At 53.8% G+C, this 57,147-nt stretch carries 55 protein-coding genes and 4 tRNA genes (2 of these 59 running past the window's edge); 43 read left to right on the plus strand and 16 right to left on the minus strand.

Annotated features, from left to right (window positions below; all coding sequences use genetic code 11):
• Nucleotides 1–597, plus strand: partial view of a glycine cleavage system aminomethyltransferase GcvT gene (gene gcvT, locus J7J49_RS12910; protein ID WP_215093126.1) — the 3' portion only. It extends 516 nt beyond the left edge of the window; 597 of the gene's 1,113 nt are visible here — the last part of the coding sequence; the start codon falls outside the window, past its left edge; its stop codon occupies nt 595–597.
• Between the two features lie 94 nt (nt 598–691).
• On the opposite strand, the gene J7J49_RS12915 is transcribed toward gcvT, so the two are convergent.
• From J7J49_RS12915 to J7J49_RS12925, 3 genes are all read right to left on the minus strand, one after another.
• Nucleotides 692–1,489: a LysM peptidoglycan-binding domain-containing protein gene (locus J7J49_RS12915; RefSeq protein WP_064232854.1), complete on the minus strand. Its 798-nt coding sequence runs from the start codon at nt 1,487–1,489 to the stop codon at nt 692–694.
• Nucleotides 1,490–1,605: 116 nt separating this feature from the next.
• Entirely contained in the window at nt 1,606–2,487 is an 882-nt protein-coding gene (yihG, locus tag J7J49_RS12920) for a 1-acylglycerol-3-phosphate O-acyltransferase, YihG family (RefSeq protein ID WP_215093128.1), read from the minus strand.
• 106 nt (nt 2,488–2,593) lie between these two features.
• Nucleotides 2,594–3,490 (minus strand): LysR family transcriptional regulator, encoded by an 897-nt coding sequence (locus J7J49_RS12925; RefSeq protein ID WP_215093130.1) that lies wholly within the window; start codon nt 3,488–3,490, stop codon nt 2,594–2,596.
• Nucleotides 3,491–3,638: 148 nt separating this feature from the next.
• Here J7J49_RS12925 and J7J49_RS12930 point away from each other — a divergent pair, with 148 nt between their 5' ends.
• Nucleotides 3,639–4,337 (plus strand): CoA transferase subunit A, encoded by a 699-nt coding sequence (locus tag J7J49_RS12930; protein ID WP_064232851.1) that lies wholly within the window; start codon nt 3,639–3,641, stop codon nt 4,335–4,337.
• Between the two features lie 63 nt (nt 4,338–4,400).
• Nucleotides 4,401–5,066, plus strand: coding sequence for a CoA transferase subunit B (locus J7J49_RS12935; protein ID WP_064232850.1), 666 nt, complete (start codon nt 4,401–4,403; stop codon nt 5,064–5,066).
• 72 nt (nt 5,067–5,138) lie between these two features.
• On the opposite strand, the gene J7J49_RS12940 is transcribed toward J7J49_RS12935, so the two are convergent.
• Together J7J49_RS12940 and J7J49_RS12945 are read right to left on the minus strand one after the other, a co-directional pair.
• Nucleotides 5,139–5,906 (minus strand): VOC family protein, encoded by a 768-nt coding sequence (locus tag J7J49_RS12940; RefSeq protein ID WP_064232849.1) that lies wholly within the window; start codon nt 5,904–5,906, stop codon nt 5,139–5,141.
• Between the two features lie 106 nt (nt 5,907–6,012).
• Nucleotides 6,013–6,276: a GrxA family glutaredoxin gene (locus J7J49_RS12945; protein WP_064232848.1), complete on the minus strand. Its 264-nt coding sequence runs from the start codon at nt 6,274–6,276 to the stop codon at nt 6,013–6,015.
• 182 nt (nt 6,277–6,458) lie between these two features.
• Here J7J49_RS12945 and hybE point away from each other — a divergent pair, with 182 nt between their 5' ends.
• Both hybE and J7J49_RS12955 read left to right on the plus strand, forming a co-directional pair.
• On the plus strand, nt 6,459–6,884 hold the full coding sequence (hybE, locus tag J7J49_RS12950) for a [NiFe]-hydrogenase assembly chaperone HybE (RefSeq protein ID WP_064232847.1): 426 nt from the start codon (nt 6,459–6,461) through the stop codon (nt 6,882–6,884).
• Between the two features lie 71 nt (nt 6,885–6,955).
• The gene (locus J7J49_RS12955; RefSeq protein ID WP_064232846.1) at nt 6,956–7,729 is read left to right on the plus strand and encodes a 3-hydroxybutyrate dehydrogenase; all 774 of its coding nucleotides are present in this window, start codon (nt 6,956–6,958) and stop codon (nt 7,727–7,729) included.
• 232 nt (nt 7,730–7,961) lie between these two features.
• Here J7J49_RS12955 and J7J49_RS12960 read toward each other — a convergent pair whose 3' ends face one another.
• From J7J49_RS12960 to J7J49_RS12970, 3 genes are read right to left on the minus strand one after another with little or no spacing between them, the layout of a single operon-like run.
• Entirely contained in the window at nt 7,962–8,501 is a 540-nt protein-coding gene (locus J7J49_RS12960) for a response regulator transcription factor (RefSeq protein ID WP_064232845.1), read from the minus strand.
• Between the two features lie 43 nt (nt 8,502–8,544).
• Entirely contained in the window at nt 8,545–9,816 is a 1,272-nt protein-coding gene (locus J7J49_RS12965) for an ATP-binding protein (RefSeq protein ID WP_064232844.1), read from the minus strand.
• A gap of 7 nt (nt 9,817–9,823) precedes the next feature.
• Nucleotides 9,824–10,240 carry a hypothetical protein gene (locus J7J49_RS12970; RefSeq protein ID WP_064232843.1) on the minus strand — a complete coding sequence of 139 codons (417 nt, stop codon included), beginning with the start codon at nt 10,238–10,240 and terminating at the stop codon, nt 9,824–9,826.
• A gap of 206 nt (nt 10,241–10,446) precedes the next feature.
• Here J7J49_RS12970 and pyrC point away from each other — a divergent pair, with 206 nt between their 5' ends.
• A complete protein-coding gene (gene pyrC, locus J7J49_RS12975) occupies nt 10,447–11,484 on the plus strand; it encodes a dihydroorotase (RefSeq protein ID WP_215093132.1) in 1,038 nt (345 codons plus the stop codon).
• A gap of 61 nt (nt 11,485–11,545) precedes the next feature.
• Here the strand turns inward: pyrC and mtnN are convergent, their stop codons facing one another.
• Together mtnN and folD are read right to left on the minus strand one after the other, a co-directional pair.
• Nucleotides 11,546–12,253, minus strand: a complete 708-nt coding sequence (gene mtnN, locus J7J49_RS12980; RefSeq protein WP_215093134.1) for a 5'-methylthioadenosine/S-adenosylhomocysteine nucleosidase — start codon at nt 12,251–12,253, stop codon at nt 11,546–11,548.
• A gap of 37 nt (nt 12,254–12,290) precedes the next feature.
• Nucleotides 12,291–13,160 carry a bifunctional methylenetetrahydrofolate dehydrogenase/methenyltetrahydrofolate cyclohydrolase FolD gene (gene folD / locus J7J49_RS12985; protein WP_215093136.1) on the minus strand — a complete coding sequence of 290 codons (870 nt, stop codon included), beginning with the start codon at nt 13,158–13,160 and terminating at the stop codon, nt 12,291–12,293.
• Nucleotides 13,161–13,368: 208 nt separating this feature from the next.
• Here folD and J7J49_RS12990 point away from each other — a divergent pair.
• From J7J49_RS12990 to J7J49_RS13005, 4 genes are all read left to right on the plus strand, one after another.
• Nucleotides 13,369–13,445, plus strand: a tRNA-Pro gene (locus J7J49_RS12990).
• Between the two features lie 90 nt (nt 13,446–13,535).
• Nucleotides 13,536–13,612, plus strand: a tRNA-Arg gene (locus J7J49_RS12995).
• A 77-nt stretch (nt 13,613–13,689) separates the two neighbouring features.
• Nucleotides 13,690–13,764, plus strand: a tRNA-His gene (locus tag J7J49_RS13000).
• Between the two features lie 52 nt (nt 13,765–13,816).
• Nucleotides 13,817–13,891: transfer RNA gene (locus J7J49_RS13005), tRNA-His, on the plus strand.
• Between the two features lie 162 nt (nt 13,892–14,053).
• Here the strand turns inward: J7J49_RS13005 and amt are convergent.
• Nucleotides 14,054–17,437: an ammonium transporter gene (gene amt / locus J7J49_RS13010; RefSeq protein WP_215093138.1), complete on the minus strand. Its 3,384-nt coding sequence runs from the start codon at nt 17,435–17,437 to the stop codon at nt 14,054–14,056.
• A 312-nt stretch (nt 17,438–17,749) separates the two neighbouring features.
• On the opposite strand from amt, the gene J7J49_RS13015 reads away from it, so the two are divergent.
• The 4 genes from J7J49_RS13015 to J7J49_RS13030 all read left to right on the plus strand — a co-directional run bounded on the left by J7J49_RS13015 (nt 17,750) and on the right by J7J49_RS13030 (nt 21,956).
• Nucleotides 17,750–18,991, plus strand: coding sequence for an NAD(P)/FAD-dependent oxidoreductase (locus J7J49_RS13015; RefSeq protein WP_215093140.1), 1,242 nt, complete (start codon nt 17,750–17,752; stop codon nt 18,989–18,991).
• Nucleotides 18,992–19,131: 140 nt separating this feature from the next.
• A complete protein-coding gene (locus tag J7J49_RS13020) occupies nt 19,132–19,341 on the plus strand; it encodes a putative motility protein (RefSeq protein ID WP_007114201.1) in 210 nt (69 codons plus the stop codon).
• Between the two features lie 220 nt (nt 19,342–19,561).
• Nucleotides 19,562–21,151, plus strand: a complete 1,590-nt coding sequence (locus tag J7J49_RS13025; RefSeq protein WP_064232838.1) for a peptide chain release factor 3 — start codon at nt 19,562–19,564, stop codon at nt 21,149–21,151.
• 37 nt (nt 21,152–21,188) lie between these two features.
• Complete coding sequence (locus tag J7J49_RS13030; RefSeq protein ID WP_215093142.1) at nt 21,189–21,956, plus strand: TatD family hydrolase; 768 nt, start codon at nt 21,189–21,191, stop codon at nt 21,954–21,956.
• 22 nt (nt 21,957–21,978) lie between these two features.
• Here J7J49_RS13030 and ygfZ read toward each other — a convergent pair whose 3' ends face one another.
• The gene (gene ygfZ / locus J7J49_RS13035; RefSeq protein ID WP_215093144.1) at nt 21,979–22,950 is read right to left on the minus strand and encodes a CAF17-like 4Fe-4S cluster assembly/insertion protein YgfZ; all 972 of its coding nucleotides are present in this window, start codon (nt 22,948–22,950) and stop codon (nt 21,979–21,981) included.
• Between the two features lie 177 nt (nt 22,951–23,127).
• Between ygfZ and J7J49_RS13040 the strand changes: the two genes are divergently transcribed.
• The 7 genes from J7J49_RS13040 (at nt 23,128) to J7J49_RS13070 (ending at nt 30,821) form a co-directional block, all read left to right on the plus strand.
• Nucleotides 23,128–23,325: a hypothetical protein gene (locus J7J49_RS13040; protein ID WP_007114205.1), complete on the plus strand. Its 198-nt coding sequence runs from the start codon at nt 23,128–23,130 to the stop codon at nt 23,323–23,325.
• A complete protein-coding gene (locus tag J7J49_RS13045) occupies nt 23,325–23,732 on the plus strand; it encodes an OsmC family protein (protein WP_215093146.1) in 408 nt (135 codons plus the stop codon). The genes J7J49_RS13040 and J7J49_RS13045 overlap by 1 nt, the downstream gene beginning before the upstream one ends.
• A gap of 21 nt (nt 23,733–23,753) precedes the next feature.
• Nucleotides 23,754–25,778 (plus strand): excinuclease ABC subunit UvrB, encoded by a 2,025-nt coding sequence (gene uvrB, locus J7J49_RS13050; RefSeq protein ID WP_215093148.1) that lies wholly within the window; start codon nt 23,754–23,756, stop codon nt 25,776–25,778.
• Nucleotides 25,779–25,782: 4 nt separating this feature from the next.
• A complete protein-coding gene (nei, locus tag J7J49_RS13055; protein ID WP_215093150.1) occupies nt 25,783–26,604 on the plus strand; it encodes an endonuclease VIII in 822 nt (273 codons plus the stop codon).
• A gap of 221 nt (nt 26,605–26,825) precedes the next feature.
• Nucleotides 26,826–28,331, plus strand: a complete 1,506-nt coding sequence (locus J7J49_RS13060) for a fumarate hydratase (protein ID WP_215093152.1) — start codon at nt 26,826–26,828, stop codon at nt 28,329–28,331.
• A 91-nt stretch (nt 28,332–28,422) separates the two neighbouring features.
• A complete protein-coding gene (gene cls / locus J7J49_RS13065; protein WP_215093154.1) occupies nt 28,423–29,841 on the plus strand; it encodes a cardiolipin synthase in 1,419 nt (472 codons plus the stop codon).
• Between the two features lie 62 nt (nt 29,842–29,903).
• Entirely contained in the window at nt 29,904–30,821 is a 918-nt protein-coding gene (locus J7J49_RS13070; RefSeq protein WP_064232830.1) for a LysR substrate-binding domain-containing protein, read from the plus strand.
• A 32-nt stretch (nt 30,822–30,853) separates the two neighbouring features.
• Here J7J49_RS13070 and J7J49_RS13075 read toward each other — a convergent pair whose 3' ends face one another.
• On the minus strand, nt 30,854–31,948 hold the full coding sequence (locus J7J49_RS13075; RefSeq protein ID WP_064232829.1) for a bifunctional nicotinamide-nucleotide adenylyltransferase/Nudix hydroxylase: 1,095 nt from the start codon (nt 31,946–31,948) through the stop codon (nt 30,854–30,856).
• Between the two features lie 155 nt (nt 31,949–32,103).
• Here J7J49_RS13075 and J7J49_RS13080 point away from each other — a divergent pair, with 155 nt between their 5' ends.
• Complete coding sequence (locus tag J7J49_RS13080) at nt 32,104–33,003, plus strand: YihY/virulence factor BrkB family protein (protein ID WP_064232828.1); 900 nt, start codon at nt 32,104–32,106, stop codon at nt 33,001–33,003.
• A 35-nt stretch (nt 33,004–33,038) separates the two neighbouring features.
• Complete coding sequence (locus J7J49_RS13085) at nt 33,039–33,314, plus strand: acylphosphatase (protein ID WP_064232827.1); 276 nt, start codon at nt 33,039–33,041, stop codon at nt 33,312–33,314.
• 59 nt (nt 33,315–33,373) lie between these two features.
• Here the strand turns inward: J7J49_RS13085 and J7J49_RS13090 are convergent, their stop codons facing one another.
• Nucleotides 33,374–34,315: an NAD(P)-dependent oxidoreductase gene (locus J7J49_RS13090; protein WP_215093156.1), complete on the minus strand. Its 942-nt coding sequence runs from the start codon at nt 34,313–34,315 to the stop codon at nt 33,374–33,376.
• A gap of 218 nt (nt 34,316–34,533) precedes the next feature.
• Between J7J49_RS13090 and J7J49_RS13095 the strand changes: the two genes are divergently transcribed.
• The 13 genes from J7J49_RS13095 (at nt 34,534) to J7J49_RS13155 (ending at nt 45,537) form a co-directional block, all read left to right on the plus strand.
• Nucleotides 34,534–34,833 (plus strand): FmdB family zinc ribbon protein, encoded by a 300-nt coding sequence (locus tag J7J49_RS13095; RefSeq protein ID WP_064232825.1) that lies wholly within the window; start codon nt 34,534–34,536, stop codon nt 34,831–34,833.
• Nucleotides 34,834–34,897: 64 nt separating this feature from the next.
• Entirely contained in the window at nt 34,898–36,679 is a 1,782-nt protein-coding gene (aspS, locus tag J7J49_RS13100) for an aspartate--tRNA ligase (protein ID WP_215093158.1), read from the plus strand.
• A 78-nt stretch (nt 36,680–36,757) separates the two neighbouring features.
• Nucleotides 36,758–37,321, plus strand: a complete 564-nt coding sequence (gene ruvC, locus J7J49_RS13105; RefSeq protein WP_064232823.1) for a crossover junction endodeoxyribonuclease RuvC — start codon at nt 36,758–36,760, stop codon at nt 37,319–37,321.
• Nucleotides 37,322–37,439: 118 nt separating this feature from the next.
• The gene (ruvA, locus tag J7J49_RS13110) at nt 37,440–38,060 is read left to right on the plus strand and encodes a Holliday junction branch migration protein RuvA (RefSeq protein WP_215093160.1); all 621 of its coding nucleotides are present in this window, start codon (nt 37,440–37,442) and stop codon (nt 38,058–38,060) included.
• A 72-nt stretch (nt 38,061–38,132) separates the two neighbouring features.
• The gene (gene ruvB, locus J7J49_RS13115; protein ID WP_064232821.1) at nt 38,133–39,170 is read left to right on the plus strand and encodes a Holliday junction branch migration DNA helicase RuvB; all 1,038 of its coding nucleotides are present in this window, start codon (nt 38,133–38,135) and stop codon (nt 39,168–39,170) included.
• Nucleotides 39,167–39,580, plus strand: coding sequence for a tol-pal system-associated acyl-CoA thioesterase (ybgC, locus tag J7J49_RS13120; RefSeq protein WP_353048377.1), 414 nt, complete (start codon nt 39,167–39,169; stop codon nt 39,578–39,580). Before ruvB ends, ybgC begins: the two co-directional genes overlap by 4 nt.
• 58 nt (nt 39,581–39,638) lie before the next feature.
• Nucleotides 39,639–40,334: a protein TolQ gene (tolQ, locus tag J7J49_RS13125; RefSeq protein WP_007114222.1), complete on the plus strand. Its 696-nt coding sequence runs from the start codon at nt 39,639–39,641 to the stop codon at nt 40,332–40,334.
• Between the two features lie 12 nt (nt 40,335–40,346).
• Nucleotides 40,347–40,784, plus strand: coding sequence for a protein TolR (gene tolR / locus J7J49_RS13130; protein ID WP_064232820.1), 438 nt, complete (start codon nt 40,347–40,349; stop codon nt 40,782–40,784).
• Between the two features lie 13 nt (nt 40,785–40,797).
• Nucleotides 40,798–41,982 carry a cell envelope integrity protein TolA gene (gene tolA / locus J7J49_RS13135; RefSeq protein WP_215093162.1) on the plus strand — a complete coding sequence of 395 codons (1,185 nt, stop codon included), beginning with the start codon at nt 40,798–40,800 and terminating at the stop codon, nt 41,980–41,982.
• Nucleotides 41,982–43,268 (plus strand): Tol-Pal system beta propeller repeat protein TolB, encoded by a 1,287-nt coding sequence (gene tolB / locus J7J49_RS13140; protein WP_215093164.1) that lies wholly within the window; start codon nt 41,982–41,984, stop codon nt 43,266–43,268. The genes tolA and tolB overlap by 1 nt, the downstream gene beginning before the upstream one ends.
• Before the next feature lie 53 nt (nt 43,269–43,321).
• Nucleotides 43,322–43,867 carry a peptidoglycan-associated lipoprotein Pal gene (gene pal / locus J7J49_RS13145; RefSeq protein WP_064232818.1) on the plus strand — a complete coding sequence of 182 codons (546 nt, stop codon included), beginning with the start codon at nt 43,322–43,324 and terminating at the stop codon, nt 43,865–43,867.
• Between the two features lie 79 nt (nt 43,868–43,946).
• Nucleotides 43,947–44,741 carry a tol-pal system protein YbgF gene (ybgF, locus tag J7J49_RS13150; RefSeq protein ID WP_064232817.1) on the plus strand — a complete coding sequence of 265 codons (795 nt, stop codon included), beginning with the start codon at nt 43,947–43,949 and terminating at the stop codon, nt 44,739–44,741.
• 34 nt (nt 44,742–44,775) lie between these two features.
• A complete protein-coding gene (locus J7J49_RS13155) occupies nt 44,776–45,537 on the plus strand; it encodes a YciK family oxidoreductase (protein WP_215093166.1) in 762 nt (253 codons plus the stop codon).
• Nucleotides 45,538–45,564: 27 nt separating this feature from the next.
• Here J7J49_RS13155 and J7J49_RS13160 read toward each other — a convergent pair whose 3' ends face one another.
• Together J7J49_RS13160 and ubiG are read right to left on the minus strand one after the other, a co-directional pair.
• Nucleotides 45,565–46,233, minus strand: a complete 669-nt coding sequence (locus tag J7J49_RS13160; protein ID WP_215093168.1) for an HAD-IA family hydrolase — start codon at nt 46,231–46,233, stop codon at nt 45,565–45,567.
• Nucleotides 46,234–46,977: a bifunctional 2-polyprenyl-6-hydroxyphenol methylase/3-demethylubiquinol 3-O-methyltransferase UbiG gene (gene ubiG / locus J7J49_RS13165; RefSeq protein ID WP_064232814.1), complete on the minus strand. Its 744-nt coding sequence runs from the start codon at nt 46,975–46,977 to the stop codon at nt 46,234–46,236.
• 171 nt (nt 46,978–47,148) lie between these two features.
• Here ubiG and galU point away from each other — a divergent pair, with 171 nt between their 5' ends.
• From galU to J7J49_RS13200, 7 genes are all read left to right on the plus strand, one after another.
• Nucleotides 47,149–48,039 carry a UTP--glucose-1-phosphate uridylyltransferase GalU gene (gene galU / locus J7J49_RS13170; protein ID WP_064232813.1) on the plus strand — a complete coding sequence of 297 codons (891 nt, stop codon included), beginning with the start codon at nt 47,149–47,151 and terminating at the stop codon, nt 48,037–48,039.
• Between the two features lie 3 nt (nt 48,040–48,042).
• Entirely contained in the window at nt 48,043–49,335 is a 1,293-nt protein-coding gene (locus J7J49_RS13175) for a nucleotide sugar dehydrogenase (RefSeq protein WP_064232812.1), read from the plus strand.
• Between the two features lie 9 nt (nt 49,336–49,344).
• A complete protein-coding gene (locus J7J49_RS13180) occupies nt 49,345–50,178 on the plus strand; it encodes a coiled-coil domain-containing protein (protein ID WP_215093170.1) in 834 nt (277 codons plus the stop codon).
• A gap of 120 nt (nt 50,179–50,298) precedes the next feature.
• Nucleotides 50,299–52,152, plus strand: a complete 1,854-nt coding sequence (gene tamA, locus J7J49_RS13185; protein WP_064232810.1) for an autotransporter assembly complex protein TamA — start codon at nt 50,299–50,301, stop codon at nt 52,150–52,152.
• Between the two features lie 9 nt (nt 52,153–52,161).
• On the plus strand, nt 52,162–56,235 hold the full coding sequence (gene tamB, locus J7J49_RS13190) for an autotransporter assembly complex protein TamB (protein WP_251048293.1): 4,074 nt from the start codon (nt 52,162–52,164) through the stop codon (nt 56,233–56,235).
• An 11-nt stretch (nt 56,236–56,246) separates the two neighbouring features.
• Nucleotides 56,247–56,891: a peptide-methionine (S)-S-oxide reductase MsrA gene (gene msrA, locus J7J49_RS13195; RefSeq protein WP_215093172.1), complete on the plus strand. Its 645-nt coding sequence runs from the start codon at nt 56,247–56,249 to the stop codon at nt 56,889–56,891.
• Nucleotides 56,892–56,938: 47 nt separating this feature from the next.
• A protein-coding gene (locus J7J49_RS13200; RefSeq protein WP_215093174.1) for a c-type cytochrome crosses the window boundary here: on the plus strand, nt 56,939–57,147 show its start. The gene runs 319 nt beyond the window's last position; only the first 209 of its 528 coding nucleotides appear in the window; the start codon lies at nt 56,939–56,941; its stop codon lies beyond the right edge, outside the window.

The raw sequence follows: 57,147 nt of genomic DNA on the forward strand, positions 1-57,147 counted from the left end.
TTCGCCATTGCTGGGCAGGAGGTATGGGTAAGCCGCAGTGGCTATACCGGTGAAGATGGTTTTGAGATTTCTGTCGCTGCCGATGCCTGTGAAGCCATCGCTGAGCAGCTTCTCGCAGAGCCCGAAGTCGAAGCGATTGGCCTGGGAGCGCGTGACTCGCTGCGTTTGGAAGCGGGTTTATGCCTTTACGGACACGATATGGATGAGCAAACCACGCCGGTGGAAGCGGGTCTGATCTGGGCAATCGGCAAGCCGCGTCGCCGTGATGGTGATCGGCCTGGCGGTTTTCCAGGGGCTGATGTGATTCTTCATCAGGTCGATGCCAAAGACCATACCCGCAAGCGTGTTGGGTTATTAGCTGAAGGCCGCGCGCCAGTGCGTGAGGGGGCGCCGTTGGTTGACGAGGCGGGCAATGAGGTCGGGATAGTGACCTCCGGCAGTTTTGGCCCAAGCGTCGGTAAACCGGTGGCGATGGGCTATGTCAGTCGAGAACTGGAAGCGCCGCAAAGTGCCGTGTTCGCGGTAGTTCGCGGTAAGCAGTTACCCATGGTGGTAACCCCTATGCCATTTGTGAAACCTGGCTACTATCGCGGTTAGAAACGCGCTCTCCTACCCGCGGCCCCTACATAAACAGGGGCCGCTTTTTGATAGAGTGCTGTATTACTAAGGAAGGCATTATCAAACGAGTGTTTTAGCGCAACACCTGCTTGGGATCGATGGGTTTGCCGCCTTGGCGCAGGTCAAAGAGTAAATCATAGCGCTGAGTAGCACTACTTTGACCTACTTCGCACAGTGGATCTCCCGCGCTTACCTGCTTACCCACTTCAACCAAAATGCGCTCGCAAAGGGCGTATACGGTCTGCAAATTATCAGCATGATGCACAATCACCACTTCACCTAGCTGGCGCATGCCATCGGCAAAGCGCACCTCGCCGGGGGCGACGGACTTAGCTTGGGCGCCAGCCTGAGTAGCCAGCAGCATGGGCTGTAGGGTGCCCCGGCTGTCCGGCCCGAAGCGGCGAACCACACGATAATCATCCAATGGCCAGGGCCAGCGCCTAGCGGAAGAGGGCAATGCCTGGCTGGGCGGACTACTGGTGGGCGCAACGGCAGGCTTGTTAGCGTTGGAAGAACCACTGCTACTCGGCGGACGTTGCGATGAGCTGCGTGGCGCAGAACCGCCAAGCGGCAGGCTGATTACTTGGCCGATTCTCAAGCTAGTGGGAGAGGCACTAGGGTTGGCACCCTGGATGCGGCCACTGGTCGTGCCAAAATGCCGGGCGATGCTTGAAAACGTATCGCCAGGACGGATTTGGTAGCGGTAGGGGCCGCCGGAAGGTGCTCGCTCTTGCTGGGTGGGAATTAGCAGGCGTTGGCCAACTTCCAGGCGCCGTGCATCGACGCCAGGGTTAAAGCGCTGCAAGCGTTCTAGTGGCACGTTAGCTCGGGTCGCCAGTTTACCCAGCGTATCACCACGCTGTACTTGCACCCAGTCGCCGCTAATCTGGCTGGCGCTAGGCGCGGCCGCTCGCTGGGATGATGATGGAGGAGCGCTGGAGCAGCCGGTCAGTAGTCCCGCTAACAGGCAGACAGTGAGCCAACCCGTTAGTCGTGATCGGTTCGGCTGTCCAGCATGCCATCTTTTTCCAACCAGAGTGCATTGATCCATGTGTGGAAGCGTTCCTTATGCTGCTTTTCTTCGTGGTTATCTGATGCGTACATCCACTCAGGAATGCTGAGTTGCCGTGCCTGTAATGTGACGGGGGCTTCCTTGCCGCATAAAAAGCCCCAAAACGTCGGTGAAGGATTGGCGTAGCTGATCGTCACATCTAGGATACCATCCAATTGGTTGCCTAGCAGACTAAGTACCTGGGCAATGCCGCCCGCCTTGGGGCGTAATAAATGGCGGTAGGGGCTCTGCTGGGCATCGCGTTTGATAACCGAGAAGCGGGTGCCCTCGACAAAATTAAAAATCGCAATGGGTGAGAGCCGCGCCTGCTGACACATCCGCTCGGTAGCAGCACGATCAATGGTGGCCAGTTTTGGTTTTTTTGCGACTTGTTCACGGCTAAAACGCCGCATAAAGGGGAACTCTAGCGCCCAAAAAGCCAGCCCTACAATGGGGATCCAGATTAATTGACGCTTTAGAAAAAAGCGTGGCATGGGAATTCGTCGATGCAACGCCATCAACAGCATAAAAATATCAGTCCAGCTGCGATGATTGGAGATCACCAGCCACCACTGATGGGGGCTCAAGTTATCGGGTACGCTGGCGTGTAGCACTGGCTTAAGCCAGTGTCGCATCCACCAAAGGTTTACACCTATCCAATTTAGCGCGACGCCATTCAGTCCCTGCAGTACTACCTGTTGTAGCCGTTGCCCTGGGGCAATAACTTTCAGTAGCGTCAGCAAAATGAGAGGTACGCCCCAAAACAGCGTGTTGAGCGTTAGCAGCAGTGCGCTAACCAGCCCCTTTAAAATAGGCATACCGCGTTTCCTTACCGTCAGACCAATAGCGTAATACTGAATGCTAAATGATCCTAGCCACGCTGCCCAGCAGAAACCCTGTGCATCTCATCAACCTAGTGTGGCGTTAGTTGAGAGGGAGTGAGGGCGCTTGGACGGTCTTAAGCAACACAGTGCGCAGTGCATGAGCGGCAACGGAAAGCTCTTGGTGGGTCAAAATGCCGACCCGGCAAGAAATAGCGGGCGCTGTCAGTGGTATACAGCGGGCACCTAGCTCGTGCATTTGACGAATGCACATGGAAGGCACCGCGCTGACGCCCAGACCATCGGCTACCATTCTTCCTACAGTGGACAGTTGGTGGCTTTCAAAGGCCACCGTTAGCTCCATATGCTGTTTACCCAGTTCCTGCTCTAGTAAACGACGCACCATGGAGGGGCGTTGAAGAGTAATGAAATCGTGGTTGAGCAGGGTCGTCCAGTTGAGCTGAGTGGCCTGGATTAACGCAGAGTCAGGCGGCACAACGGCCACAAAATGATCTTCAAATAGCGGCGTAAACAGTAGGCTGCCAGTACCTTCAGGTGAAAAAGCGATCCCCATTTCGACCTGACGTGAGCGCACCATGGCGGTGACTTCCTCGTTGATCACATCGTGCACGGTAATGTTGATTTTGGGGTACTGCTGGCGAAATTTAACCAACGCTGCAGGGAGCAGGTTGCAGGCAAACGCAGGCATCGCCGCGACGCTGAGTCGCCCCAATTGAAGTGTGAAGCGTTGGCGAAGACGCTCCTCGGTATTGTCCCACTGAGCCAGTAGATGTTTGGCTAGCGGTAGCAGTGACTCGCCTTCTGGGGTTAATCTGACGCTACGGGTGCTGCGAATCAGCAGTTTGCCGCCCAGGGACTCCTCCAAGCCTTTAATCGCCAGGCTTAGCGCCGGTTGAGATAGGTGCAGCCGTTCACAGGCTTGGGTAAAACTAAGGGTTTGGGCGACCGCCAGAAAGGCGCGTAGCTGTTTGACGGTCATAAAAGGCCTTTTATAAGTTTTAAAAATAAATTGATAAGAAAAACAAACTTAACAAATATATCATCTCGCACAACACTGGCACTATCGTAAGATTCGGTTCACGTACCACCTAAAACACGTACCACCTACAACAATGTGAGGCACAACAATGGCAGGATTCGATAAGCGTGTAGCTTCCTACGAAGAGGCAATGGAAGGTATCGAGAGCGGTATGACCGTCATCGCCGGTGGCTTCGGTCTTTGCGGTATTCCCGAAAACCTGATTGCCGAAATCAAGCGCCGCGGTGTCAATGATCTCACCGTGGTATCCAATAACTGCGGTGTCGATGGTTTTGGCTTGGGGATACTGCTTGAAGATCGTCAAATCAGTAAGATTCTGGCTTCTTACGTAGGTGAAAACGCCTTGTTTGAGAAGCAAATGCTCAACGATGAGATTGAGGTAGTGCTAACGCCCCAAGGCACGTTGGCGGAAAAAATGCGCGCAGGCGGTGCGGGCATTCCCGCTTTCTATACGGCGACTGGCTACGGCACGCCGATTGGCGAAGGTAAAGAAGTTCGCGAGTTTAATGGGCGACACTGTATTTTAGAAGAAGCCATTGTAGGTGATTTCGCCATTGTGAAAGGTTGGAAAGCGGATCGCTATGGCAATGTGATGTATCGCCATACCGCGCAAAATTTTAACCCTATGGCCGCCACCGCTGGGAAAATTACCGTGGTGGAAGTTGAAGAAATCGTTGAGCCGGGTGAACTTGAACCTAGCCAGATCCATACCCCGGGTATCTATGTGGATCGGATTATTCAAGGCACGTTTGAAAAGCGAATAGAAAAACGCACGGTGCGCAGTTAACGCAGCACTGCTTCAAACATCTCACTCGCTTATCACTTAACGATTCAGCAAGAGGAAATCACCATGGCTTTAACACGAGAACAGATGGCTCAACGTGTTGCCCGCGAACTGCAAGATGGTTTTTACGTTAATTTGGGCATTGGTATCCCCACCTTGGTTGCCAACTACATCCCTGATGGCATAGATGTCATGCTGCAATCCGAAAACGGACTGTTGGGGATGGGCCGTTACCCCACCGAAGACGAACTTGATGCCGATATGATCAATGCGGGCAAAGAGACGGTAACGGTTCGCCCCGGCGCGGCGATTTTTTCTTCCGCAGAATCTTTTGCGATGATTCGTGGCGGCCACGTGGATCTAACGGTACTGGGTGCTTTTGAAGTGGATCAGCAGGGCAACATCGCTTCATGGATGATTCCTGGCAAACTGATCAAAGGCATGGGCGGTGCCATGGATCTCGTTGCCGGTGCTGAAAACATTATTTGCACCATGACGCACGCCTCGAAGCACGGTGAGTCCAAACTGTTGGAAAAATGCGAACTGCCGCTAACTGGCGCAGGCTGCATTAACCGTGTCTTGACGGATCTCGCCTATCTTGAAATCAAAGACGGTGCCTTTATTCTCAAGGAGCGCGCCCCGGGCGTAAGCGTTGAGGAGATCATCGAGAAAACGGCGGGCAAACTAATTGTGCCTGACCATGTTCCTGAAATGACGTTTGATGCCGAATAAGCTCCGTTCCTATTAGCAGCTCGAAGGTTATAGGGAACGCAGTAAGACGCTAGCGCTTTTGCCGCTAGCGTCTTACGCCATCTCACAGCGCGTATGGTGGGGAAGCAGGACATCCGCAATACGCTCGTGGTTATCTTCAACGTGCTTTTGGACTAACGCCAAGCCGCCTAAGCAAAGGCGATGCTCATCGCCATCGGCGAAGACTGTTTTTTGCGATGTGGTGGGGTAGAAGCGGTGATCCAGCAGCGACGACACCGTAAAAACACCGTTTTGCTGCTCATGTAGACTGGGCATACCGACCTCAGCGAGGCGTTGATCCAAGACTGCCAAAGGCTCGCCAAGCTGACTGCAATCAAAGCCAGCGTGATGCAAGCGGGGCCCCATAACCGCTATCCAGGCAGCCAAAGGGTGTGCTTGCTGAAGCTGTTGATAAAGTGCCCAGCTTGGCATTGGCCAAGGGCGGCCGCGGCAGAGTAAATTATGTCCTTTGCAATCCTGAGGATGAGATTGCTGCACCAACCCTTCTATGGCTTCCCGTGGTGCCTTGGACAGTGTGCCTATTTGCAGCTCTGCGAGCACCAGCCAACTACTGCCGTCGCTTGGTGCAAGCAGCTGTACTAATAGACCTTTGTCAGCCATGGCGTAGTGGCCCATACGGCGATAGCCCATATGGGCTAAATTGCCGGTAAGCGCAGCAGCGGTAAAAGGGCCGTAATTGAGTGTGACGAGTGTTAAATATTCGGCGGCAGTTGATAGCGGCCACAGCCTAAGCGCGCCTATGTCGGGGTGGGTATGTACATAGTCAAGCCAAAGCTGCTGAACAAACTCCTGACGCTGCATGGTGAACTCCTTGCCTAAAGTGGCACACACCTAGCGTGAGCCATTAAATAACTGCTCAGTATAGGCAAGCGAGGTAAGCAAGGGTTCAACGCGTATTAACGAGTGGTTAAACGGCTAGCAACTGCTGGTCGCGGACAAACTGATCAAATTCAGTAAAGCCGCCCACATGGGTTTGATCGACAAATACCTGCGGCACGGTGTGAATGGGTTTACCTGCTGTTTTGGCGATATCTTCTTTAGTGACGCCCTCTGAAGGCATATCCACATAGCGATAACCTTCAATTTTACCGATTTTTTCCAAGTGCTCGGCAAGCTGTTTTGCGCGCACACAGAAAGGGCATGACATTCGACCAAAAATAACCACAAACATAGCTTGTGCTCCTTTAGGATAGGTAGAGTTGAGAAACCAAGTGGGCAGCCACGAAGGGTAAATAGCCGTTGGCTCAGCGATAAATTCGCGTCCATTGTGTCTGAGCAGAGCACGTTTCGCCAATAGCAGCTCGCTACACGAACCATTAATGCCCATTATCATCTGGGAAAACGAATAAGCCTATGCAGACGCTCACCGCCGACAAATATGCTTTTCTTGCCGAACTGGCGAAGGCATACCGAGATGTGCACTTGCCATCCATTAAACAAAAAAGTGACTGGAACCCGCATTTAGGGGTTGATGCGCTATGCTTTCAGCATCATGGCGCTGAATACATGGTGGGTGCGTTGATTACGCCCTGTGAGCTGTGGTTGGTCGTAGTGCCTGACCCATCTCTGCTTGCTGTGCCCTTGGCGGATACCCTTACGCTTTCATTGCCCTCAGGCGCCTACCAGTTATCTCTTGAACAATTACCAGGCGGCTGCGAACTCTATAAACGCGCCATTTTGCATGATTTAAGCGAGCTGGAGAGCATGCAGGAGGCAGCAAGGCTAGCACAGCAAATGATGGCGCGTTTAATGCAACCCGCCGAAGCGCTCAATGCCTAGGCACACATAGCTATACTGACAATAACTCAACAAACAGAACGTCCATCCACGTAGTGAAAAGGAAATTGCCTATGACTTCCCAAGCCGTTACAACGCCGCGAGTTGCGCTGGTCACCGGTACCAGCAGCGGGATCGGTGCCGCTGTGGTTAAGCACTTTTGCGAACTAGGCCATCAAGTGCTGGCCGTCGATTTTAATCCGGCAGGTAAGGCAGTCGCTGAACAAGCTGGCGCGGCTTTCTTTGAAGCGGATTTAACCGACCCTGATGCCTGCCGTGCGGCGGTGGCCGATGCGGTTAAGCGCTTTGGTGGAGTTGATATATTGGTCAATAACGCTGGGATTCAGCACGTTGCCTCGATTGAGACCTTCCCCGAGGAAAAGTGGCGCCAGATTATCGATCTGATGCTGACGGCGCCTTTCTTGCTGACCCAGGCGGCGTGGCCGCACATGCGCGAAAAGGGCTGGGGGCGCATCGTTAATATTGCCTCGATACACGCTCAGGTGGCTTCACCTGGGAAAGCGGCTTATATCAGTGCCAAACATGGCATGATCGGCTTGACCAAAACGGCGGCGCTAGAGGGCGGCGAACAAGGCATTACTGCGAATGCGGTATGCCCTGCCTATGTCAAAACTCCGCTGGTGGATAACCAAATCGCTGACCAGGCTAAATTGCACGGCATGGATGAGCAGGAGGTGATCGAAAAAGTCATGCTTAAACAGGCGGCGATCAAGCGCTTGATCGAGCCTGAAGAGGTGGCGCAATTAGTTGCTTACCTGGCATCTGACGCCGCTGGTGCCGTGACCGGGTCGAGCTTTAATATCGATTTAGGCTGGACGGCGCATTAAGTTCTCGTTTCTTAAGTGCACGGATTCAAGGCTAATGAATGGTTGAGAGGGCAGGTTGGAGCGATGGTCTTACGCCATGGCCGGTAAATGTTCCTTACATTTCCGGCATTTCCGCCATCCATGGCGGTCAGATGGCGTAAGTAGCGCCCAGGGAGGGGGTCATAGCGCCCTCGCGGAAACCTGTCCTCTCACCCGCCCAGGCTTGCCGTCTCGCCTGCTAAGATTAGTCACTTTAACGCCGTACCGGGCGTTTTTGTAATTTCCGCTGCAGGGTGCGGCGATGCATGCCAAGCGCCCGAGCGGTGGCGGATATATTGCCATCGTGCTCCTGCAGCACTTTCTGAATATGCTCCCAGGTGATGCGGTTAATCGAAGGCGGATTGTCAGCCAGTTCAATATCCGGGTCGCCAGCTTGGCGCTCAAAAGCGACTAAAACATCATCAGCATCCACCGGTTTACACAGGTAATTAACCGCGCCAAGTTTCATTGCCTCAACGGCTGTGGCAATGCTTGAATAGCCTGTCAGCACCACAATACGACACTGGGGGATAGTGGCAAGTAGCTCGGGAAGCAGTTTTAAGCCTGAGCTGTTTTCCAGTTTTAAATCAAGGGTCGCCATGGTAGGTGAATGCTGCGCGGCCAGGGTCAGGGCTTGTTCTGCATCGTGGGCAACGATGACGTCATAACCGCGGCGGGTTAGGGCACGATTCAGCACATGACAAAACATTTCATCGTCATCAATGATCAGCAGGCGTTGCTCTCGCGTTTGCATGTTGTCCTCAATCCATTACTGGCGGTGCTTGGGGTGGGCGCGATTAGTTTGGCGCCGCGCAGCGAGGTAGCGTAACTTCCGTTAGCGTACCCCCTTCTGGGTGATTATACAGGCTTACACCGCCACCAAAGCGATTGATAGTGGCGTGTGTTAAAAACAAGCCGATGCCCATGCCCTTGCTTTTAGTAGAAATAAACGTCTCTCCCAGCTGATCGGCAATCGACATGGCGACACCTGGACCATGGTCACGAATGTCGATCACTACGCTCTCACTCTGCCAGTCTAAGCGTATGGCAATGTGTTCAGGGTTGGCGTCAGCGGCGTTATTCAGTAAATTCGTTAACGCTTGGTCGAGGGTGGCATCAACGGCCAGCCAGGGCCTTCCACGTTTCTCTGCCACATCGAATTGATGGCTTACATCCGGGCGCAGCACCAGCCAGCGCTGTACAACACCTGCCAGCCACACTTCAGCATCAAGCACTTCGGGTTCGGCCATGCGTCGCCGATCAGCGTTAGAGACCAAATTTTGCAGGCGTGATTTGCATACGTCTACCTGCTGGCGAAGTAAATTAATGTCTTGGTTAAGCGTAGAGTCAGCGGGAGCATCGGCCTGCATCTCCTTGAGGAGGACCGCCATGGTAGAGAGGGGGGTGCCTAGCTCATGGGCAGTACCCGCAGCTTGGGTGGCGACCGCCAATACCTGCTCATTACGCAAAGCGGCTTCCCGAGTACGTGAAAGCGCCTGATCACGGCTACGTAGCGCGTGGGCCATTTTATAAATAAAGAATGTCACCAAGCCCGCAGAGAGACCAAAGTTGAGCCACATACCTAATATATGCAGGCTCAGGGGGCTGTCACTATTGATGTGGCCTAACTGAGGTATGGGGTAGTAGGAAAACATTAAGAAGGTATAACCCGCCATTGAGCAGGCCGCAATGATCCAGGCGTGGCGCCAGGGCAGGGTGGCGGCTGCAATGGTAACTGGCACCAAGTAGTAGGTAATAAAGGGGTTGGTAGAACCACCAGAAAAGTAGAACAGCAGCGTCAAGCCGGTAATGTCAGCAAGTAAATGCAGCAAGTACTCTAGATGAGTCACCGCGCGTGGCCTCCCTAGCCTCCACCAGGTGGCGATGTTGAGAATGCCCATGGAGATGACCACGCCCACCACGGCACTCACCGGTAAGTCAAAGGCGAGCAGCTCAACACCGACAACAATCGCTAATAAAAAGCCGGTCCAGGTGATACCGCGCACGATAGTCAGCCGCACTAGGTTGCGGTTGGGCGTAGAAAGCGGAAGAGGTAGGGCAGTTTGCATGTTGGTCTTACTTAGTCTTGGCTTTAAAGCCATGAATGACAAATTTAATCAATAGGGTCATGACGTAGGTTGTCCAGCCTGCAGATGCCAATATATTGAACAGCAGTATTTTAGGCGGAAGCCATGCGCTGCCCACTAAAGCTTCAAGCATAATATGGAAGAACATTGCCAACAGTAGCGGCAGCGCCAAGGTATGGATCCACATATCGGTGCGTCGTTTGCGGATATGGTAGCGGCGCAACAAATAACGTAAGGGCCGATGAGCCCAGCAGAAAACCACCACAGCGCCAATGACTAATAAGCTGGCGAGAGTGGGTTCTGTGCTGCCGATGTGAACAGAGAGTGAAATCGACCAAGCGAGGCTTAGCCACATCAACCCTTCCAGGCTGGCAATAATATCCGCATAGCGCCGCACGTTCTGCATAAACAACCGAATCCTTAGCGTTAAAAATAACTGTTACAACGACTGTAAAAAACTGACTCTTAGAGCTGGATCTTAAAAAAGCAGCGCCATGATACGACACTTGGACGAGGGTGTGGGCGCTTGAGGTGCGGATTTATACCATCGCGCAATTGCGTATACTGTACACACTGCATTATATCCGTCTTAACACCACTACAGGACTTGCCGTGGATACTGTGACACTGACCCGCCCCGACGATTGGCACCTTCACTTGCGCGACGATGAGGCGCTAAAAGCAGTAGTAGGCCATACCGCAGCGCAAATGGGACGGGCGATCATTATGCCTAATCTCACCCCGCCGGTTACCACCACGGCCCAGGCGCTTGAATACCGTCAGCGTATTTTTGATGCCTTGCCTGAGGGTAGCGCTTTTGAACCTTTAATGGTGTTGTATCTCACCGATACAACGCCGCCTGAAGAGATCGAGCGCGCGGCGCAAAGTGGCATTGTCAAAGCGGTGAAGCTTTATCCTGCGGGCGCCACGACTAACTCCGACTCAGGGGTGACTGACTTGGCCCGCTGTGATGCAACGATTGAGATGATGGCCAAAGTGGGCATGCCCCTTCTGGTGCACGGTGAAGTCACCCATGCAGATATCGATATTTTTGATCGCGAAGCGGTGTTTATTGACACCGTGATGAAGCCACTGCTGGAACGCCACCCAACGCTGAAAGTAGTGTGTGAGCATATCACTACCCAGCAGGCCGCTGAATTTGTTGCTCAAGCGCCGGATAATGTGGCGGCTACCATTACCGCTCATCACCTGCTGTTTAACCGCAATAAAATGCTGGTCGGGGGGATTCGTCCTCACTACTACTGCCTGCCGATCCTGAAGCGTGAACAGCATCGCCAGGCGCTGCTGAAAGCAGCCACCAGTGGCAGCCATAAGTTCTTTTTGGGCACCGATAGTGCACCTCACTCCCAGGGGGCTAAAGAATCAAGCTGCGGTTGTGCCGGTGCCTATACTGCCCCTGCGGCCATTGAGCTTTACGCCACCGCCTTCGATGAAATGGATGCATTGGACAAGTTGGAAGCCTTCGCCAGCCTTAATGGGCCGCGTTTTTATGGGCTCTCACCTAACTCAGACACCATTACGCTTGAGCGACGGAATTGGACGTTGCCGGAGAGTTATCCTTACGCCCAAGGGGAGCAAATCATCCCGCTGCTGGCGGGGGAGACGCTTAGCTGGGCGATTAGATCTTAGCGGGTAACGAGTGCCGTCGACGGCTTTACCGCCGACGGCTTCAAGTATCTAGCAAGCCCCGTTAGGCATTGCCAAGCTGCTTAAGCATTTGATCAACCATGCGCGATGAGTGGTCGGCGGCCACTTCCAGAAACTCATCGAAGGAGAGGTGGTTGTCGCCACTGCCGGGAATATCCGAAAGAGCGCGGATAACCACAAAAGGGCAATTATAGAGATGGCACGTTTGGGCAATGGCGGCGCCCTCCATCTCTACGGCAAGCATGCTGGGGAACTGAGCGCGGGTTGCGTCTACCCGGGCTGGATCGGCGATAAAGGCGTCACCAGTGGCGATCAAACCTTCGCGGACTTGGACTTCACCTAACGAGGCGATGGCCTTACGCGCGACTTCTCGCAGCCCTGTGTCGGCTAAGTAGGCGGCTGGCATCCCTGGCACTTGGCCTATTTCATAACCAAACACCACGGCGTCAACGTCGTGGTGACGCACTTCGTCTGAAATAATCACATCGCCAATGTTTAAATCAGCGGCAAAGCCTCCGGCAGAACCGGTGTTGATAATGGCGTCGGGCTGATGGCGCTCTAAAAGAATAGCCGTGCCCACTGCGGCATTGACTTTACCAATCCCTGACTGTAGCACAATGACCTCAAGGCCGTAGCGCGTGCCAGTATGGAATACAAAACCCGCATGTTCATAGCGCTGCGGGTTATCCAGCTGGTCCACCAAGGTGCTCACTTCCTGCGCCATTGCGCCAATAATACCAATACGCTTCACTGCGCCATGCTCCTAAATAAAAAGGGTGATGATTAACTCAGGCGTGATCGGGTGCTAAGTCGTGTTGCTCTGCGGCTTCCAACGTATTTTCCAGCAGTGTTGCGACGGTCATCGGCCCAACGCCGCCGGGTACGGGGGTAATAAAGCTAGCGCGTTCGGCCGCGGCAGCAAAATCAAGATCGCCTTTTAACGTGCCATCTTCTTGGCGGTTAATCCCCACGTCGATAACAATGGCGCCCGGCTTAACCCACTCACTTTTAACGATGCCCGGCTTGCCGACAGCCACGATCAAGATATCGGCACGGCTAACGTGATCTTCAAGATTTCGGGTAAAACGGTGGCATACGGTAGTGGTACAGCCCGCTAACATCAGTTCCAGCGCCATGGGGCGGCCTACAATGTTAGAAGCGCCCACGACGGTGGCATCTAAGCCGCGTAGTGCAATATCGCTTTGCGCGAAGAGGGTCATGATGCCTTTTGGCGTGCAAGGGCGCAGAGCGGGCATTCGCTGCGCTAAGCGACCAATGTTGTAGGGGTGAAAGCCATCGACATCTTTATCTGGACGAATACGCTCTAAAATAGGCTCAGCATCCAAATGCTTAGGCAGCGGCAGTTGAACCAAAATGCCATCAACTGCGGGGTCGTTGTTGAGCTGGTCAACCAGGGCTTCCAGCTCATGCTGAGAGGTCGTGGCAGGCAGGGCGTGCTGGAAGGAAAGAATCCCTGCTTGTTCACAGGCGCGGTGCTTATTACTGACATACACTTGAGAGGCGGGATCGTCTCCGACCACAACCACGGCTAGTCCCGGTGCTCGCCCGCCTGCTTGACGGCGTGTCGCAATTTTTTCGGCAACCTTTTGGCGGACAGTAGCAGCGATGGCTTTGCCATCGATTAGTTGGGCGGTCATGTAATGGAATCCCTGTGGATGTTAAAAATGGCCTAGACGTTGAAGCGCTCACGCAGCAGCGTTTAACGGCAGTAATTTTCGCACGCTGGGGCATCCAGGCAAAGCGCCTTCACTAACAATCACTTTAATGGTTGACTTTAAAATTAAAAATAGTAATATATGCCTCGCTTGAGACGGGCAGCACGGTAGCGTCTAAGGTGATAAAAATCGGGATGTAGCGCAGTCTGGTAGCGCGCCTGCTTTGGGAGCAGGATGTCGGGGGTTCGAATCCCTCCATCCCGACCATTCACTTAGCATGAAAGGTAGTAGTTTGCTTTTCCAAGCTGCAGTTGTGGTCTAGTGCTCATCGGTATTCGTTTTATGAATGCTAAATGTGCGCCCATAGCTCAACCGGATAGAGCAACGGCCTTCTAAGCCGTAGGTTGCGGGTTCGATTCCTGCTGGGCGTGCCACCTACTTCAGTGGTACCAACCTGTCAGAATCCTATCTTAAAGCAAGCACTGTTTGTTTCTACGTATGATTGTCTTTGGTGGGTGTAGCTCAGGGGTAGAGCCCCGGATTGTGACTCCGGTGGTCGTGGGTTCAAATCCCATCATCCACCCCAGTGACAATGTTTGCGTAAGTGACAATAGCTGCGTTTCCAGCTTTAGGTTGTGGTGGGTGTAGCTCAGTGGTAGAGCCCCGGATTGTGACTCCGGTGGTCGTGGGTTCAAGTCCCATCATCCACCCCATTACCCCAGCATATCTCCTCAGTACTTCCCTTAGCGATTGTAGTGACTAGGCCTTTGTTAGAGGCACTATATCTGTTAGACATTCTATATTTGTTAGAAATTATGCCCATGTTGGGTTTTTTGCGTTTCTGGCATTTAGATTTCCCTGAGATTCCCTTGCCGCTAGCGTGGCATCACCTTAATGCGGTGGTTCGCCATCTGGGTGAGTGGTTCGGGTCTGCCCAGTAAATCCCCCTGTGCGTAGTCAATACCCATTTGGCGCAGCGTGCCCAGCGTGGCTTGAGTCTCCACAAATTCAGCGATTGTTTTAATTGCCAGTGCCTTGCCGACGGCATGAATCGCCTCTACCATCGCCCGGTCAATCGGATCCTGATGCACATTGCGGATAAAGCTCCCGTCAATTTTTAGATAATCGACGGGCAACTGCTTTAGGTAGCTAAATGAGGAGAGGCCGGTGCCAAAGTCATCCAGTGCAAAGCGGCAGCCGTACTCTTTCAGGGTAACGATTAATTCGCTAACACTTGAGAGTTGGGCAATGGCAGTGCTTTCGGTAATTTCAAAACATAGCGTGCCGTGGGGTAGCCCTGCCTTGGCGACTTGGGTAATAAGATCCTGGCAAAAATCAGCATCGGATAGCGAATCGCCGGAAAGATTGATCCCCCATAGGCTATTTGACGGTAGAGTAGCATGGCGGTTTTGATCCCCCAGCCAGGCCAGGGTGTTACGAATGACCCAGCTGTCAATGCGCACCATAAAGTGATAACGCTCAGCGGCGGGTAGAAAGCTACCCGGTGCGATGATCTCTCCCTGCTCTTCAAGGCGGAGCAGAATTTCGCGGTAGCCAGGCTTGTCGGCACAAACGGCGGTAATGGGTTGGGCGAAAAGGCGGAAGGTGTCGTTGTCCAAGCCATTTTGCAGGCGCTGTGCCCACTGCAGCTCGCCGTGCTTTTCCAATAACGAATGATCGTCAGGCTGGTAGCAGTGGATGCGATTGCGGCCGGCCTCTTTTGCGACGTAGCACGCCGCATCGGAGGCGTGAAGTGCCTGGCTCAACTGCATGGGCTGAGCCGCGTTTAATTCAACCAAGCCAATGCTCACACCGATACCAAAGGTGTGCCCTTGCCAGGCAAAACGGTACTGTTCGATATCGCAACGTAGCGCTTCGGCAATCGCCAATGCATGCTTGATAGCGCAATCAGGTAGCAACAAAGCGAATTCATCGCCCCCCAGCCGGGCGGCGATATCACTGCTGCGCACATGGCTTTTCAGTTTTAATGCTACTTGGCGCAACAACTCGTCTCCTGCGAGATGGCCGCAGGTGTCATTGACGATTTTGAATTGATCGAGATCCAGGTAGCACAGCACGTGGTGGCCATCGTCGCGATTGAGTAGCGCGGTGAGCGCGGATTCGAAGGCGCGACGATTGAGTAGGTCAGTTAGGTTATCGTGGCTGACCTGATAGCTAAGCTGTTCAGTGAGCTGGCGAGTAAGGCTGACATCCTGAAAAACCACCACTGCGCCGAGGGTAATGCCGCTGCGCGAGCGTATCGGTGAGGCGCTGTGCTGGATGGGCGTGTGCGAGTGATCACGATTCACTAGCAGGCAGTGTTCGGTGGAGTGTACCGGGGTTAGCTGGGTGAGCACTTGCCTAGCGGGATTGCCGAGCGGCTCACCGCTGGCTTCCTCAATTAACTGGTAAACTCTGTAAATGGGTTTGTCGATAGCATTGTCGGGTGTCCATCCGGTTAAGCGCGACGCTTCTGTATTTATAAATGTCACGTTGCCACTGGCGTCGCAGGTAATCACGCCATCACCAATGGATGCGAGCGTGGTGCGGGCCAGGTCGCGTTCGCGGTTTAACTGCTCTTGGAGCTGCTTACGTTCGGTAATGTCGCGCACCATTCCTGAGCGCTCTGACGCGGAGCCGCTGGCTCCCTCGCTCACCTGGATTTCCAAATAGCGCACCTGCATATCAGAGGTGCGTCGTTTAATTTCATGGCGCGCCCCAGCAGGGGTAAGAGAGCGGTCCGGTAATAGCCGCGTAACAGGTTGGCCAATAAGCTCCAGGGCCTCTACTTCAAAAAGTTGCTCTGCACCGGGGTTAAGGCTTGTCAGGGTGCCGTCTGCCTGCCAGGTAATCACGCCGTCGCGCAGATTACGCAGCATCACACGGGTATGCCCAACGGCGCGTTCAAGGGCGGCGGTGACGCGATTATAGCTCGCCGCTATTTCGCCTACCTCGGTAAACGGGTCGGCGTCAATTCGCTGGCGCATATCGCCCTGCTGTTCATGTTGGCGCATATGCTCAAGCAGTTGGTTCAGCTCATTATTGGCGCCATGCTCGGCGAGATTGAGGCCCATCTTTTCCGCCTCGGGTGAGACGCGAATGGGTAAGAAGCGCCGGGTGATACGAAACAGCAGCCAGGCGCTGCCAAAGCTCCAGATGCCGCATACCACAACGCCCATTAATTGAACGCCAAACTGTGCGGATCGAGACAAACCGCTATTCAGCAGCGTTAAATCAGCCACCCAGGGCAGTGCGAGCGTCCCCCATATGCCTGCGACGAGGTGCGCAGGTATAGCACTGACGGCATCATCAATATGCTTGCTTAGCAGCCATTCGCTGGTCAGTACCATCAGGACGCCGCTGACTGCACCCAGCCCAAATGCCGCCGGTAAAGAGATTACGTGAGCGCTGGCGGTTACAGCGACCAAGCCCGCAATGGCGCCGTTAATCGCGTACATCACATCGGCGTAGCGCCGCGTTCTTAGCCCCATCAGCATGCCTGAAAGAATGCCGCCAACGGCGCCCAGAACAGTATTGGCAATTATGCCGGGGATTTGCTCGGTAACCGCCAGAGTGCTGCCGCCGTTAAAACCAAACCAGCCTAAAATCATAAACAGCGCGCCCAGCATGGCGAGGGGAAGGTTGCCAGAGGGAAAGGCGGTGGGTGGTTTGCCCTGGGTGAAGCGCCCAGTGCGTGGGCCAATACAGAGTACCGCTGCCAGCGCTACCCAGCCGCCAACGCTATGCACTACCGTAGAGCCCGCAAAGTCGACAAACCCAAGCGTCCCTAGCCAACCCTTCGCGCCGCTCAAAAGTCCGCCCCATGCCCAGTGGCCAAATACTGGGTAGATAAGTAAGGCTATCCATAGGGCCGTCCAGGTGTAGGCTAAAAAGGGCATGCGTTCTGCCACCGCGCCCGACACAATGGTAGCTGAGGTGGCACAAAACATTGCCTGGAAAATAAAAACGGTAATTACCCAGCTACCAGAAGCGTTTAACTGCCAGCCCAATAGCGTCGTGCCGATTAAGCCATGGTGGGAGTCGCCAAACATAATGCCAAAACCGACTAACCAAAAAACACTGACGGCAATGGCAAAGTCCGCTACGTTTTTCATAGCGACGTTGATGGCGTTCTTGGTGCGCGTAGTGCCCGCTTCCAGGCAGAGAAAACCAGCTTGCATCACAAATACTAGGGCAGCGGCCCAAAGTACCCAGAGCGTATCGAGCAGCGAACTATGCAAATCAAGCGTGGCAGGCATGGTGTTTTCCTTAGCAACTTTTGGTGCACGTGCGCTTCTTTTTGGTGCTTTGTTGGTTTTGCGCGGTAGGAAGAAAAACCGTTACATCGGCGCTAACTGAATGCCATCAAGGTTTCCTAATAGAAACTAAGCAATTGTTATGCCGCTAATAGTGAAGTCATTGCTTTAAATGTTTATAGCAGTATTAATTGCTGTTTATTGGCATAAAAATAGCGTTTACGACTATATTAATACGCCTGAATTGGTGATATTTTTCAAATAGTTATTGATCTTCAACAGTGGTTCTAAATCCGTAAAAGGGAGTGCATCAAAATGGCGCGTCAAACGGTAGTTTTGGGAGCAGGCATGGTGGGTGTCAGCATTGCCTGGCATCTGCGCCAGCGAGGGCATGAAGTCACTATTGTGGATCGCCTTCAGCCTGGTCGTGAAACCTCGTTTGGCAATGCGGGAATAATTCAGCGTGAAGCGGTAAGGCCTTACCCTTTTCCTCGCGATGTCAAAACGCTACTTAGCGTTTTACCTAATCGTCGGGTAGATATTCGTTACCGTCCGGCAGGCATGGTCAACGCCGCCTCACCGCTATTGCGTTACTGGATGAACTCAGCGCCAAAGGCTTACCAGAAAATTGTTCCGGAATACGCCTCACTTATTCAGCTTTCGCTAAAAACCCACGGCCCGATGATTGATGCCGCAGGCGCTGAGCACCTGGTGCGTAAGCAAGGGTGGCTTGAGCTTTACCGCACCCCTGAAAAACTGGCTGCGCGAATAAAAGAGGCTGAAGAGGCGCGGCGCCTTTATGGCGTGCAGTTTGAGCAGCTAGATAGGGCGGCACTTGAGGAGAAAGAATCTTCTTTGAGTGACACCATTATCGGTGCGATTCACTGGCTTGACCCATGGACTGTTGCTGATCCTGGTGCGCTGGTTGCGGCTTACGCGGAGGCGTTTAGTAACCACGGCGGACGCATTTTGCAGGCGGACATTCGATCAGTTAAGCAAATAGGTGAGCGCTGGCAGGTTAATACCGCCTCTGAAAGCTTAGAAGTAGATGATGTCGTGGTGGCGCTAGGGCCCTGGGCGGGAAGTTGGCTAAAAGAGCTGGGCTATCACTTCCCTACTTTTGTAAAGCGCGGCTACCACATGCACTACGCACCCCAAGCGCCTGCAAAGCTGAATTTCTGGGTTATGGATGCCGAGGTGGGTTACCTGCTTGCGCCGATGAACGCCGGCATTCGCTTGACCACCGGCGCCGAGTTGGATCGCCTGGATGCACCTGCTGACGTTAATCAATTGGGCGCAGCAGAGAAAGTCGCGCGCAGTGTTTTCCCGCTAGGCGAGCGCCGTGATGAAGCTCCTTGGAAAGGCGCGCGGCCCTGCTTGCCCGATATGAAGCCGGTGATTGGGCCTGCACCAAGACATCCCGGGCTATGGCTTGCCTTTGGTCATGGCCACCAGGGGTTTACCTTAGGGCCAGCAACCGGTCATCTGTTGGCGGATATGATGGAAGGACAGCCTACCGCCATTGATATGGCACCATTTCGTGCTGATAGGTTCTAACGAGTGCTATATTCATTAATGATCAGGCGAGTTAAGCCGATAGTGTTAGATGCTGGCACTAGTAATTGGAACGATATCTTTGCGCGTGATCTAATGCTTTGCTAGTTTATAAGTACATTTGCACACCATGAGGTGGATATATGGATGTAGGCATCAGTAGTTCAGTAAGCGCGTCGCTTTATATGAACCAAGCGCAAACCCCCGAGCAAGCACAGATGCAGGTGTTTAAAGAAGCGCTGGATACTCAGGCACAGCAAGTGACCGAGATTATGGCTTCTGCGGACACTGGGGCTCAACCAGACCTTGCCAAAGAGGGTAGTGTAGGCACTCAGGTAAACACCTACGCTTAATGCTATTTGGCGGCCCCACGCTTGCCGCTAATGTTTAAAACGCTGACTTGGTCAGCGTTTTTTTTGTCTTTTTCAAGGGCGCCACCTTTGACGCCACCCGCGACAACAGCTGCCTCCAGGCGTTACAATTGCCCCAATGAACATTCTTATTGCACGGTGGCTAGTTAGCGAGAGCTGCTGATTGAGTGCTGCGCTGAGACTCTATATTTGAAGAGGCACAATGAAAGAGACACAACTAGCCCATGAGGCAGGGCTTAGGCGCACCTTTGCGATCATTTCGCACCCCGACGCCGGTAAAACCACGATCACCGAAAAAATGCTGTTGTTTGGCAATGCTATTCAGATGGCGGGTTCGGTAAAAAGCAAGCGTAACGATCGCCATGCTACTTCGGACTGGATGAAAATGGAGCAGGAGCGGGGTATCTCGGTGACGACCTCGGTGATGCAGTTCCCCTACGGCGGACGCATTGTTAACCTGCTAGATACGCCCGGTCACGAAGACTTCTCTGAAGATACCTACCGTACACTTACGGCCGTTGACTCAGCCTTGATGGTCATCGACGGCGCCAAAGGCGTTGAAGATCGCACCATTAAGTTGATGGAGGTCTGTCGTCTGCGCACCACGCCGATCCTCACCTTTATCAACAAAATGGATCGCGATATCCGCGACCCCATTGAAGTGATGGATGAAGTCGAAACGGTATTGAATATTCAGTGTGCACCGATGACCTGGCCGATCGGCATGGGGCGTCATTTTAAGGGTGTTTATCACCTCTATAACGACGTAATTCATCTTTATACTCAGGGCCAGGGCAGCCGAATTCCCGATGATAAGCGCATTGAAGGCTTGGATAATCCTGAAGTGGATGCTGTGCTGGGGGAAGACCAAGCTGAAGAGCTGCGCATGGAAGTAGAGCTAGTGCGTGGGGCGTCCCATGAGTTTGATTTAGACGCTTATCGCCGGGGTGAGCTTTCGCCGGTTTATTTCGGTACCGCCATGGGCAACTTTGGGGTTCGCGAGATGATGGATGGCTTCGTCGAGTACGCGCCACCGCCCCAGGCCCACGAAACCGATACGCGGGTAGTCACGTCTGACGATGAGCGCTTTACCGGCTTCGTGTTTAAGATCCAGGCTAACATGGATCCCAATCACCGTGACCGCATCGCCTTTTTACGAGTCTGTTCAGGCAAATACGAAAAGAACATGAAAATGCGTCATGTGCGTATCGGCAAGGACGTTAAAATTGCTGATGCCTTGACCTTTATGGCCTCTGACCGCTCCCAGGTGGAAGAGGCCTGGCCCGGTGACATTATCGGCCTGCACAATCACGGGACGATTCAGATTGGCGATACCTTTACCGTGGGTGAGGATATGCGCTTTACTGGCATACCGCACTTTGCGCCTGAACTCTTTAAGCGCGTGCGGCTGAAAGACCCGCTGAAAATGAAGGCGCTGCAAAAAGGCTTACAGCAGCTTTCTGAAGAGGGCGCTACCCAGGTCTTTATGCCGATGGACAACAACGACCTGATTCTCGGTGCCGTGGGTACTCTGCAGTTCGATGTGGTCGCCCACCGCTTGAAAGAGGAGTACAAGGTCGACTGCTTGTACGAAGGCGTCAACGTACAGACGGCCCGCTGGGTCTACTGTGAAGACGCTAAAAAGCTTGAAGAGTTTAAGCGCAAAGCCAGCACTAACCTGGCAATTGATGGTGGTGGTTACCTCACCTATATCGCGCCTACCCGGGTTAACCTGCAAATGACCCAGGAACGCTGGCCAGACATTCGCTTCCAGCCGACCCGCGAACATTAACTTTTCTGCGAGCATAAACTTTTACCGGTAGCCCCCCATGCTGGTTGACGCCCACTGCCACCTCGATTTTACCCAGTTCGATGATGATCGAACTGACGTGTTTGAGGCCGCTAAGGCAGTGGGCGTAGTGCGTTTTGTGGTGCCGGGCACTACCCGTTCGCGCTGGCAGCAGGTGCTGGCGCTGGGCGCACGGGCGGATACCTCGGTATGCCTGGGCATGCACCCTTACTTTGTGGATCAGTATCAAGAGGCAGATATTGCTGCGCTGAATAACCTGCTCAGTGAGCACCCAGAGGTGGTCGCCGTAGGCGAGTGCGGTATCGATGGCCGCTTTACCGACACCCTTGACGCCCAGTGGCACTATTTTGACGCCCAGTTAAAGCTGGCTAAGCAGCATGCGCTGCCAGTAGTGGTGCACTGCGTCCACGCCAACGACAAAGTCGCTAAACGGCTTCGACAGTTAGCGCTGCCCAAGGCAGGGTTGATCCACGCCTTCTCGGGCTCCATTGAGCAAGCGACCAAGTTTCTTGATCTAGGCTTCAAGCTGGGGTTGGGTGGTGCGATCACCTATGAGCGCGCCAAACGCTTGCGGCGAACCGTTGCGGCGCTGCCTGACGATGCGTTTGTGCTGGAAACCGACAGCCCCGATATGCCGCTTAGCGGCTATCAGGGGATGCGGAATGAGCCGCGTCGAGTGGCCGAGGTATGTAACGTTGTGGCCACACTGCGCGGGCAAACAGTGGAGCAGGTCGCGGCTCGGAGCAGTCAGACTGCCGCGACATTGTTTGGCTTGTCTTTAACCTAGAAACGCCAAGCCTAGAGAAAGCTTAGCCGTTAAGGGTAACCGCCAGCTGTTCCGGGTCAACGCGCTCAATCGCATAGGGTAATGGGAGAAGGGTCGCTGGCGCTCCATCTAAATAGAGCGACATAGTTTCTTCGGCTACTTTGGTGTTCATGACCGCCAGCAACTCGACGCCGCCTTGTGGTGTCGTCGCGCTGACGACCACTTCGCCGACCGCTTTATCGTCACCATTGACTATGCTAACGCCAACCTCAGGCAGTGTGTCTGTGTCCAGACTGACGCGCATCAGGCGTTTTTTTACTTGGCCACGAAAGTGGGCCCGGGCAACAACTTCCTGACCGGTGTAACAGCCCTTTTTAAAGCTAATCCCACCCAACGCTTCCCAGTTAAGCATCTGGGGTAGGAAATGATCCTGCTGGGCATCGGTTAGCCACGCCAAGCCGCTACGAATATCCTCAAGCTGCCAAGCGTTGCGGCTCGCTTGGTCATCTTGAACCGACGCTACATCGACGTTGTGGTCTTTATCGAAACACAACAGCCAACGCGATGTCTCACCTGGGTAGCGGAGTGTGCTGGCATGGTCGTTGTGGGTATGGGTGCCGACTTGATCGGGTAGCTCCAGATTCAACTGATTCGCCAGCGCTTGGGCATCATCGCTGGCGCCAATCACGATAAGGTCGGGTAGCGAGACCAACTCAGCCTTATAAAAAGCGGCAAATTTTTTAAGATGGTTGGCTAAACTCTCTAACAGGGTAACGCTCAGTAGCAAACGGAAATGCTCTTCGCCCAAGCGCATCAGTTGGGCGTTGGCTAACATTCGTCCCTTGGGCGTACAAAAACAGGTCAGCGGCGCAAAGTGCCCATTGGCCAAGCTGACCTGAGCGCTGGTCTGACCCTGAAGGAATTTTTCTGCATCCGCCCCCTTCACATCCAGCGCGGCTATATGGTTTAGGCGGACGCTGCCAAGGGCGGGGGTGCTAGCGGTAACGGTCGCCATAAAAACTCCTGAAAAAATGGGAAAACGTTCGGTAATGATGTGTTCAGTACGAAAGAGTCAAAGGTATCTTTAGTACTACTAGGTGTGGGCAGTCAGTGCTGATTGCAAGGCACCATTAGCGTGCTAGACTCTTTCCTTTGTATCAGTTTTGCACAGGTCAACAGGCAGGGAAACGCTATGGCGCAGCAGTCGTTAACATTCCAAGGTGTTAAATCGGTCGATCAGGTCAATAAAATTACCACGGCGCTGATGATGCTTGACGGCGTTGATAGCGCCGAAGTGGGTCGGCATGGCGCCGATGTGGACGGTCGGGCAAAGCGCGAGACGCTGATTAATGCCATTGAAAAACTCAAGCTAGGCGTAAAGGTATCCTAATGCATCCTCCCATTACCGTGATCAGTGAACGCAACCAGGTCTTTAGGCAGCGAGTTGAAGTCAATGGCTTGGAAGATCTTTACGCCGATGTGCCACAGATTGTAGGCGGCGAGGGCAGCGCCCCGGATCCCCACGACTATTTCGATATTGCACTGGGTACCTGCAAAGCGATCACTGTGCAGATGTACGCTAAGCGCAAGGAGTGGCCGCTTGAGGGCATTACCGTCACCGTGCAACGGGACGATAGTCAGGAAAAAAAGGGCATCTACAAGTTAGACGTGGCATTAACACTGCACGGTATTGATGATCCAGAGCAGCGCGCCAGACTTGAAGATATCAGCCACCGTTGCCCTATACAGCGTCTGATGACTCAGTCAACGGTCGAGATCGCCACGCGGTTAGTTTAATTTATCCCTTTAGGAGTCCCGATGAGCAAAGCCTTCCGATTGCAGTCAAAATTTCAGCCAGCTGGCGACCAGCCTGCCGCCATCAAGGGGCTGATTAGTGGCCTGGAATCAGGGCTTGCCCATCAAACGCTACTGGGGGTCACCGGGTCGGGCAAAACCTTCACCATGGCCAATGTGGTGGAACAGCAGCAGCGCCCGACCATCGTGATGGCGCCGAACAAGACGCTTGCTGCTCAGTTATATGGTGAGTTTAAAGCTTTTTTTCCCGATAACGCGGTCGAGTATTTTGTCTCCTACTACGACTACTATCAGCCCGAGGCCTACGTACCTTCCTCAGACACCTTTATCGAGAAAGACGCCTCGATTAACGACCATATCGAACAGATGCGCCTCTCGGCTACAAAGGCGTTGTTAGAGCGCCGCGATGCGCTGATTGTGGTCTCCGTCTCAGCGATTTACGGCCTCGGTGACCCTGACCAGTACCTTAAAATGCGCCTCCATTTCACCCGCGGCGAGCTGATTGACCAGCGCGCCTTCCTGCGCCGCTTGGCCGAGCTGCAATATACCCGCAACGATATGGATTTCCGTCGTGGCACCTACCGGGTGCGTGGGGATGTGATCGATATTTTCCCCGCCGACTCTGATGAAGAGGCGGTGCGGGTAGAGTTGTTTGACAGCGAAATCGACACCATTCGCCTGTTTGATCCGCTCACAGGTGCTGTGCGCGGGGAAGTGCCGCGGATGACCATCTACCCCAAGTCCCACTACGTCACCCCGCGGGAAACGATTCTGGGCGCCATTGACGCCATTAAACAGGAACTCAAGGAGCGCCTTGAGTGGATGCGCAAGCACGAACGGCTGGTAGAGGCGCAGCGTCTAGAGCAGCGCACCCTTTATGATATTGAAATGATGCTGGAGCTGGGCTACTGCAACGGTATTGAAAACTACTCCCGCTACCTCTCTGGCCGGGCGCCGGGCGAGCCACCGCCGACCTTCTTCGACTACCTGCCCGACGATGCGTTACTTTTTATCGACGAATCTCACGTCAGTGTGCCCCAGGTGGGCGGTATGTATAAAGGCGACCGCTCGCGCAAAGAGACCCTGGTCGAGTATGGCTTCCGGCTGCCCTCGGCGTTGGATAACCGCCCCATGAAGTTTGAAGAGTGGGAATCAATCTCTCCGCAAACGATCTTTGTCTCCGCTACGCCAGGCCGTTATGAGGGTGAACACGCCAGCCAAACCGTAGAGCAAGTGGTGCGGCCCACCGGGCTGCTGGATCCTGAAATTGAGGTGCGCCCGGCCAGTACTCAGGTAGATGATCTGCTTTCGGAAATTGGATTGCGCACTGCGGTAGGCGAGCGGGTGCTGGTGACCACGCTAACCAAGCGCATGGCGGAAGATTTGACCGAGTATTTTGACGAGCACGGCATTCGGGTGCGCTACCTACACTCGGATATCGACACCGTCGAGCGGGTTGAGATTATTCGTGATTTACGCCTGGGCAAGTTTGATGTACTGGTAGGCATCAACCTGCTGCGCGAAGGCCTGGATATTCCCGAAGTGTCGCTGGTGGCGATTCTCGACGCCGATAAAGAGGGCTTTCTGCGTGCCGAACGATCGTTAATCCAGACCATTGGCCGCGCGGCGCGTAACGCCCATGGTAAAGCGATTCTCTACGGTGACCGGATTACCGACTCGATGCGCAAAGCGATTGATGAAACGGAGCGGCGGCGGGCGAAGCAAACCGAGCACAACCTTGAGCATGGCATTACGCCGACCACCGTGACGCGCTCGGTGGCCGATATACTTGAAGCCGCCCAGGCGCCAGGCAAGAAAAACAGCCGTCGCCGTGGCAACGAGCGCAAGGTGGCCGAAAGTGCCGCTGAATATGATGTCACCACTATGAGCAAGCAAGACCTGCTGGGTGCCATCAGTAAGCTTGAGGATGCCATGTTTGAAGCGGCGCAAAATCTCGAATTTGAAGAGGCCGCGCGGCTGCGCGACCAGCTCCATCAGATGAAAGAAAAACAGCTGGCGCTGGGTTAACGGTATGCCGGAAGGCCCAGAAATTCGCCGCGCGGCGGATCGTATAGAACAGCAAATAGGCGGTAGGGCAATTGACGATGCCTGGTTCGCCTTTCCTGAGCTTGCCGAGCAGGCCGCGTCACTGATCGGTATTCGGGTTTCCCGGGTGGATACCTGGGGTAAAGCAATGCTCATTCGGTTTGCCGACCAGCGCGTGCTTTACTCCCACAATCAGCTCTATGGGGTTTGGAAGCTGCATGATGAGGTTAAGCCGCCTAACACCAAACGCACTCTGCGTGTTCGACTGACGGCAGAAGGGCGTTGCGCCAGTCTCTACAGCGCATCGGATATTTCCCTCTGGCATGCCGACAATCTCACCGAGCATCCATTCTTAGCCCGCCTAGGCCCTGATCTATTGAGCCAGGATGTGGCTCAATCTGATGTGAAGCAGCGCCTGAATTTGAAGCAATTTCATAAACGTAGCCTGGGCGCGTTGCTGCTAGATCAGCGTTTGGTGGCGGGCTTGGGCAATTATTTGCGCTCTGAAATCCTGTTCTTCTCTCAACTGCCGCCAAATGCTCGCCCGGTGGATTTAACCCCAGAGCAGCAACAAACGCTGGCTGCCTGCATCATTGACGTTACCCGTCAAGCCTATCAAACCGCAGGCGTTACTAACCAAGAGGCCTGGATAGCGCAAGCCAAAGCAGCGGGGGAGTCGCGCAGGCAGTGGCGTTTCACGGTTTTTGACCGAGCAGGCCTTGAGTGCCACCGCTGTGGAACGGTGATCGAGCGCAAAATGGTCGGTTCGCGGAGGCTCTATTTATGCCCTCAATGCCAGTCAGGATAGGCAGCGCTAACGCTTGTCGAAGCGACAGGTTGACTACTTTATACCGTTATTTTATTGCGAAAAACACACCTGTATCAAGATATTCTTAAGTAAGCAGTTCTACGCAGCAGAGTGCTGCTGCGTCTGAGTCAATACGGTATACTGGGTTCACGCTAAGACGGCACCTCCGCAGGCGCGGATGAAAGCCGCTGACTAGACGTTAACCTAGGAGCTACTAGTCCATGACCGTGATTCGCCAGGACGACGTTATTCAAAGCGTTGCCGATGCTCTCCAGTACATTTCTTATTATCATCCCAAAGATTTTATCGACGCCATGGCGGCCGCCTACGAGCGTGAAGAGAATCCCGCTGCCAAAGATGCCATCGCGCAAATTCTGATTAACTCGCGCATGTGCGCCACCGGGCACCGCCCGATTTGCCAGGATACCGGCATCGTCACCGTGTTTGTTCACGTGGGCATGAACGTTACCTGGGAAGCGGACATGAGCCTGGATGACATGATTAATGAGGGTGTTCGTCGTGCTTACCTGCTGCCGGATAATATCCTACGCGCCTCAGTGCTGGCGGATCCTGATGGCAAGCGTGCCAACACCAAAGACAACACTCCAGCCATTATTCACCACTCGATTGTGCCCGGCGACAGCGTCGATATTCACGTGGCGGCAAAGGGCGGTGGTAGTGAGGCAAAATCCAAGTTTGCCATGCTCAACCCCTCCGACAGCGTCGTTGACTGGGTGATGGAGCAGCTGCCGAAGATGGGCGCTGGCTGGTGTCCGCCCGGTATGCTGGGGATTGGTATCGGCGGCACCGCGGAAAAGGCCATGCTGATTGCCAAAGAGGCGCTACTCGATCCTATCGATATTCAGGATCTGCAGGCTCGTGGCCCCAGCAACCGTGCCGAAGAGCTTCGTCTAGAACTGTTTGATAAGGTCAACAAGAGCGGTATCGGTGCCCAGGGGTTAGGCGGCTTAACCACCGTGCTGGATATTAAAGTCAAAGACTATCCGACCCATGCGGCCAATAAGCCTGTCGCGATTATTCCCAACTGCGCAGCGACTCGTCATGCCCACTTTACCCTGGATGGTTCTGGCCCCGCAGCGCTAAAAGCGCCGAAGCTTGAGGACTGGCCGGAAATTACCCGCGAAGCGGGCGAAAACGTCAAACGCGTCAATCTTGATACAGTAACTCCAGCTGAAGTCAAAACCTGGCAGCCTGGTGATACGCTACTGTTGAACGGTAAGCTGCTAACCGGCCGTGATGCTGCCCATAAGCGCATGGTCGATATGCTGGCCAAAGGCGAGCCGTTGCCTGTCGATATGCGCGGCCGCTTTATTTACTACGTCGGCCCGGTTGATCCGATTGGCGATGAAGTAGTGGGGCCCGCAGGCCCAACCACCGCCACTCGTATGGATAAATTTACCCGCACCATGCTGGAAGAGACTGGCCTGTTGGGTATGGTCGGTAAGGCCGAGCGTGGTCAAGCCGCCATTGATGCCATTCGTGATAATGAAGCGGTTTATTTGATGGCGGTCGGTGGGTCAGCTTACCTGGTTGCCCAAGCGATTAAGAAATCGCGGGTTGTAGGCTTTGAAGACCTTGGCATGGAAGCCATCTACGAATTTGAGGTCGAAGATATGCCGGTGACCGTAGCCGTAGATAGCCTGGGTACATCGGTGCATCAAACCGGGCCGGCGAAGTGGAAAGAGATCATTGCCCAGTCGGCTTAATGAAATGGTAAGGTTGATTCGGTTTTAAACGCTTAAGGGCCTCGCTGACGGCGAGGCCTTGTTCTTTGTGCGGGCTTTATGAGGACGTGCTATGGCCTCCTGGTTGCTAGGGACCGGCATCTTATTGATACACCTGATGGGCATCGTTTCAGCCATTATGGCACTCATGTCCAGCCGTACCTCCCAAGGTGCCGTGGCATGGATTATTTCGCTGCTTACTTTCCCCTATATCGCGCTTCCCGCTTACTGGTTTTTCGGGCGGCCGCGATTTTATGGCTATGTGTCTGCCCGAGGCCAGCGGGACACCGTTCTACGCCGGGTTTTATTGCGCTACCGAGCCAATGTAAAACCTTATGTTGCGCCCTCTAGCAGCGCCGATATTCAGGCGGTTGAGCAGCTTGCCATGATGCCACTCACCCATGGTAATAAAGCGACACTGCTCATTGATGGGCCAGCAACGTTTGAAAGCCTATTTGATGGGATTGATCGCGCTGAGCAGTATGTCTTGCTACAGTTTTTTATTGTCCGCAACGATGCGCTCGGGCAGCGTTTGAAACATCATTTACAGCGCGCTGCCCAACGCGGCGTGCGTGTCTACTTTCTTTATGATGAGGTGGGTAGTCGTAAATTAGCTGATAGCTACCTGAATGATTTAATAAACGATGGGGTGGCCGTGAGCGCCTTTCGCTCATCGCGGGGTTTTAAACACCGTTTTCAGCTTAACTTCCGCAACCATCGCAAAGTAACGGTGGTAGATGGCAAGGAAGGCTGGGTAGGGGGCTTTAATGTCGGAGTCGAATACCTCGGTGAAAACCCTCGTCATGGGGCTTGGCGGGACACTCATCTCAAGTTGGAAGGGCCCAGTGTGTTGGGCTTGCAGGAGGCATTCTGGGAAGATTGGCACTGGGCGACCGATGAAGTGATTAGCCTGAATTGGATGGCAGATACTTCGTCCATCACCGATCATCACGTCGTTATCGTGCCTTCTGGGCCCGCTGACCGTCAGGATACCGCCAGCCTGCTGGTGCAGCAGGTTATTCATAGCGCGAAACAACGGCTGTGGGTAACTAGCCCCTATTTCGTTCCTGACCAGGGGGTTCAGGACGCATTGCGCCTTGCGGCGATGCGCGGCGTCGACGTGCGAGTAATGATTCCGGAGCGTCCCGACCACTTGCTAGTTTTCCTTTCTGCGTTCTCATTCCTACCTGATATGTTAAGAGCGGGCGTTAAAATATACCGTTATCTCCCTGGTTTCTTACATCAAAAAGTTATGCTTGTAGATAGTCAGGCGGCCACGGTTGGTACCGTTAATTTGGATAATCGCTCGTTTCGGTTAAATTTTGAGATTACCGCTTTTATTCCGAGCCGCGATTTTGCTAGCAACGTCGAAGCGATGCTAGAAAAAGACTTTACACATTGCCGTCGTGTGACCATCGATGAAATTAACCAACGTCCAATGTGGATGAAGGTCGTCTCGCGTGCCGCCTATTTAATGGCCCCGGTTCAGTAGATAAGTCAGCCTAAAAGGAAAACCAATATGCGTGGAAGCAGCGTGAGACAAGGAGTCATGGGGTGAATCTCGAAACAAAATGGCTGGAAGATTTTGTAGCGCTGGCCAATACGCGCAGCTTTTCCGCGTCAGCACGCCAGCGACACGTGACTCAACCGGCTTTTAGTCGCCGTATCAGAGCGTTGGAGCAGGCCGTTGATGTCACACTAGTGGATCGTTCGACCACTCCCGTGGGATTAACGCCAGAGGGGCAGCTTTTTTTAGTCACTGCACGCAACCTGGTCGAACAGTTAAACGAATCGCTGAGCCATTTGCGCGGCCTTTCGATCGCCAACGAGGCGCTGGATATTGTCGCGGCGCACTCATTGGCACTGAGCTTTTATCCGCCTTGGATTTCGCGGCTGCAGCAGGGGTTGGGCGAGTTGCCGACTCGCTTGGTCGCCATGAATGTGGGCGAAGCGATCCATGTACTGCGGGAGGGCAATTGCGATTTGATGCTCGCTTATTACGATCCCTTTGCCACGATGCAGTTGGATGCCGAGGTGTTTCCTTCATTCTCGATTGGTAAGGTTAATATGCTTCCCGTTTCGTTGCCAGACGAGCATGGTAACGCAAAGTTTTCACTCCAACACGACACTTCCATTCCTTATCTCTCTTACACCCAGGGGGCTTTCTTAGGACGTAGCGTGCGCATGTTGCTCAAGAATGATCCACTGCGTATGAAGCTGCGCACGGTTTATGAAACGGCCATGGCCGAAGGCCTAAAAGGGATGGTGCTACAAGGCGTTGGGGTGGCGTGGATACCCGATTTTTGTATCCGTGAGGAGTTAAAAAGCGGCCGTTTGGTGAGGGCGGGCGCCCCAAGTTGGGATATCCCCTTGGAAATTCGTTTATATCGCTGTTCTATGGTGCATAAACCTGGGGTGGAGCGTTTGTGGCGGCAGATGATGAAGCTGCCGCGGGACTTTCTTCAGGCCTAATTGGTAAATGGTAAATGGTGAATGGATGGAGTTTAGCCACTGCCGAAATCAGCAGGCAGCCCCAGAAAGTTCTGAATAATGAAAAAGTGATCTTCGAACAGGCTGTCGGGTTCAAGATCGGCCAGCGCTACCCAGCGTGCATGATCGCCGCCTTTGACTGGTTTTAGGCGCGGTAACTGCTGGTCAGGGCGTAGCGCGAAGTAGAAAGCTTCTGCCAAGGTGCGCCCGCGCCAACTCCGATGGGGTTCATCAAACAGGCGCTGGCCCCGCAGCGAGCCTTTAAGTACTGGCTCGGGAACCTTTAAGCGTATGCGCTCGCGCAGTTCGCGCAGACAGGCGTCCAGCAGCCGCTCGTGGGGATTAATAAATCCTCCAGGCAGCGTATAAAGCCCCTTACCTGGCGCCGCCGTGCGCCGCACCAGCAGCACATGGCCCGACTGTACGACCACCGCATTGACCGTGACAAAAATAGGCGGGTAGGGCGCGTGAACCCAGGCCTGGCGATACTGATCGAGTAATTGCTGCTCTTCCAGCAGCCTTTGGTAGGCGCGTTCATTACAAAAGTGTTTGACGCTCTCCACTACGCCCGGCGGTAAATCGTGATAGGCGCCGGTACTTAGATAATCATCCGTTGAGCTAGGGGATCGAAATAGGCGCTCGCGTATTTGACTGGCTGAAATGCCCTCCACCGACGGTACGCTGACCGATTCCCACTGAGGAAAAAGAGAAAGGTAGTAACTTGACTGACCACGGCTGGCCCCAATCAAGCCAATACGGGGTAGGCGGGCATTGGCAGGCGCTGCTAAATCGCGCACTTTGCGCTGAACGTCACGCACCCAAACGTCGTCGTTATAAAGGGCATCAAGAAGCGGGGTGATTTCCAAGCGTTGATTATCGGCATGGTCAAAGCCCGCACGCAGCATGGCTTGACGCTCATCGAATCGCCAGGGGTTACGTAGCGAGCGAGCTTGCCAAGAAGAACCTACCAACACAATCACTTGCCGTGCGCGTTTAAGCGCTTCACGAATAATCGCCAAATGCCCCAAGTGTGGCGGCTGAAAACGACCAATAAACACCAAACAGTCGAAGTCGTAGGCGGTCGCGGAGCGAGAAGTTTCAGTGGCCATCCAAGCTTCCTTTTCGTTTGGTGATGTCAGTGATGCAACGTACCAGAAAACTGCGCTAAACGCTGTGGTTAGGTATGCTATCAAAATAGGATGTTGATAACGCTTATAAAACGCCTCGATACTCAGCATCGTTACCCAGTGCACAGGGAGTGAATATGATTAAACGCACCGCTATCTTTTGGTGGAAAGTCGTCCAGGATGCCACGTCACTATGGTTGGAACGCAATGCCTTTAGCTACGCAGGCTCGCTAGCGTTCTATACGCTTTTCTCGCTGGCACCTACGATCATCATTGCCGTCACCGTGATTGGCGTTGTTATGGGTGAAGAGGCGGCTCAGGGGCAAATTGTTGCTCAACTGCAAGGGACGTTAGGGGTCGACGCAGCGGTTGCTATTCAAGAAGCTGTCGCTCAGTCAAGAATTGAAGAGTCCGGTATTTTGCCAACGCTGCTAGGTATAGGAGCACTGGTGATTGGTGCGACGACGGTCTTCGCCCAGATGCAGTTCTCGTTGAATACCATCTGGGGCGTGACAGCAAAGCCAACCTCCAACAGTGCATTGCTGTTTATTAAAAATCGCTTGTTGTCGCTAACGGTGGTGCTATCCATTGGGTTTATATTACTGGTCTCATTAGTGATGGGTGTCGTGCTGCGAGGAATGCTGCAAGCTGCTGATAACCTGGTGCCCTATGCCAGCTTGTTAACAACATCGGTAGAGTCGCTGATCTCACTGGGTGTTGTGACCTTGCTATTTGCCACTATTTTTAAAGTACTTCCTGACGTTGTGTTGCGTTGGCAAGATGTGTTGATTGGTGCGGTCGTAACCGCCGTGTTGTTTACCATTGGTCGTAGTGTGATAGCGATTTATCTGGCGTACACGGCAACAGCGTCCACCTATGGCGCCGCCGGGTCGGTGGTAATGATTTTGTTGTGGGTCTACTACAGTTCACTAATTCTGCTGTTTGGGGCGGCGTTTACCCGCTCATTGCTGCTGCGCCGTGGTCGCCCGCTGATACCACGCAACAGTGCAGTCATTGTCAAACGCGAGTTTATTTAACATTCCGGTAAGAGCAGCAATGTAAGGAGGTAAGTATGAGCGATTGCTGTGTGCGTGCCCTGGTGACTGGCAGGGTGCAAGGTGTCTGGTATCGCCGTGCTACTCAAGAAAAAGCTCTGCAGCACAGCATCACCGGCTACGCCAAAAACTTGCCCGATGGTCGCGTGGAGGTGTTGATGTGTGGCCACTCAGATGCAGTCAAATTGTTAAGCGAATGGCTATGGAAGGGCTCGGAGGGTGCGAAGGTTACCCATGTGGAACTCGAGGTGCTGGATAGCTGCCGCCCCCCGAGCCACTTTGCCACCCAATAATGCCTGTTAAAGCTCTGTTTCAGGCCTTAGAGGGCTAGTCAGCAGACTTCGGCTAATGTCTATTGGGCACTTTTCCAATCAAGAATATTGTTAGCCGTTAGGCTGACAATATTCTGGCGTGCTTCCGGTGTAATCCAGGCATTATGTGGGGTGACGATTAGGTTTAGCGGTTCGCTGAGCGCATCCAGCAGTGGATGACTCTCTCTGGGCGGCTCGGCGGGTAACACATCAACGCCTAATCCGCCCAGCTTGCCAATGCGCAGCGCCTCCAGCGCGGCCACTTCATCAATCACCCCGCCGCGAGCACAGTTGACCAGTATCAGCGAAGGCTTGACACAAGCTAGACGCTCACGATTGATCAAGTGCTTGGTAGCCTCACTTAGCGGGCAGTGCAAACTGATCAGATCAGCATCGGGCAGCAGGTCGTCCAGGGCAGGGCGTTTGTCATTCGCTTCATTGCCGGGACGAGCGGCAAAGGTGACTTGTATACCAAAGGCCTCGGCAAGGCGTGCTACTTCCGTGCCAAGCTCGCCTTGCCCGACCATCACCAGTTGTTTGCCAGAGAGCTGTAGCGTTGGGTAATCTTGCAAACAGAAGAAGGCGCTACGCTGCCACTCGCCTGCGGCGACATCGCGCTGATAGAGAGGTAGGCGATTGGCTAACGCGAGCATTAACATCAAGGTGTGTTGGGAAACGCTAGCGGTGCCATAAGCCGCAACGTTTTTGACCTCGATGTTGTGTTTTTTTGCGCTCTCAAGATCGATATTATTGAGGCCTGTCGCTAAAACGCATATCAGCCGCAGTTTCGGCAACTGTTGCAGTGTCTCAGCGTCCAGCACTACCTTATTGACGATCGCAATATCCGCGTTGGCAAGGCGTTCCCGTGCTTGTTGGGTCGTACTCTGCTCGAACACTTCAAGATGTGAAACCGTCTCTTTAATGGCGTTCAAATTGATCTCGGGGCCGAGGCTTTGCGCATCCAGTATTACCGCATGGGGCATTTTCTTCTCTCCATTAACTGCAGGGGGCTGTATAACCTTGCTCGTTAGGGGGCACAAAAGGGTATAATGGCGGCGCTTTATCAACCGCAGCCTTGGAATTTACCCCGACTGGCCACATATTGCAGCCTGGCAGCGTTTGTGTCCGCTAATGTTCTTTAAAAGAACGATCTTTAAAAGAACCGAGCTTGTCAGGGTTGAGCTTATTAGGAGTCATTAAGATGCCCATCTACGAATATGAGTGCAAGGCCTGCGGCCATCGTATGGAGAAATTGCAGAAAATTAGCGCCGATCCTCTTAAGGATTGCCCTGCATGCCAAAGCGATGGTTTAGAACGGCTTGTCTCGGCGGCGGGTTTCCGGCTAGCCGGCGGCGGTTGGTACGAAACAGATTTCAAAACGGGTAGCAAAAAGAACCTCGTCGCTGATGGCAAAACTGCTTCTGCAGATGCCGGTAAGTCAAGCGATTCAAGTGCTACCGCTAAAAGCGTTACTCCCAAAGACAAGGGCGCTGCGGCATAGCCGCGGTAGTCAACGTCGGGACACCCGCGACCACTCATTGCCACGTAACAGAACAGGATTTGACATGCGCAGCCATTATTGCGGCCAGCTAAACGAAACTTTGGTGGATCAAACGGTTACGGTATGCGGATGGGTTCATCGCCGCCGTGACCATGGTGGGGTAATTTTCCTCGATATGCGCGATCGTGACGGCATCGCTCAGTTCGTGGTTGACCCAGATACCGCCGAGGCGTTCGCTAATGCCGACCGTGCCCGCAGTGAGTTTGTCCTGCGCATCACTGGTCGCGTTCGGCTGCGCCCAGAAGGTACTCAAAACCCGAACATGCCAACGGGTATGATTGAGGTGTTGGCAAAAGACGTTGAAGTGCTCAATACCGCCGTTACTCCGCCATTCCAGCTGGATGAGCATGGCAAAGTCGGTGAAGAAGTGCGCTTAAAGCACCGCTATATCGACCTACGTCGCCCGGACATGATCGAGAAGCTGCGTCTGCGCTCGCGTATTTCTCACAATGTGCGCGCGTACCTTGAAAACCAGGGCTTCCTGGATATCGAAACGCCGGTGCTCACTCGCGCGACGCCAGAAGGCGCCCGCGACTACCTGGTACCTAGCCGCACCCACGCGGGTAGTTTCTTTGCACTGCCCCAGTCGCCGCAGCTGTTTAAGCAGCTGTTGATGGTGGCGGGTTTTGACCGCTACTACCAAATTGCTAAGTGCTTCCGCGATGAAGACCTACGCGCCGACCGTCAGCCTGAGTTCACTCAGATTGATATCGAGGCGTCGTTTGTCGAAGAGAACGACATCATGGGCATTACTGAAGCCATGATCCGTCAGCTGTTCCAAGACGTGCTAAAAGCCGAACTGCCCGAGTTTCCGCGCATGACCTGGCAGGAAGCGATGGATCGTTTCGGTTCCGACAAGCCAGACCTGCGCATCCCGCTGGAACTGACCGATGTCGACGATCTGATGCAGCAGGTCGACTTCAAAGTCTTCTCTGGCCCCGCCAGCGCAGACGATGGCCGTGTGGCAGCGCTGAAAGTACCCGGCGGCGCCAAACTGTCGCGTAAAGAAATTGACGAGTACACCAAGTTTGTCGGCATCTACGGCGCCAAAGGCTTGGCGTGGATCAAGGTCAACGAGCGCGCCAAAGGACTTGAAGGTCTGCAGTCGCCGATCGTCAAGTTTATGGAAAACATCGTTGAAGAGCTGCTTGATCGTGTGGGCGCTGAAGATGGTGACATCATCTTCTTTGGTGCCGATAAAACCCGTATCGTTAACGAAGCCATTGGCGCGCTGCGCGTCAAGCTGGGCGCTGACCTTGAGCTCTACACCCAAGAGTGGGCGCCACTATGGGTGGTCGACTTCCCAATGTTTGAAGCTGACGATAATGGTCGTTTGAGCCCGCTGCACCACCCCTTCACTGCGCCCTCCTGCACGCCCGAAGAGCTCAAGGCTGATCCTGCCAAGGCGCTTTCTCGCGCTTACGATATGGTGCTCAACGGCACCGAATTGGGCGGTGGCTCGATCCGTATTCACGACCAAGCCATGCAGAGCACGGTGTTTGAGATTCTTGGTATTGGTGAAGAAGAAGCTCAAGAAAAATTCGGCTTCCTGCTGGACGCGTTGCAGTACGGTGCGCCACCCCATGGTGGCTTAGCCTTTGGCCTGGATCGCCTGGTCATGCTAATGGTCGGTGCCAAGACTATTCGTGAAGTCATCGCTTTCCCGAAAACCCAAAGCGCTGCCTGTTTGATGACCAACGCACCGGGCGAAGTCAGTCCAGAGCAGTTGAAAGATTTGAACATCCGTTTGCGCCAGAAAGTCAAAGCGGAAACCGCTGCCGAATAAATCGGTGGGTTAACTGCCTAGCACCGACGCCACGGCGTCGGTGTTTTTGTATGTTCTAGCCACACGAGTATCGACGCCATGGAAGAGCAAAAGCCCGTCGTACCCATCCGCATCTTGGGCATAGACCCTGGCTCCCGGGTAACCGGTTACGGGGTGATCGATATTATTGGCGTTAAACCCAGCTATGTGGCGAGTGGCTGTATTCGCACGGCGGAAGGAGCGTTAGAGCAGCGTTTGGCGCAGATTTACGCTGGTCTCAGTGAAGTCGTTGGCCTACATCGACCCTCTCAGGTGGCCATTGAGCGAGTATTTATGGCCAAAAATCCCGATTCTGCGCTGAAACTGGGCCAAGCGAGGGGAGCCGCAATGGTGTGTATGGCTAACCATGGCTTGAGCCTCGCCGAGTACGCTGCGCGACAGATCAAGCAAGCGGTGACCGGCCAGGGCGGCGCAGATAAAGAGCAGGTTCAGCATATGGTCACCGCTATTCTGCAACTATCCGCTACCCCTCAAGCTGACGCTGCCGATGCGTTAGCCATTGCTTTAACGCATGCTTATAACGGCCATGCGTTTAGCAGCCTTGGTCTCCCTGTCGCAACATCTCGGAGCCGTCGTCGTTCAACCGGGCGCTGGCGGCTTTAATTCTAACTATGTTGGTGGCTGAACTACTGGTCACCTGTACAGAGTCGCTTTATAGTAACCGTCTGTTTTTCTCTCTATTGTTTTTCACTGTTTTTTTCTTCCAGGTGCGAGCGAATTTATGATTGGACGTCTGAGTGGCCAGCTAGTGGCAAAGCAACCTCCCTGGATTGTGATCGATGTTCACGGTGTAGGTTACGAGCTGGAAACTTCCATGAATACGCTGGTCGCGCTTCCTGAGGTCAACGAGAACGTTTCGTTATTCACTCATCTGACCATTCGTGATGACGCCCACCTGCTCTATGGGTTCGGCCGAGAGCACGAGCGTGCTCTGTTCCGTGCCCTAATCAAGGTCAACGGCGTAGGGCCTAAGCTGGCACTTGCCATCCTGTCGGGTATGGACGAAGACGCCTTTATGCGCTGCGTCCGTGATGACGACAGCAAAGCGTTGACAACACTGCCGGGGGTGGGGAAGAAAACCGCTGAGCGGCTGATTATCGAAATGCGCGACCGCTTTCCGGAATGGAAAGATAAGTGGGAAGACGGCAGCAACGCGCTGCTCCCCCTTGAGGCAACCAATGGTCGTGCCTCTGCCCGCAATAATCTTGCCGATGCGGAAGCTGCATTGGTCAGCTTGGGGTACAAACTGACTGAGGCGTCGAAAATGCTCACCGATATCGATCCCAATCAGTCCACTGAGGCACTTATCAAAGCTGCCCTTACCCAGCGCATGAGTGGCTAGCCAGACAGCGATACAAGTCCGAAATTGCGGGTAGTGAACAGACCTTTTGAATCGCCATAAAGAAGAGCATCTATGTTAGAACACGATCGGCTGATCGCCGCTGAGCCTGAACAGGGAGAGGGGCGCATTGATTACGCGATTCGCCCCAAGCGGCTGGATGATTATATTGGCCAGCCGCGCGTGCGTGAACAGCTGGAAATCTTTATCGGTGCCGCCCGGCTGCGGGAAGAGAGTCTGGATCACACCCTGGTATTTGGCCCCCCAGGGTTAGGTAAAACGACCCTTGCGCATATTATTGCCACCGAGATGGGGGTCGGTATGAAGTCGACTTCCGGCCCGGTACTTGAACGTGCGGGCGATTTAGCCGCCATGTTGACCAACCTAGAGCCTGGCGACGTTCTCTTTATCGATGAAATTCATCGCCTGTCGCCGGTGGTAGAGGAAGTGCTCTATCCGGCTATGGAAGATTTTCAGCTCGATATTATGATAGGCGAAGGACCGGCAGCACGTTCGATTAAGCTGGATCTTCCCCGCTTTACACTGGTAGGGGCCACCACGCGGGCAGGGCTATTGACCTCTCCATTGCGAGATCGATTTGGTATCGTTCAACGGCTCGAATTTTATAATCTTGAAGAGCTGACGGAAATTGTCTCGCGCTCGGCGCGCCTGTTAGGCGTTGAAACCAGCCACGATGGCGCCATTGAAGTGGCCAGACGTTCAAGGGGCACGCCGCGAATTGCCAACCGATTGCTACGCCGGGTGCGGGATTACGCTGAAATGAAAGGTAATGGCGTCGTCGATGTAGCCATGGCGGATGCGGCGCTCAATATGCTCAACGTGGATCACCACGGTTTGGATCACATGGATCGGCGGCTACTGCTGGCCATGATAGATAAGTTTGACGGTGGGCCAGTGGGTATTGACTCGCTCGCTGCTGCGATCAGTGAAGAGCGTGACACTATCGAAGATGTCATTGAGCCTTATCTTATTCAGCAGGGCTTGATAATGCGTACCCCTCGTGGCCGAGTAGTTACCCGCCAAGCATGGCTGCATTTTGAGCGTGTGCCTCACGAACAGGCAACCGATATGGAAGGAGAGCGCCGTCCGTGAGTCGTTACATCAACGAAGGCTACCGCCTGCCGCTGCGCGTTTATATGGAAGATACTGACGCAGGCGGTATTGTCTACTACGTTAACTACTTGAAGTTTATGGAGCGCGCGCGCAGTGAATGGCTTCGCCAGTTGGGCCTGAATCAGCAAACGCTGCTAGACGAAGGTACGCAGCTAGTGGTATACCGCTTGGCCTGTCATTACGCGAAACCGGCTTGCCTAGACGACGCGTTGGAAATTGGTGTTCACGTTACTGACGTTGGACGCTGTCGGATGACATTTGAACAGCAGGTTTGGCGTGGTGAGGAACTCCTTTGCTCTGCCACAGTCGAGATAGCCTGCTTGAGTACCGAGCGTCTACGGCCTAAAGCATGGCCAGCGTCGCTTAATATTTTGACCCAGGCCTCTTAACCAAGAGGTCATTCACTGCGTCGGCAATCCCGACCCTAATAGATTGATGAGGGCACCTGTGAACGATAACACCATGTCCATTCCCCATTTAATAATGAATGCCAGTACGGTAGTGCAACTGGTAATGCTGCTACTGCTGGTGGGGTCGATCCTCTCTTGGGTAGTGATTTTCCAGCGCAGCATTGCGTTGGGCCGTGCCAAGAAAGAGTACAACCAATTTGAGGAGTCTTTTTGGTCTGGTGTCGACTTGAACGAACTATACCGTGAAATCCCAGCCGATGACCCTCGCCACGGCGCTGAACATATTTTTCAAGCTGGTTTCCGCGAATTTAACCGTTTGATGCCTAAGACTCGTGACCCGGATACCGTACTAGAGGGTGTACAGCGCAGCATGCGCGTAGCATGGTCTCGTGAAGAGGATCGCTTAACTCAGCACCTCGTGTTTCTTGCCACCGTTGCCTCTGCTAGCCCCTATATCGGCCTGTTCGGTACCGTGTGGGGCATCATGGGGTCTTTTCAGGCTTTATCACTAACCCAGCAAGCAACCTTGGCTACGGTGGCGCCTTGGATTGCCGAAGCCCTGATTGCGACAGCTATGGGTCTATTTGCAGCTATTCCTGCGGTGATTTTCTATAACCGTCTTTCCAACTCGTCTTCTCGCCTGCTCGGCAAATACGAAGACTTTGCCGAAGAGTTCCACGCTATCCTGCACCGCAATTTGCAGGGCCGTGACGGCAAACCGAGCGCCAGCTAAGGGGAGAGAGTCATGCAAGGACCGTTCAATCGTAGTAGTACAAGCAAGCCGATGGCAGAAATTAACGTTGTTCCTTTCATCGACATTATGCTGGTACTGCTGGTGGTCTTTATGATCACCGCGCCGATGTTGACCCAAGGCGTACAAGTTGAGTTGCCGCAAGTCACCTCTCAGCCCATTGAGACACAGGAAGATAATGATCCCATCATTATCTCGGTTAATAGCGACGGTGGTTACTTCATCACGCTGGGGGAAGACTCCACGTCGGTCACGCTGGATGAAATGTCCACGAGAGTGACAACGATTCTTGAGCGACGTCCGGGTACGCCTGTCATGGTACGCGGTGACCGCAATGTGGCCTATGGGCAGATTGTCGTTTTAATGAGTACCCTACAAGGCGCCGGCGTTGCTAATGTGGGGCTGCTTTCTGAGCCGCCGCAAGATGGGTAAGGGCAAGGCGCACATGGCATTGAAACCCTCGCGCGATCCTCAGGATGTCGGCTATAAGTGGCCGACCGTTCTGGCGATAGGCGTGCACGTCGCGATTGTAGTGTTTAGCTTGATCAGCCTACCTAGTCGAGATGCAGAGCCTGATAGCTCTTCGATTGTGCAGGCGACGCTGGTAAGCACCGAAACGTTTACTGATCAGGCACAGCAAGCATTGGAAGAGCAGGCGGCGATGAATGCGCCCGCCGAAGCCCCTACCGAGCCGGAGGCACCGGAAGAGCCCTCAGCTAGTGAAGAACCGTCAGCTAGTGAACAGCAGGCTGCTGCAGAGCAACAAGCGGCAGAAGAGGCAGCCCAGCAGGCGGCGGAAGCCGAGGCACAGGCATTAGAAGAAGCACGTGCAGCCGCGGAGGCTGAGGCACAGCGTCGTGCTGAAGAAGCGGCTGCCCAGGCTGAGCAACAGGCGGCTGAAGCGGCTGAACGTGAAGCCGAAGCGGAAGCGGCGGCGCAGCGCCAACGTGAAGTGGAAGAGGCGCAACGCCAACAGGAAGCCGCAGAGCAACAGCAACGCGAAGAGGCCGAAGCACAGCGCCAACGTGAAGCCGAAGAGCAGCAGCGCCGGGAGGCGGAAGAAGCTGAACGCCAGCGTGCAGCGGCAGAACAACAGCAGCGCGAAGAAGCTGAAGCTGCACGTCAGCGTGAAGCCGAAGAACAGCGCCTTCGTGAGCAAGAATCGGCTCAGCGAGAGCGAGAGGCAGAAGCACAGCGCCAACGTGAAGCCGAAGAGCAGCAGCGTCGCGAAGCAGAAGCTGAGCGCCAACGCGAAGCCGCGGAAGCTGCAGAGGCGGCCATGCAACGCCAGTTGGCCGGTGAAGCCGAAGCCGCTGCTAATGCCCAGCAAGCTGAGCAGGCGGCCAATAGCTTTATTAATATTGTTCGCCGTGCTGTTGAGCAGGCGTGGGTGATTCCGCCCGGTGCAAGTGATGCGATGAGTGCTACGCTACAGGTACGGTTAGGTCCATCAGGAGAAGTATTGGCAACGTCGATTGTGACATCAAGCGGCGATAGTGCTTTTGACCGGTCTGTGATGCAGGCTGTGGAACATGCTGCACCGTTTGGTGAATTGCGAGATTTGCCAGCCGATCAGCAGCGTAATTTACGTCAGTTTAATCTGCGATTTACCCCGGGAGATGTTCGCTGATGCAAAGCTTGAGCAAAGTGTGGCTGTTCTGTGTACTGCTGCTTGTCAGCAGTGTGGCAAGTGCTAACTTAACCATTGAAATCACGCGAGGCAGCGATCAAGCGCTGCCTATAGGGGTAGTGCCGTTCGCCGGCTCGGACGGCCTACCCGAAGATATTGCACAAATTGTTCAAGATGACCTTGAACGCAGTGGCTATTTTGCTCCTTTAGCGCGTAGTGCTATGTTTGAGCAACCGAGTCAAGCTGACGATGTGCAGTTCGGTACTTGGCGTTCGCTGGATGTGCGCTATCTAGTGGTCGGCAGGGCAGCACAAACTAACGGTGGCTTTGAGCTACAGTTTGAACTGATGGATATTAGCGGCCAGCGCCGGATGATTGGTGAAACCGTTACAGTAAGGGGCAATGACCTGCGGGGTGCTGCTCACTATATTAGTGATCAAATCTTTGAAGAGATTACTGATATTCGTGGTGCTTTCTCAACTAAGATTGCCTATGTCACTGCACAGGGTATTGGTGACAATATGCAGTTTGGTCTTTACGTTGCCGACGCGGATGGTCGCCGTAGTGAGCAGGTGTTGACCTCTGATGAACCAATCATGTCGCCAACGTGGTCACCTGATGGTACAAAGATCGCCTATGTCTCCTTTGAGACTGAGCGTCCAGCGATCTATATTCAGGATGTGGCGACAGGTCAGCGCGTGCAAGCAACCTCGTTTGATGGCATTAATGGCGCGCCAGCATGGTCGCCAGATGGACGGCGTATCGCTATGTCGCTGTCTAAAGATGGCCAGCCGGAAATTTATATTATGGATGTTGCCAACCGTTCAGTAGAACGCATTACCAATAACAACAGCATTGATACGGAACCCGCTTGGGCGCCGGATGGACGCAGTCTGTTGTTTACTTCCGATCGTAGCGGCGGCCCCCAGTTATACCAATACACATTGGGGGGCGGAGAGGCTAAGCGTCTAACATTTACCGGTAATTACAACGCGCGCGGGCGCTATTCGCCTGATGGCGAGCAGATTTTCTTGATTCACCGCTCTAGCCGTGGATACCAAGTGGCAAGGCAAGATGTAAGCGGTGATCGCTTAGTGGTATTGAGTGAATCAACAAGAGATGAATCTCCTAGTGTTGCGCCGAACGGGACCATGGTAATCTTCGCTACCCAGCAGGGTAACAGTGGGGTGCTAAGTGCTGTTTCTGCCGATGGCCGTTCTTCATTCAGGCTGCCGTCAGCACAAGGCGATGTCCGTGATCCAGCTTGGTCACCCTTCTTAAATTGATCAACTCAATTGATTAATATCGAAATTTTAGTTTTCAGGCAAGGAGTCTGATTATGCAACTCAAACCGTTGGCTCGCTCATTAGCAGCAGCGCTATCTATCGTAGTAATCGCTGGCTGTTCCAGCACCGGCGGAACCCAAGACGGTGACTCGTACGGCAGCCAGGATGGCAGCACTACTGGTTCCAGCACCTCGGGTACAGGCACGGGTAGTCAGTATGGTTCAACTTCTGGTTCAGGTTCAGGTGCGGGCCAGCAAGCTGATTCGCGCATTCCAGAAGTGCGCACAATCTATTTCGATTACGATCGCGATACGATTAAGAGCGAGTACGAATCCGTTGTAATGGCTCATGCGCGCTACTTGCGTGCCAATCCAAGTGCCCAAGTGGTTCTTCACGGGCATACAGATGAGCGTGGCACTCGTGAATACAACATGGCACTAGGTGAGCGTCGTGCCGGTGCAGTAGAGCGATTCCTGAATATTCAGGGTGTCTCTTCTTCACAAATGAGTGTAGTTAGTTATGGCGAAGAGCGTCCGGCCGTTAATGGTCAAGGCGAGAGCGCCTACGCTCAGAACCGTCGTGTTGTGTTTAACTACTGAGCATTCACTATTTAGTGTTTAACCACTGATGAATCCGGCGTGCGGCTAACCGCACGCCGTTTACGTCTCCGGAGTCATCATGAATCACAGTCTCAAGCGTTACGTTGAGAGGCTGTGCGGTGCGGGAGCCATAGCGCTCCCGCTATCCGTATTGTCGCTAACGGCCACCGCTCAACAGCCACTTGTTCAAGACCTTTCCAACTCTTCCAACAGCAGCTTCTATCAGCAGACGCAGCGACAGGAAGCGTCCAGCGGTAACCTGGTACTGTTTAACCAGGTACAGGAGCACCAGCAGGAAATCCAGCAACTACGTGGTCAGATAGAAGAGCTGCGTCACCAGCTGGAGCAGCTGCGTCGCCAATCTCAGCAGCAGTACCTCGATATTGAAGATCGCCTGATGAGCAGCGGCCCAACGCAGATTGAGCAGTCAACGCCCGCGGTAGAGCCAGAAGCCGCCGAGGAAGTTGTCAATGCTCCCTCTAGCCGCAATGTCAGCGAGGACGCACAAGCCGATTACCAAGCGGCCTTCGCACATGTGCAGGCGCGCCGATTTGACGAAGCCATTGCGGCCTTTGAAGCCTTTGTTACCGATCACCCTGATACTAGCCTAACGGCTAATGGTCACTACTGGCTGGGTGAATTATACGCTGCAGAAGGCGAACTGGATCCCGCTGATCAGGCGTTTAGCCGGGTGATAGAGGAGTATAGCGGCAGCAGCAAAGTGCCGGATGCGATTTATAAGTTAGGCTTAGTAAAAGCGCGCAAAGGAGAAGCTGAGCGTAGCCGAGAGTTACTTGAACAAGTGCGTGACGACTACCCGCAAAGCAGTGCCGCAGGCCTTGCCAATGACTTTTTACGTCAGTCAGCAAGTTAATATTTTTTGATCTATTTTGCTTCAGGGAATCAGCATGAGCTGCAAGATCGACTATCAACCAGCGCCCAACCTATTGGAAAATCGCATCGTGTTGGTAACCGGCGCAGGGGATGGAATTGGCCGTGCGGCAGCGCTGAGCTACGCCCAGCACGGAGCAACGGTGATCCTATTGGGGCGCACCATTGCCAAGCTAGAGCGCGTTTATGATGAAATCGAAGCGGCCGGGGGCCCCCAACCAGCGATTTTTCCGCTCAACTTTGAAGGCGCCACGCTAAAAGATTTTCATGATATGGCGGAAACGTTGGATAAAGAGTTTGGTCGCTTGGATGGATTGCTGCATAACGCGGGATTGTTAGGCCGCATCACTCCCTTTGAGCAGTATAATCCCGAGCTTTGGCAGCAGGTCATGCAGGTCAACATTAATGGGCCTATCTGGATGACTCAGGCGTTATTGCCTTTGCTGCAAGCGTCTGACGATGCGTCGGTTATTTTCACCTCATCCAGCGTTGGTCGCAAAGGTCGCGCCTATTGGGGTGCTTACTCAGTCTCTAAGTTTGCTACCGAAGGCTTTGTTGAGGTGCTTGCCGACGAGTTGGACAATCAGTCCAATATCCGGGTTAACTCGCTTAATCCAGGGGCGACACGTACCCAAATGCGGCGTACCGCATTTCCCGGTGAAGACCCTTTCACATTACGCACCCCGGAAGACATTATGCCTACCTACTTATGGCTTATGGGGCCAGACAGTGCAGGCACCAACGGTCAAAAGCTTGATGCCCAACCGCCCCGGGTATAAACGCTGAGATGTCGATGTGCTCGGTAGCTAACGTTTAAACGCGTCGAGGGCACCGACGAGTGCTTCGCACTCTCCAAACCATAAATCAGCAGGCCACCGCTGGTAGTCATCTTCTTCGCTAATATAACCATAGCCCACTGCTACAGCAGTCATGCCTGCGGCTACGGCGGCCTCGATATCACGCGCATGGTCGCCGATATACCAGCACTTTTCAGGTTCAACACCTAGCCGACGAGCCGCTTCCCAAAGCGGCTCTGGCGCCGGTTTTTTAACGCTCAAATCATCCGCACACAGCAGGGCGCCGGGCTGAAGGGCCAGTGCATCCAATAGCGGTAAGGTATAGCGGCGTGGTTTATTGGTCACAATACCCCAGGGCCGTTGGTCGCCATGCCACTCTTTAAGCCAAACATCAAGAGGTGAGAAAACCCGGCTGTGTACAGCGACCGCCTGCTCATAGGCATCGAGTAAAAACTGACGCGCTTGGGTATGTCCCTCTGCTGTGGCTTCTAACCCTAGTGCTAGTGTAACCAGCGCACTACCGCCATTAGAGACCTGACGCCTAATCACTGAAAAGGGGAGCGGGTCTAAGCCATGATGAACACGCAGCGCATTGGTTGCCTGGGCTAAATCTGGAGCAGTATCGATCAGGGTGCCATCTAGATCGAAGAGGATCGCTTGAGGCGCTTGCATAGGCATTTAATCGCTCACCTTGCGGCAGTACATCATGTAGTTAACCGAAACGTCATGGCTAACCAAGCGGTAGTGGCGGGTTACCGGGTTGTAGGTTAGACCTGTTTGCTCACGTACTTCTAAGCCACTGTTACGGGCCCAGGCGGCCATTTCTGAAGGGCGAATAAATTTAGCGTAGTTATGAGTACCCCGAGGGAGCAGTCTCAGCACATACTCGGCGCCTAAGATGGCAAAAGCGTAGGACTTGGCGGTGCGATTTAGTGTTGAGAAAAACACATACCCACCTGGGCGAACCAAGGCACTGCAGGCACGAATGACGGATGCCGGGTCAGGTACATGCTCAAGCATTTCCATACAGGTCACCGCATCGTAAAAGCCGGGCTTTTGAGCTGCCATGGCTTCTACACTGATGTGCTGATAATCAACCTCAATGCCGCGCTCTTCCGCGTGGAGCCTGGCTACCGCTAACGGCGCTTCACCAAGGTCAATGCCGGTGACTTTAGCCCCGCGGTTGGCCATTGATTCGCTCAAAATGCCGCCACCACAGCCCACATCCAACACTTTTTTCCCCGCCAGGCCCGCGCGCGCATCAATAAAATCGAGGCGCAAAGGGTTAATTTCATGGAGCGGTTTAAATTCTCCCTGCGGATCCCACCAGCGGCTAGCGAGCGCTTCAAATTTAGCGACTTCGGCTGCATCGACATTGCCTTGATAGTGGCCAGCAGTGCTATCCTGTGGTGTCGCTTGCATGTTGTGACTCCCATTGTCATTGAGCATTAAGCGAAAAATTGACGCTTAATCACTGGTTATTATCCATTTGTGCTCGTTATCGTCCATTGGCGAGGTGGCATCCATCCACGCCTTCAGTATTATGGACATTCTAACCACTCCTGTGTCGAAACGCATGAAAAGGACCTCTATATGATTCGCAAGGCCGTACTTCCTGTTGCTGGGTTTGGCACCCGCTGCTTGCCGGCTTCGAAGGCTATTCCCAAGGAGATGATTACGATTGTCGATAGGCCAGTCATTCAATATGTCGTTGAAGAAGCCATTGCCGCGGGTATTCGCGAGATTGTGCTGGTCACTAGTAGCAATAAAAGTGCTATAGAAAACCACTTCGATACCCACGCAGAATTGGAAGCCAGCCTGGAAGCGAAAGGTAAACACGAACTTTTGCAGATGTTGCGCAACTTAGTGCCTGACGACGTCAGTATTATCAGCATACGTCAGGGGGTACCGCTGGGGTTGGGCCATGCGGTGCTATGCGCCCGACCGATCATTGGCGACGATGAGCCTTTTGCAGTGCTGCTTCCGGATGTATTGGTCGATAACAGTACCAATTCTGCAACAGATTTAGCTGGCATGTTAGCGGCCTATGAACAACAGCAAACGGCGCAGCTGATGGTGGAAGAAGTTGCTTGGGAGCAAGTTGAAAAATATGGCATCGTAGCGCCAGCCGGTGATGTGCCCGCACCTAATCAATCGGTAGATTTAGCGGGTATGGTGGAAAAACCTAAGCGAGATGCGGCGCCCTCAAATCTAGCGGTAATAGGTCGTTATGCGCTGCCAGGGCATATTTTTCCTATTTTAGCCGCTACACAGCCCGGTGCTGGTGGTGAAATTCAGCTTACTGACGCGCTAGAAACGCTGCGCGAGCAATCGGGTGTCCAGGCATATCGTATGCAGGGCTCTACCTACGATTGCGGTCAGCCGCTGGGCTACCTAGAAGCCACGCTCGCCTACGCGCGTCGCCATCCTGAGTTCGGCGAGGGTTTCAAAGCCTTGCTATCACGTTACCACCAAGGAGAGTAACCCATGCGGGTGTTACTTTACGGTAGCGAATTAAGCGCAGCGACGGCAGCGGCTGCGCTAGCCTGGGTGGGCCATCAGGTGCAGTGGTTGCCTCATTCCGATGCTCCCTGGTCAGCTCTTTCTCAGGTAGATTGGCTACGTAGCGAACCTCAACTGATGGCCCATTTGGAGCAGGGCTTGGCGGAGGGAACTCTCCAGGTCATTGAACAGCTTAAAGATGCAGCCATACCTGAAGTGATCTGGCTGGCGTTATCGCCCGCACAGCGCAGTTCGGCCAGCGCTCTGGTTGAAAATCCGCTATTAGCTGATCAGCAGGGCATCGTACTTATCAATAACTCAACTTTTCCGGTCGGCGAGACTGAGCGGCTACATGCGTTGATGGGGCCGCAGCACACCAGCGTGGCACTTCCTGATACGTTGGAAGAGGGCCGTGCGTGGGACTCGTTTACTCGTCCAACTAGGCGGCTGCTAGGTTGTGATAATACGACAGGTGAGCAGGTGACCAGAGAGCTGCTACGCGCCTTTAATCGGCGTAGCGAGGTATTTCAGTGTATGCCGCGCCGCGCCGCAGAGCTCACCAAGCTGGCGATTAACGGCATGCTTGCTACGCGCATCAGTTATATGAATGAAATTGCGGGCTTGGCTGATACCCTGGGTGTGGATGTCGAACATGTTAGACAGGGCATGGGTGCTGACTCGCGCATTGGTTTTGAATACCTGTACCCCGGGTGTGGATTTGGCGGGCCTAACTTCTCGCGTGACTTGATGCGCTTGGCCGATGTCCAACTACAAAGTGGCCGTTATTCAGCGTTGCTTGAACAGGTGATGGATATTAACGAGCAGAAGAAAGAGACCCTGTTCCGCAAGCTGTGGGCTCACTTTGCTGGTGAGATAGCAGGTAAAACCGTAGCAATTTGGGGCGCTGCGTTTAAACCTGGTACTGCGCGTATTGATCATGCCCCGGTATTAACATTGCTGGAGGCACTTTGGGCGCAAGGGGTTAAGGTTCAGCTCCACGACCCAGCGGCGGTGCCCGCTCTCCACGCCTTGGTTGGCGAGCGTGATGACCTGCGTACCTATACTCATGACCCCTACCAAGCTTGTGAGGGCGCCGATGTACTAATGCTGGTTACCGAATGGAAAACGTATTGGAACCCTGACTGGCACCGACTCGGCTCGCTATTAAACGCTAAACTCGTATTAGATGGGCGCAATATTTACGACCCTGAGTTTGTTGCCAGCTGTGGATTAATGTACCGAGGTATTGGCCGTCGTGCCGACCCGAAGACTCTTTGAGGAATTGTCATGCCAGACGCCACCGGATCCTCTCGTATTGTGCCCGATGTGGATCAAAGCTTGACAGCGCAACATCTACGCCACCGAAAGGGGCCGACGCTATGGCCGTTATGGCTATGTTTGCTACTGATCATCGCGCTATTGGGCACGGCGGCAGTTGGACTTTGGTACGAACGTGAACGACTTTTAGATGAGCTTCACCGGGTGAGTGGTGAAGTTTCCAATGTGCATGCCCGCTTGGATACGGATGACACGGATGTACAAGATGCGATAACCTTTGTACAAGCTCGGATGTCGACTCTTTTCCAAGAGCAAGAGCAGCTCTCTATGTCGTTGGCCGATACCCGTGAAGAGTTGTACGGTTTGCTCACCATGAATGAGGACATGGTCTCCACTGATTCGGTCAACTCGCTGTTGCAGCAGCTGGCCCAGCTTAGGGAACAGGCTGAGTTACGTGACCAACAGCTGATGGCGGTAAGGGAATCGCTTGATGCGCTGGAACAAACGGGAACGTCAGGTCGTCAAAATCTGGTTGAAGAAGTTGCTCACTTAGAGCAATTGAGCGAACAGCGCCTTTCAGCGCTGGATAGCCAGATAAATAGAGTCAGCAGTGCATGGGAGGAGCAGTTGGCAGCGCAAAGAGCCGCGATTGAGGCCCGCTTTGATGAGCTGGAAACATCCTTTGCAGAGTCTGTCGCAGATAGAGAAGCGCCAGCGGGGCAGGAAGCCCTAGAAACATTGGAACAAGAGTGGTCTCAACGCCTGAATTCGCTGGAAAGCGATGTGCGCCAAGTGCGTCAGGCACAGCTTGCCTTCAGTGCCCAGCTAGAGATGTTGCGCTAACGAATTGTGTCGAGTGTATGTATGCGACTGCTTAATCTTTGACATGCTAATGCGTTGAAATGCTAATGCTTTGAAATGCTTAGGTGATGAAGCCGCTGATTTAGGTTGGGATAAAAATGTATGGGAAGACAACGGCGATGGACATCAGCCACAGGACGCACGTTTTTTGCCGTGCTACCTCTGTTATGCATATCACATGGCGCATGGGCGTTAGAGGCGACTATCAAGGGCGTTTCCGATGAGGTTGAAGGCAATATCCAAGCCTATTTACAGAATATCGATGCAGCGCAATATACTGAAGTGCGTTTAGAAGGTGAAATTCGCCGACGCACCCAGGAAGCCATGCGTGTCTATGGCTATTACGAGCCTGAAATAACCCTTGAACGCGCCACTGATAAGCGCGTATGGCTTGAGATCGCACCTGGCCCCCAGATTAAAGTTGAAATTCTGTCAATCAATGTGGAAGGCGATGCGAGCGAGGATCCTCCTTTTCAACAGGCCGTAGAAGGCTTTCCCTTGAAAGAGGGAGATGTCTTGCGGCACGCCCCTTGGGATAGGCTGAGTAGTCAATTTTCTGGACTGGCCATCGAACGTGGTTACTTTGACTGGGGGTTTACCGATAGGCGCATGGAAGTACGCCCATATCTTCAGAGCGCGCGCCTGTATATGGATTTTGACAGTGGGCCTCGCTACCAATTTGGCGAAACATCAATAACCGGTAGCCATATTGAGCTAGACCGGTTGCGTCGCATGCAGCCTTTTGAGCAGGGCGACCCTTATTTGGCGCAAACCTTAGCAGAATATAACCAATCGCTTGCGGAAACCGGCTGGTTTAGTTCCGTATCTGTGCGTCCGCGTCTTGAAACAGCTCAAGAATTAACCATCGCTCCTTCTGGTGGAGGTGACCCCTGGTGGAGTGAAGCTACTGCATCGCAACCCGAACGCCCACGTTTGAGCAGCGCAGCACTTGCCAGCGCGCTGCGTGTTAATAAGCGCGATGATACCCAGCTACCTATCGACATTAGTGTTGAACCTGCTGACCGTCATCAGTTCGAAGTAGGTCTTGGCTATGCCACCGATGTGGGGCCGCGACTGCGCTTTGGTTGGGAGCAGCCGTGGATAAACCGCTATGGCCATAGCCTTGATCATGATCTCTATTTATCTGCCCCGGAGCAGCGTTTTACTGGGATGTATAACGTGCCCCTCGAGAACCCCCTTCGCGATAGCTACCGACTTCAATATGGAATCCGGAATGTCGACGATAGCGATACTCAGTCACTAGAAGGCACCGTCGAGCTGGCTCGGCGATGGCAGTTCGATAACGACTGGGTTCAAACGCTCTATTTCCGCACAACCTATGAGGATTTCGAACAGGGTGGTGAAGCAGATCAGGTGTGGCTATTCTACCCAGGCATTCAGTGGTCACGCACGCGAACACGCCCTCAACGCTTCCCTTTATGGGGTGATCGCCAGCAGCTCTCTTTAGAGTACTCGGATACCGTCTGGGGATCAGATGCGAAATTTGCTCGCATTACCGGCGATACGGAGTGGATCCGTATGATTGGTAATGATAACCGCTTCTTGGCACGCATCAGTTTAGGGGCCATTGAAACCGATGACTTTGCCAAAATACCGCCATCGCTGCGCTTTTTTGCGGGCGGTGACCGCAGTGTACGCGGCTACTCCTATGAGAGCTTATCCCCCCGCAACGACGAGGGCAGACTGCGCGGCGGTCAACAAATGCTCACCTCAACCCTTGAGTATCAGCGCCGCGTGACGGGGAGTTGGTGGGGGGCCACTTTCGTGGATAACGGCGACGCCTTTGATAACTGGGGCCCCAATGATTTGAAAACCGGTGCCGGGGTCGGGGTTCGCTGGGTCTCGCCGGTGGGGCCGATTCGTTTTGACATTGCCCATCCCTTAGACCACGAAGACGATTGGCGTTTGCACTTTTCCATCGGCCCGGAATTCTAGGAGAGAGACTTGTCGCAGGTTGAACCAGCTATATCTGATAAACGCCGTATGTTGTCTCCCAAATATCGCGCTTGGCTTCTACTCTGGAGCCTTATACGTCTTATTATTGTGCTGCCCATTTGGCTATTCGGCATTGCGGCGTTAGTGGTTGGGATAGCGTTATCTCCTTGGGGCACTGGGATACTGCTCTCGCAGGGTGAGCAGCGTGATGTATTCTCCTACGCCCATCATGAAGGCGGTTTACTAGACCATTTTCAGCTCGAGGGTTTTCAACTGCAGCTGGGAGAAACCCGCATAAGCGTGGATGAGTTTGAACTCCAGTGGGCGGATGACTGTGTGCTTTCTGGGCGCTTATGTATCGACACACTGCGTGTGGTGGGCGCCGATGTTCGATTAGGTTCACCCAGCGAGCAGGCGCCACCTCCCGAGGAGGGGGCGCCGCTGGCTATTCGCTTTCTTTTTCCCATCGAACTGCGTTCGCTACTACTGGACGATGTCAGCCTGCGGTTAGCCGATGGTACCGAGGTAGCGTGGCAATCTTTAAGCTCGGCGGCCATTGCTGAAGGCAATCAAGTGCGCTTTTCGCCAACGCACCTGGAGCAGCCCCGCGTCTATTTACCCCCATCGCCGGGGATCCGGCTAACGCAGGGTATACAAACGCCGCTTGATGCCGCCTCCATTGATGCCGCTATATTGCTCAACCAGCCGCAACAAGAGGCAGTAGCGGCAGTTGAGCCGCTTGAAGAGCAGTTCGAAACACGCGAGCGCCTGGAATTACCCGAAATTACGCTCCCGGTCGATATTCAGCTACCTGAATTTACCCTCAACGATTTTCGGCTGGAAGGGGCTGCCGAGTATCGCGTGGAGCGGCTGCGGTTAGGGTTGCTAACCGAGGGAAATAACGTTGAGTTAAGCGAGCTTTCCGTGGTTACCCCGGATGCTGAGGCTGAGTTAACGGCTAACGCAACCTTAAGTGGTAACTATCCACTCGATGCCCGCTTAGACGTAACGTTGTTTTTGCCTGAGATTTATCCTCAACTTAGTGGCGAGACGTTAACGTTAACGCTGTCTGGCACACTGGATGCACTTGAAGCGCAGTTGGAGGCATCTGGTGCAGTCAATGCGTCACTAAGCGGTCAAGTCGACGCGCTAGCACCAACGCTACCGTTTCAACTACAGTTGCAAAGCAATCAAGTCCAGTGGCCGCTGCCTGCAAGCGAAACTGACAGCAGCGTTGAGCGTATAGATGACAGCAGCGAAGAAGAGACTACCCAAGGCGATGGCGATGTTGCCCCTGCCCCCTATATAGTTGATGACCTGAATCTACAAATAACCGGAAACCTTAGCGATTATAGCGCGCAACTTGCTATGGCGGTTGAGGGCCCCAGCCTGCCGCGTACGCAAATTAACGTCGACGGAGAGGGTGATCTTGAGCAGTTTAGCTGGCAACCTCTCACCCTCGTGGTCGACGAAAGCTCCCTGCGCAGCGAAGGCAATATCAGCTGGGTAGCACCGCTACAAGTCAACACGACCATTCGTTTAGATCAGTTTAATCCGGCCCAATTCGTCGATCAGCTAGAGGGCGATTTAAACGGCGACATTGAGCTTAGGCTCCGCCAGCAAGGGGATCTGTGGGCCATTAGCGTGCCCAACTTAGCGATCGACGGTGAACTGCGCGACTACCCGTTAACCCTGCAAGCGGCCTTTGACGCTAACAGCAACCTGGAACTGGATATTGACGAACTGCTGTTCACCCAAGGTGATAATCGCTTACAAGCAGCGGGGCAAATCAGTGAACAGGCTATGTCGTTAAATGCTGATATTGCACTGCGTCAGCTGCAAACCCTCTCGCCAGACTTGGCGGGCACTATCGTGGGTACGCTAGAGGCGAGCGGCAGTTTTAACCAGCCCCAAGTACTCGCCAATTTACAGGGCGATGGCGTACGTTTTGGCGATAACCGCGTTGAGCGGTTAACGCTGGATGCCAATGTACAGGGCATCGATGACCCTACCCTCGACGTCCAACTGGTGTTACAAAACGTCAATGCTGGTGGGCAGTCGCTGGCAAACATTGAGGCCAACCTTGCAGGACGTCTCTCTGAGCATCAGCTTGAGTTGAGCGCCCAAGGCGCCAATAACAGTTCTCTCAGCCGTGCGCAGCTAGCCTTGAATGGCCGTTTTGACCAGCAAAGCCAGCTGTATCAAGCACGTGTAACACCGTTGGAGGTTGACTCTGAGGCGGGGGATATTCGCCTTGAAGCGCCTCTCGACCTGCGCTACAACCTGACTAATGGCGCGGCGCGTTTGTCGCCGTTCTGCCTGCGCCGTGAGCAGGGCGGGCTGGTCTGCTCAGAAGAGGAAATCATTGCCTCTGCGCAGCAAGGCAATGCTGTGCTTTCGGTGCGTGAAGTGCCAATGGAAATGCTGGACCCTTTTTTGCCAGAAGAGTGGCAGTTAGAGGGTGATACAACGGCGGATCTTGTCGTCAACTGGCGTCAGGGCGGTGCCCAGTGGCAGGCAGATCTACGAATTCTCAGTGAATTGGCGATTACCGCCGTTAATGATTATGGCCAACCTGTCTCACTGCCTGAGATTAATTTAGATGCTCAGATTGAAGCCACCCAAGCCCAGGCAAATGCCAATGTATCGCTCTCGCTTGCCGAGGCGGGAGACCTCAACTTAGATCTGTCGGTTAACGACCCATTAGGGGCAGGCGCATTATCAGGAGAGCTGCGCGCAACCAATGTGTCGCTGCAACCCTATCGGCCCATGTTGGTGGGAATGGATCGATTGGAAGGCGATCTTAGCGGCAGCGTGCAAATTTCCGGATCGACTGCTCAGCCTGATTTACTGGGCCAGCTTGGGCTACGGGGTATTGGCGTAAGTGGCCCGGATATTCCAGTCGATATTCAAGATGGTGAACTGGTGGTCTCTTTCGACGGCGAGCAGGGGGATATTGATGGCTATCTTGCCGCTGAGCGCGGGCGTTTAGATATTACCGGTGATGCCTATTGGCCAAGCGGCGATGATTGGCGTGTTGGTGTTGACCTGAATGCAGTACAAGCGCCTATCCTGGTCGTGCTGCCCCAGTTCGGTCGGCTTGAGGTAGCTCCTAATATCCGTATCCGAGTTACGCCGGAAAGGCTGCAAGTGAGGGGGGATGTCAATTTACCCTGGGCACGTCTTGAAATTGGCGATATGCCTTCGTCGGCCGTCACCCCGAGTGGCGACGAGATAATTATTACCGAGCGTGACGATCGCCAAGCGGAAATAGAGGCCCAACGTGCGGCAGCCAATGGGGATGGCCCCAGCGCTGCAGATGAACTTGCCGCTACTGGCATGGCTATTGATGTGCTGGTGACTTTAACGTTGGGACGAGATATGCAAATTTCAGCCTACGGTCTTGAGTCCGGATTAGGCGGTGCGCTGGAAATTCGCCAAAGCAGTGGGGCGTTGCAGCTGTTCGGCGATGTTAATTTAGTCGATGGTCGTTTCCAAGCATTCGGTCAAGACTTGGTTATTCGCCGCGGCGAACTGCTGTTTAGCGGGCCTCCGGGGCTACCTACGCTCGATTTCGAGGCCATTCGCAATCCTGACGTGACCGAAGATGATGTCATCGCGGGCTTACGGGTAACAGGCAGCGCCGAAGCACCGAATGTACTGATCTTTTCTGAACCGGCAATGGATGAATCCCGTGCGCTCTCTTACCTGTTACGGGGGCGCGCACCGGATGCCTCAGGTGGCGGTATGGATAGTGCACTGACAACCGCGCTGATAGGCATGTCATTAGGGCGAACCGGTGGCGCGGTGGGCTCCATTGGTGAGGCCTTCGGCATTGACGATTTAACCCTGGATACCGCCGGAGCCGGTGACGACAGCCAAGTCGCTGTCAGCGGCCAACTTACCGACGATCTCAGGATCAGTTACGGCGTGGGAATTTTCTCGCCTATTGCCGAACTAACACTACGTTACACCCTATGGCGTAACCTTTACGTACAGGCCGTATCGGGTACCAGCCAAGCGGTGGATTTGATCTACACCTTTACCCGTTCCGGTAATCCTGAAATCATTCAGCAGCAATAAGTGAGGGCGAAATGTCATTGTTTTCAAATACGTTTTCAAATACGAATTCAAGTGCTAGCCGTATGTTGCCGGGGCGCGATGCCCCGATACAGACAAGCGATGTCCACACCATTAACGGCCATTCGCTACACCCACCATTCCCAGAAGGACATGAGGAGATCGTGCTGGGTATGGGCTGCTTCTGGGGCGTTGAGCGTCTGTTTTGGCAGTTGCCCGGAGTCTTCGTCACTGCGGCAGGTTATGCCGGTGGCGAGACGCCTAACCCCACCTACGGTGAGACATGCACGGGGCGTACTGGCCACACCGAAGTGGTGCGGGTAATTTATGACCCTAAGCAAGTCGATCTTGAAACGCTGTTGCAGGTCTTTTGGGAACAGCACGATCCAACCCAGGGAAATCGCCAGGGTAACGATATTGGCTCTCAGTACCGTTCTGCCATTTTTACCACCCACCAAGCGCAGCAAGCGGCAGCCGAGCAGAGCGCGGCTACCTATCAGCAGGCGCTCGACAAAGCGGGTAAGGGGGCGATCACCACTGAGATTAAACCGCTGGAAACGTTTTATTACGCAGAGGCTTATCATCAGCAGTACCTTGATAAAAATCCCAATGGCTACTGCGGCTTGAAAGGCACTGGCGTCACTTGCCCCATCGGTTGACAGCGTTTTTTTTATTCTCAATTACCGAACCATCATAGGAAGCCACTATGCCGCAACGACATCGTTTGAAGAGGGCTTCCCCACACGCCGCGGTGGTCAGCGCCTTAGCGTTACTGCTGTGCACGCCACAGGCTTGGTCTGGAGAGGAGTTAAGTGTGTTAACTATGCCGCAGGCTCTTAGCGACACGCCCTTTGCAAGCGAACGCGAAGCCGTGATTTGGCGTCGCGAGGAGCTCAAAGATATTGAAAGCCTGGT

It is taken from the genome of Halomonas sp. ISL-56 (assembly GCF_018612805.1).
In the GTDB taxonomy this organism is placed as follows: Bacteria; Pseudomonadota; Gammaproteobacteria; order Pseudomonadales; family Halomonadaceae; genus Vreelandella.

Coding starts and splice junctions, on each gene's coding strand:
- J7J49_RS12965 (WP_064232844.1), bottom strand. CDS start 9,816: ATGCAAACTGCCCTACCTCTTCCGCTTTCTACGCCCAACCGCAACCTA.
- J7J49_RS12935 (WP_064232850.1), top strand. CDS start 4,401: ATGGCTTTAACACGAGAACAGATGGCTCAACGTGTTGCCCGCGAACTG.
- folD (WP_215093136.1), bottom strand. CDS start 13,160: ATGACCGCCCAACTAATCGATGGCAAAGCCATCGCTGCTACTGTCCGC.
- tolA (WP_215093162.1), top strand. CDS start 40,798: ATGGCATTGAAACCCTCGCGCGATCCTCAGGATGTCGGCTATAAGTGG.
- ygfZ (WP_215093144.1), bottom strand. CDS start 22,950: ATGGCGACCGTTACCGCTAGCACCCCCGCCCTTGGCAGCGTCCGCCTA.
- J7J49_RS13045 (WP_215093146.1), top strand. CDS start 23,325: ATGCATCCTCCCATTACCGTGATCAGTGAACGCAACCAGGTCTTTAGG.
- msrA (WP_215093172.1), top strand. CDS start 56,247: ATGTCATTGTTTTCAAATACGTTTTCAAATACGAATTCAAGTGCTAGC.
- J7J49_RS13160 (WP_215093168.1), bottom strand. CDS start 46,233: ATGCCTATGCAAGCGCCTCAAGCGATCCTCTTCGATCTAGATGGCACC.
- ubiG (WP_064232814.1), bottom strand. CDS start 46,977: ATGCAAGCGACACCACAGGATAGCACTGCTGGCCACTATCAAGGCAAT.
- J7J49_RS13085 (WP_064232827.1), top strand. CDS start 33,039: ATGAGCGATTGCTGTGTGCGTGCCCTGGTGACTGGCAGGGTGCAAGGT.
- J7J49_RS13080 (WP_064232828.1), top strand. CDS start 32,104: ATGATTAAACGCACCGCTATCTTTTGGTGGAAAGTCGTCCAGGATGCC.
- ruvC (WP_064232823.1), top strand. CDS start 36,758: ATGGAAGAGCAAAAGCCCGTCGTACCCATCCGCATCTTGGGCATAGAC.
- uvrB (WP_215093148.1), top strand. CDS start 23,754: ATGAGCAAAGCCTTCCGATTGCAGTCAAAATTTCAGCCAGCTGGCGAC.
- J7J49_RS13025 (WP_064232838.1), top strand. CDS start 19,562: ATGAAAGAGACACAACTAGCCCATGAGGCAGGGCTTAGGCGCACCTTT.
- aspS (WP_215093158.1), top strand. CDS start 34,898: ATGCGCAGCCATTATTGCGGCCAGCTAAACGAAACTTTGGTGGATCAA.
- tamA (WP_064232810.1), top strand. CDS start 50,299: ATGGGAAGACAACGGCGATGGACATCAGCCACAGGACGCACGTTTTTT.
- yihG (WP_215093128.1), bottom strand. CDS start 2,487: ATGCCTATTTTAAAGGGGCTGGTTAGCGCACTGCTGCTAACGCTCAAC.
- J7J49_RS12955 (WP_064232846.1), top strand. CDS start 6,956: ATGACTTCCCAAGCCGTTACAACGCCGCGAGTTGCGCTGGTCACCGGT.
- J7J49_RS13015 (WP_215093140.1), top strand. CDS start 17,750: ATGGCGCGTCAAACGGTAGTTTTGGGAGCAGGCATGGTGGGTGTCAGC.
- pal (WP_064232818.1), top strand. CDS start 43,322: ATGCAACTCAAACCGTTGGCTCGCTCATTAGCAGCAGCGCTATCTATC.
- J7J49_RS12925 (WP_215093130.1), bottom strand. CDS start 3,490: ATGACCGTCAAACAGCTACGCGCCTTTCTGGCGGTCGCCCAAACCCTT.
- J7J49_RS13175 (WP_064232812.1), top strand. CDS start 48,043: ATGCGGGTGTTACTTTACGGTAGCGAATTAAGCGCAGCGACGGCAGCG.
- tolR (WP_064232820.1), top strand. CDS start 40,347: ATGCAAGGACCGTTCAATCGTAGTAGTACAAGCAAGCCGATGGCAGAA.
- J7J49_RS13095 (WP_064232825.1), top strand. CDS start 34,534: ATGCCCATCTACGAATATGAGTGCAAGGCCTGCGGCCATCGTATGGAG.
- J7J49_RS13020 (WP_007114201.1), top strand. CDS start 19,132: ATGGATGTAGGCATCAGTAGTTCAGTAAGCGCGTCGCTTTATATGAAC.
- nei (WP_215093150.1), top strand. CDS start 25,783: ATGCCGGAAGGCCCAGAAATTCGCCGCGCGGCGGATCGTATAGAACAG.
- J7J49_RS12970 (WP_064232843.1), bottom strand. CDS start 10,240: ATGCAGAACGTGCGGCGCTATGCGGATATTATTGCCAGCCTGGAAGGG.
- J7J49_RS12960 (WP_064232845.1), bottom strand. CDS start 8,501: ATGCAAACGCGAGAGCAACGCCTGCTGATCATTGATGACGATGAAATG.
- J7J49_RS13040 (WP_007114205.1), top strand. CDS start 23,128: ATGGCGCAGCAGTCGTTAACATTCCAAGGTGTTAAATCGGTCGATCAG.
- J7J49_RS13090 (WP_215093156.1), bottom strand. CDS start 34,315: ATGCCCCATGCGGTAATACTGGATGCGCAAAGCCTCGGCCCCGAGATC.
- ybgF (WP_064232817.1), top strand. CDS start 43,947: ATGAATCACAGTCTCAAGCGTTACGTTGAGAGGCTGTGCGGTGCGGGA.
- tolB (WP_215093164.1), top strand. CDS start 41,982: ATGCAAAGCTTGAGCAAAGTGTGGCTGTTCTGTGTACTGCTGCTTGTC.
- amt (WP_215093138.1), bottom strand. CDS start 17,437: ATGCCTGCCACGCTTGATTTGCATAGTTCGCTGCTCGATACGCTCTGG.
- J7J49_RS13180 (WP_215093170.1), top strand. CDS start 49,345: ATGCCAGACGCCACCGGATCCTCTCGTATTGTGCCCGATGTGGATCAA.
- galU (WP_064232813.1), top strand. CDS start 47,149: ATGATTCGCAAGGCCGTACTTCCTGTTGCTGGGTTTGGCACCCGCTGC.
- J7J49_RS13060 (WP_215093152.1), top strand. CDS start 26,826: ATGACCGTGATTCGCCAGGACGACGTTATTCAAAGCGTTGCCGATGCT.
- hybE (WP_064232847.1), top strand. CDS start 6,459: ATGCAGACGCTCACCGCCGACAAATATGCTTTTCTTGCCGAACTGGCG.
- J7J49_RS12930 (WP_064232851.1), top strand. CDS start 3,639: ATGGCAGGATTCGATAAGCGTGTAGCTTCCTACGAAGAGGCAATGGAA.
- J7J49_RS12940 (WP_064232849.1), bottom strand. CDS start 5,906: ATGCAGCGTCAGGAGTTTGTTCAGCAGCTTTGGCTTGACTATGTACAT.
- J7J49_RS13155 (WP_215093166.1), top strand. CDS start 44,776: ATGAGCTGCAAGATCGACTATCAACCAGCGCCCAACCTATTGGAAAAT.
- ruvA (WP_215093160.1), top strand. CDS start 37,440: ATGATTGGACGTCTGAGTGGCCAGCTAGTGGCAAAGCAACCTCCCTGG.
- ruvB (WP_064232821.1), top strand. CDS start 38,133: ATGTTAGAACACGATCGGCTGATCGCCGCTGAGCCTGAACAGGGAGAG.
- cls (WP_215093154.1), top strand. CDS start 28,423: ATGGCCTCCTGGTTGCTAGGGACCGGCATCTTATTGATACACCTGATG.
- J7J49_RS12945 (WP_064232848.1), bottom strand. CDS start 6,276: ATGTTTGTGGTTATTTTTGGTCGAATGTCATGCCCTTTCTGTGTGCGC.
- J7J49_RS13030 (WP_215093142.1), top strand. CDS start 21,189: ATGCTGGTTGACGCCCACTGCCACCTCGATTTTACCCAGTTCGATGAT.
- J7J49_RS13075 (WP_064232829.1), bottom strand. CDS start 31,948: ATGGCCACTGAAACTTCTCGCTCCGCGACCGCCTACGACTTCGACTGT.